Source organism: Vibrio sp. HI00D65, assembly GCF_001635455.1.
Classification (GTDB): domain Bacteria; phylum Pseudomonadota; class Gammaproteobacteria; order Enterobacterales; family Vibrionaceae; genus Vibrio.
In genome coordinates, this window is the sequence record NZ_LWEH01000608.1 from 115,343 (window position 1) to 173,013 (window position 57,671).

Annotated in this window: 45 protein-coding genes (1 of these 45 cut by a window edge); 28 read left to right on the top strand and 17 right to left on the bottom strand. The window is 44.6% G+C overall.

The genetic code is table 11. The annotated features are described in order from the left end of the window. Positions 1 to 49 precede the first annotated feature (49 nt). Genes A3712_RS24660 through A3712_RS24685 form a run of 6 tightly spaced genes read left to right on the top strand, consistent with a single transcriptional unit; the run spans position 50 to position 7,037 of the window. Complete coding sequence (locus A3712_RS24660) at positions 50 to 1,006, top strand: AAA family ATPase (protein WP_063525343.1); 957 nt, start codon at positions 50 to 52, stop codon at positions 1,004 to 1,006. A 10-nt stretch (positions 1,007 to 1,016) separates the two neighbouring features. Beyond that, positions 1,017 to 1,943: a DUF58 domain-containing protein gene (locus tag A3712_RS24665; RefSeq protein WP_063525344.1), complete on the top strand. Its 927-nt coding sequence runs from the start codon at positions 1,017 to 1,019 to the stop codon at positions 1,941 to 1,943. Beyond that, entirely contained in the window at positions 1,940 to 2,425 is a 486-nt protein-coding gene (locus tag A3712_RS24670) for a DUF4381 domain-containing protein (RefSeq protein WP_063525345.1), read from the top strand. The genes A3712_RS24665 and A3712_RS24670 overlap by 4 nt, the downstream gene beginning before the upstream one ends. Then, positions 2,418 to 3,410: a vWA domain-containing protein gene (locus A3712_RS24675; protein WP_063525346.1), complete on the top strand. Its 993-nt coding sequence runs from the start codon at positions 2,418 to 2,420 to the stop codon at positions 3,408 to 3,410. Before A3712_RS24670 ends, A3712_RS24675 begins: the two co-directional genes overlap by 8 nt. Continuing rightward, the gene (locus tag A3712_RS24680) at positions 3,403 to 5,355 is read left to right on the top strand and encodes a VWA domain-containing protein (RefSeq protein ID WP_063525347.1); all 1,953 of its coding nucleotides are present in this window, start codon (positions 3,403 to 3,405) and stop codon (positions 5,353 to 5,355) included. The genes A3712_RS24675 and A3712_RS24680 overlap by 8 nt, the downstream gene beginning before the upstream one ends. Before the next feature lie 2 nt (positions 5,356 to 5,357). Beyond that, positions 5,358 to 7,037 carry a BatD family protein gene (locus tag A3712_RS24685; protein ID WP_063525348.1) on the top strand — a complete coding sequence of 560 codons (1,680 nt, stop codon included), beginning with the start codon at positions 5,358 to 5,360 and terminating at the stop codon, positions 7,035 to 7,037. Between the two features lie 69 nt (positions 7,038 to 7,106). Here the strand turns inward: A3712_RS24685 and A3712_RS24690 are convergent, their stop codons facing one another. The 5 genes from A3712_RS24690 to A3712_RS24710 all read right to left on the bottom strand — a co-directional run bounded on the left by A3712_RS24690 (position 7,107) and on the right by A3712_RS24710 (position 13,171). Continuing rightward, positions 7,107 to 9,251 carry a sensor domain-containing diguanylate cyclase gene (locus tag A3712_RS24690; protein ID WP_063525349.1) on the bottom strand — a complete coding sequence of 715 codons (2,145 nt, stop codon included), beginning with the start codon at positions 9,249 to 9,251 and terminating at the stop codon, positions 7,107 to 7,109. Positions 9,252 to 9,586: 335 nt separating this feature from the next. Next, entirely contained in the window at positions 9,587 to 10,336 is a 750-nt protein-coding gene (pstB, locus tag A3712_RS24695; protein ID WP_004737715.1) for a phosphate ABC transporter ATP-binding protein PstB, read from the bottom strand. Between the two features lie 92 nt (positions 10,337 to 10,428). Next, complete coding sequence (gene pstA / locus A3712_RS24700; protein WP_063525350.1) at positions 10,429 to 11,292, bottom strand: phosphate ABC transporter permease PstA; 864 nt, start codon at positions 11,290 to 11,292, stop codon at positions 10,429 to 10,431. 15 nt (positions 11,293 to 11,307) lie between these two features. Then, positions 11,308 to 12,237, bottom strand: a complete 930-nt coding sequence (gene pstC / locus A3712_RS24705) for a phosphate ABC transporter permease subunit PstC (RefSeq protein WP_004737717.1) — start codon at positions 12,235 to 12,237, stop codon at positions 11,308 to 11,310. 112 nt (positions 12,238 to 12,349) lie between these two features. After that, positions 12,350 to 13,171, bottom strand: a complete 822-nt coding sequence (locus A3712_RS24710; protein WP_063525351.1) for a phosphate ABC transporter substrate-binding protein — start codon at positions 13,169 to 13,171, stop codon at positions 12,350 to 12,352. A 464-nt stretch (positions 13,172 to 13,635) separates the two neighbouring features. On the opposite strand from A3712_RS24710, the gene A3712_RS24715 reads away from it, so the two are divergent. Then, positions 13,636 to 15,279 (top strand): methyl-accepting chemotaxis protein, encoded by a 1,644-nt coding sequence (locus A3712_RS24715; protein WP_063525352.1) that lies wholly within the window; start codon positions 13,636 to 13,638, stop codon positions 15,277 to 15,279. A gap of 112 nt (positions 15,280 to 15,391) precedes the next feature. Here A3712_RS24715 and A3712_RS24720 read toward each other — a convergent pair whose 3' ends face one another. Then, on the bottom strand, positions 15,392 to 16,282 hold the full coding sequence (locus tag A3712_RS24720) for a lipase secretion chaperone (protein ID WP_063525353.1): 891 nt from the start codon (positions 16,280 to 16,282) through the stop codon (positions 15,392 to 15,394). Between the two features lie 39 nt (positions 16,283 to 16,321). Next, positions 16,322 to 17,263: an esterase/lipase family protein gene (locus A3712_RS24725; RefSeq protein WP_063525354.1), complete on the bottom strand. Its 942-nt coding sequence runs from the start codon at positions 17,261 to 17,263 to the stop codon at positions 16,322 to 16,324. 425 nt (positions 17,264 to 17,688) lie between these two features. On the opposite strand from A3712_RS24725, the gene A3712_RS24730 reads away from it, so the two are divergent. Next, a complete protein-coding gene (locus A3712_RS24730; protein ID WP_063525355.1) occupies positions 17,689 to 18,921 on the top strand; it encodes an SGNH/GDSL hydrolase family protein in 1,233 nt (410 codons plus the stop codon). Positions 18,922 to 19,165: 244 nt separating this feature from the next. Here A3712_RS24730 and A3712_RS24735 read toward each other — a convergent pair whose 3' ends face one another. Further along, entirely contained in the window at positions 19,166 to 20,497 is a 1,332-nt protein-coding gene (locus tag A3712_RS24735) for a DEAD/DEAH box helicase (RefSeq protein ID WP_063525356.1), read from the bottom strand. Positions 20,498 to 20,858: 361 nt separating this feature from the next. On the opposite strand from A3712_RS24735, the gene A3712_RS24740 reads away from it, so the two are divergent. Further along, positions 20,859 to 21,125: an Lpp/OprI family alanine-zipper lipoprotein gene (locus A3712_RS24740; protein ID WP_063525357.1), complete on the top strand. Its 267-nt coding sequence runs from the start codon at positions 20,859 to 20,861 to the stop codon at positions 21,123 to 21,125. A gap of 152 nt (positions 21,126 to 21,277) precedes the next feature. On the opposite strand, the gene A3712_RS24745 is transcribed toward A3712_RS24740, so the two are convergent. Continuing rightward, a complete protein-coding gene (locus A3712_RS24745) occupies positions 21,278 to 22,273 on the bottom strand; it encodes a L,D-transpeptidase family protein (protein ID WP_063525358.1) in 996 nt (331 codons plus the stop codon). Between the two features lie 349 nt (positions 22,274 to 22,622). Here A3712_RS24745 and deoD point away from each other — a divergent pair, with 349 nt between their 5' ends. From deoD to A3712_RS24765, 4 genes are all read left to right on the top strand, one after another. Beyond that, entirely contained in the window at positions 22,623 to 23,333 is a 711-nt protein-coding gene (deoD, locus tag A3712_RS24750) for a purine-nucleoside phosphorylase (RefSeq protein WP_063525359.1), read from the top strand. Between the two features lie 81 nt (positions 23,334 to 23,414). After that, complete coding sequence (locus A3712_RS24755) at positions 23,415 to 24,884, top strand: hypothetical protein (RefSeq protein ID WP_063525360.1); 1,470 nt, start codon at positions 23,415 to 23,417, stop codon at positions 24,882 to 24,884. 186 nt (positions 24,885 to 25,070) lie between these two features. After that, positions 25,071 to 26,540 (top strand): hypothetical protein, encoded by a 1,470-nt coding sequence (locus tag A3712_RS24760; RefSeq protein ID WP_063525361.1) that lies wholly within the window; start codon positions 25,071 to 25,073, stop codon positions 26,538 to 26,540. Beyond that, positions 26,540 to 28,120 (top strand): GGDEF domain-containing protein, encoded by a 1,581-nt coding sequence (locus tag A3712_RS24765; protein ID WP_063525362.1) that lies wholly within the window; start codon positions 26,540 to 26,542, stop codon positions 28,118 to 28,120. The genes A3712_RS24760 and A3712_RS24765 overlap by 1 nt, the downstream gene beginning before the upstream one ends. A gap of 96 nt (positions 28,121 to 28,216) precedes the next feature. Here the strand turns inward: A3712_RS24765 and A3712_RS24770 are convergent, their stop codons facing one another. Continuing rightward, positions 28,217 to 29,119 (bottom strand): DMT family transporter, encoded by a 903-nt coding sequence (locus A3712_RS24770; protein WP_063525363.1) that lies wholly within the window; start codon positions 29,117 to 29,119, stop codon positions 28,217 to 28,219. A 249-nt stretch (positions 29,120 to 29,368) separates the two neighbouring features. Here A3712_RS24770 and A3712_RS24775 point away from each other — a divergent pair, with 249 nt between their 5' ends. The 6 genes from A3712_RS24775 to A3712_RS24800 all read left to right on the top strand — a co-directional run bounded on the left by A3712_RS24775 (position 29,369) and on the right by A3712_RS24800 (position 34,965). Then, positions 29,369 to 29,764, top strand: coding sequence for a DUF3302 domain-containing protein (locus A3712_RS24775; protein WP_063525364.1), 396 nt, complete (start codon positions 29,369 to 29,371; stop codon positions 29,762 to 29,764). Beyond that, on the top strand, positions 29,764 to 30,894 hold the full coding sequence (locus A3712_RS24780) for an HlyD family secretion protein (protein ID WP_063525365.1): 1,131 nt from the start codon (positions 29,764 to 29,766) through the stop codon (positions 30,892 to 30,894). Before A3712_RS24775 ends, A3712_RS24780 begins: the two co-directional genes overlap by 1 nt. A 302-nt stretch (positions 30,895 to 31,196) precedes the next feature. After that, positions 31,197 to 31,745 (top strand): ECF-type riboflavin transporter substrate-binding protein, encoded by a 549-nt coding sequence (locus tag A3712_RS24785; protein WP_063525366.1) that lies wholly within the window; start codon positions 31,197 to 31,199, stop codon positions 31,743 to 31,745. Positions 31,746 to 31,751: 6 nt separating this feature from the next. Continuing rightward, complete coding sequence (locus A3712_RS24790) at positions 31,752 to 33,446, top strand: ABC transporter ATP-binding protein (protein ID WP_063525367.1); 1,695 nt, start codon at positions 31,752 to 31,754, stop codon at positions 33,444 to 33,446. Further along, entirely contained in the window at positions 33,443 to 34,282 is an 840-nt protein-coding gene (locus A3712_RS24795) for an energy-coupling factor transporter transmembrane component T family protein (protein WP_063525368.1), read from the top strand. The genes A3712_RS24790 and A3712_RS24795 overlap by 4 nt, the downstream gene beginning before the upstream one ends. Positions 34,283 to 34,494: 212 nt before the next feature. Continuing rightward, a complete protein-coding gene (locus tag A3712_RS24800; protein ID WP_063525369.1) occupies positions 34,495 to 34,965 on the top strand; it encodes a hypothetical protein in 471 nt (156 codons plus the stop codon). 81 nt (positions 34,966 to 35,046) lie between these two features. Here the strand turns inward: A3712_RS24800 and glgB are convergent, their stop codons facing one another. The 3 genes from glgB to A3712_RS24815 form a co-directional block, all read right to left on the bottom strand. Next, positions 35,047 to 37,230, bottom strand: coding sequence for a 1,4-alpha-glucan branching protein GlgB (gene glgB / locus A3712_RS24805; protein WP_063525370.1), 2,184 nt, complete (start codon positions 37,228 to 37,230; stop codon positions 35,047 to 35,049). Positions 37,231 to 37,406: 176 nt separating this feature from the next. Next, a complete protein-coding gene (gene malQ, locus A3712_RS24810; RefSeq protein WP_063525371.1) occupies positions 37,407 to 39,587 on the bottom strand; it encodes a 4-alpha-glucanotransferase in 2,181 nt (726 codons plus the stop codon). 176 nt (positions 39,588 to 39,763) lie between these two features. Further along, positions 39,764 to 42,217 (bottom strand): glycogen/starch/alpha-glucan phosphorylase, encoded by a 2,454-nt coding sequence (locus tag A3712_RS24815; RefSeq protein ID WP_063525372.1) that lies wholly within the window; start codon positions 42,215 to 42,217, stop codon positions 39,764 to 39,766. Positions 42,218 to 42,784: 567 nt separating this feature from the next. Between A3712_RS24815 and malT the strand changes: the two genes are divergently transcribed. From malT to sstT, 7 genes are all read left to right on the top strand, one after another. Then, positions 42,785 to 45,493: an HTH-type transcriptional regulator MalT gene (gene malT, locus A3712_RS24820; protein ID WP_063525373.1), complete on the top strand. Its 2,709-nt coding sequence runs from the start codon at positions 42,785 to 42,787 to the stop codon at positions 45,491 to 45,493. 558 nt (positions 45,494 to 46,051) lie between these two features. Then, on the top strand, positions 46,052 to 46,972 hold the full coding sequence (locus A3712_RS24825) for a DUF368 domain-containing protein (protein ID WP_063525374.1): 921 nt from the start codon (positions 46,052 to 46,054) through the stop codon (positions 46,970 to 46,972). Positions 46,973 to 47,168: 196 nt separating this feature from the next. Continuing rightward, complete coding sequence (locus tag A3712_RS24830; protein WP_063525375.1) at positions 47,169 to 47,609, top strand: hypothetical protein; 441 nt, start codon at positions 47,169 to 47,171, stop codon at positions 47,607 to 47,609. Further along, positions 47,606 to 48,202 carry an SCO family protein gene (locus A3712_RS24835; RefSeq protein WP_063525376.1) on the top strand — a complete coding sequence of 199 codons (597 nt, stop codon included), beginning with the start codon at positions 47,606 to 47,608 and terminating at the stop codon, positions 48,200 to 48,202. Before A3712_RS24830 ends, A3712_RS24835 begins: the two co-directional genes overlap by 4 nt. Before the next feature lie 130 nt (positions 48,203 to 48,332). Continuing rightward, a complete protein-coding gene (locus A3712_RS24840) occupies positions 48,333 to 48,791 on the top strand; it encodes a copper chaperone PCu(A)C (RefSeq protein WP_063525377.1) in 459 nt (152 codons plus the stop codon). Between the two features lie 519 nt (positions 48,792 to 49,310). After that, on the top strand, positions 49,311 to 50,375 hold the full coding sequence (gene rsgA, locus A3712_RS24845; RefSeq protein ID WP_063525378.1) for a ribosome small subunit-dependent GTPase A: 1,065 nt from the start codon (positions 49,311 to 49,313) through the stop codon (positions 50,373 to 50,375). A 406-nt stretch (positions 50,376 to 50,781) separates the two neighbouring features. Then, a complete protein-coding gene (gene sstT / locus A3712_RS24850) occupies positions 50,782 to 51,996 on the top strand; it encodes a serine/threonine transporter SstT (protein ID WP_063525379.1) in 1,215 nt (404 codons plus the stop codon). A 158-nt stretch (positions 51,997 to 52,154) separates the two neighbouring features. Here sstT and A3712_RS24855 read toward each other — a convergent pair whose 3' ends face one another. The 3 genes from A3712_RS24855 to A3712_RS24865 form a co-directional block, all read right to left on the bottom strand. Continuing rightward, the gene (locus tag A3712_RS24855) at positions 52,155 to 53,360 is read right to left on the bottom strand and encodes a tetratricopeptide repeat protein (protein ID WP_082856313.1); all 1,206 of its coding nucleotides are present in this window, start codon (positions 53,358 to 53,360) and stop codon (positions 52,155 to 52,157) included. Positions 53,361 to 53,992: 632 nt separating this feature from the next. Continuing rightward, entirely contained in the window at positions 53,993 to 54,922 is a 930-nt protein-coding gene (locus A3712_RS24860) for a LysR family transcriptional regulator (protein WP_063525381.1), read from the bottom strand. Positions 54,923 to 54,948: 26 nt separating this feature from the next. After that, on the bottom strand, positions 54,949 to 55,389 hold the full coding sequence (locus tag A3712_RS24865; protein WP_063525382.1) for an Lrp/AsnC family transcriptional regulator: 441 nt from the start codon (positions 55,387 to 55,389) through the stop codon (positions 54,949 to 54,951). Between the two features lie 141 nt (positions 55,390 to 55,530). Between A3712_RS24865 and A3712_RS24870 the strand changes: the two genes are divergently transcribed. Then, complete coding sequence (locus A3712_RS24870) at positions 55,531 to 56,115, top strand: LysE family translocator (RefSeq protein ID WP_063525383.1); 585 nt, start codon at positions 55,531 to 55,533, stop codon at positions 56,113 to 56,115. A 55-nt stretch (positions 56,116 to 56,170) separates the two neighbouring features. Here the strand turns inward: A3712_RS24870 and A3712_RS24875 are convergent, their stop codons facing one another. Next, positions 56,171 to 56,560 (bottom strand): DUF1294 domain-containing protein, encoded by a 390-nt coding sequence (locus tag A3712_RS24875; protein WP_063525384.1) that lies wholly within the window; start codon positions 56,558 to 56,560, stop codon positions 56,171 to 56,173. A 156-nt stretch (positions 56,561 to 56,716) separates the two neighbouring features. On the opposite strand from A3712_RS24875, the gene A3712_RS24880 reads away from it, so the two are divergent. After that, on the top strand, positions 56,717 to 57,671 hold the 5' portion of the coding sequence (locus A3712_RS24880; protein WP_063525385.1) for an alpha-amylase family protein. Its footprint extends 818 nt past the window's final position; the window shows 955 of its 1,773 coding nt (coding positions 1-955); its start codon is at positions 56,717 to 56,719; its stop codon lies off the right edge, out of view.

Here is a 57,671-nt window from a genome sequence, read left to right on the forward strand (position 1 = left end):
TGACCAATACTCACAATAAAAAATCAAATGGCTACCCAGAGAGTCCAAAATGCACAAAACGAATTTCGAAGTCCTTCAAAACTATTTAGAGTCTCAAATCATTGGTCAGCAAGAGCTCGTCAAACAACTGATGATCGCACTTCTTGCTGATGGTCATATTCTGGTTGAAGGTCCTCCGGGTTTAGCGAAGACCCGTGCAGTCAAATCACTGGCTGATTGTGTTGAAGGAGATTTCCACCGCATTCAATTTACCCCAGACTTACTGCCTGCCGACTTAACGGGCACCGATATATTCCGACCAGAGACAGGGGAATTTACGTTCCAATCTGGGCCGATCTTTAACTCACTTATCCTAGCGGATGAGATCAACCGTGCTCCTGCAAAAGTGCAAGCGGCGATGCTAGAAGCAATGGCTGAAAAGCAAGTCACTGCTGGCCGAAAAACCTACGCCCTGCCAGACCTGTTTTTGGTAATGGCGACACAAAACCCGATTGAGCAAGAAGGTACATACCCATTGCCAGAAGCTCAGTTAGACCGTTTCCTACTGCACCTTGAAGTTGAATATCCAGACATGGAAAGCGAGCTTGAGATCCTGCGACTCAACCGTGGTGAAGCTCAAGGTAACGAGTCAGTACAGCCACAAGAGATCTCTCAGCAGACTATCTTTGAAGCGCGCCAAGAAGTGCTCAATATCCACATGGCAGATACCATTGAGCAGTACATCATCAGACTAGTTATGGCGACTCGCCAACCTAAGCAGTACAGCGACCAATTGGCTCAATGGTTAGATATGGGGGTGAGTCCACGTGCGACTATCGCTCTAGACCGCTGCGCTCGTGCACATGCATGGCTTGCGGGTCGCGACTATGTCACACCACAAGATGTTCAAACGATGGCATTTCCTGTCTTGCGTCACCGCCTGCTTCGTAGCTACCACGCACAAGCTGAAGGTGTCACAGCAAACCAAGTGATTGCACACCTAATTTCGTTGGTTGGTAGCGCATAAGGACACGCGCATGAATAATTTATTACCGAACCACAGTGACGGCGTGATGCTGAACTTGGACGAACTACTGCAATACAAAGCACAGTCTGTTCGATGGTTGCCTCCAGCGAAAAGCCTCTGGTCACAGCTTAATGGTCAACACGAAAGTAACCGCAAAGGTCGTGGGATGAATTTCTCAGAAGTTCGTCAATATCAAGCGGGTGATGACATACGCAGCATTGACTGGAGAGTAACCGCAAGAACAGGCAAAGCGCATACTAAGTTGTTCTCTGAAGAGAGAGAGCAGCCTGTCATCTTGTACTTAGATTTATCAAGCAGCATGATTTTCGGCTCAACCTTATTGCTGAAATCGGTTCAACTTGCGCACTTTGCTAGTCAGTTGTGTTGGTTAACCGTCGCTCAAAAAGACCGAATTGGTGCAGTCATCGATACCGGTAAAGAGATCATAGAAATCAAACCGAGTGGCAGTAACCATGCTCCTTTGCGTATTTTGCAAAAAGTCATAGAAATCAATAATTCAGCGCTAACCAATGACGATAATCGTTGCGATACTACCTTAGAGCATGGATTGAAGTCTCTTCATCAACTTTGCCCAAAAGGAAGCGATATTATCCTCCTCAGTGACTTTGTACGTTACCAAGAAAGTGATTACTCACTTGTTAGTCAAATACGCCGACACAACAGAGTACGCCTGGTACATTTTTATGACCCGCTTGAGCAAGGTCAAACAGCCTATAAAGGCTCAAAACAAGTCACCGATGGCAGTAAAACGCAGTGGTTTAACTTCTCCTCCAACAAAGAGAAGCAAAAGCTCAACCACGCGTTCTCCCTAAAAAAGCAGCAGCTACAAGAGTTGAGTTTATCTCTTGCGATACCCTATAGCTCGTTGTCGAGTGCACAGCCATTGATGAGTCAGATATCAGGAGCTCAGTCATGAAGCAGCCCTTAGATTTAAGCCCTGTGATTACACCAGATGCGCCAACATGGTGGCCTCTGGCGTGGGGTTGGTGTGCAGTGATTATCACATTCATCATCCTGATTGCCTTCGTGTTTTATATTGCTAAGCGAAGAAAAAACAACCAACAGCCAAAGCAAGAAGCGCTGTCTTACTTCACAAATAGTCAGTCTTCAGATCGTTTATCTCCGAGCGAAGCGCAACGTATTCTTCGCCAAGCAGCATTAAGCTACTTCCCACGTGAAAAAGTGGCTGGCCTAGCAGGCGATGATTGGTTGAAGTTCTTAGATACGCAACTGAAAAAGCCGTTGTTTGTAGAGAAACAAGCTCAGTGGCAACAGTCACTCTATCAAGATACAACTTCGATGAATGACGAACAGCGTCAAAGCCAACAGCAATTGGTTGACGACTGCGAAACGTGGCTTCGTAAAGCCCTGCCCCCAAAGCGAGGTAGTCATGACTAACTTTCTAAGCGCTAACTGGTTAAATATCGAGTTCGTTTGGTGGTGGATGTTTTTCCTCGCACCACTGCCGTTTCTCATTTACATATTCTCACCTAAAGCAGAATCAAGCAGCGCTCTTAAGCTTCCATTTTTGCCAGAGGACAGCAATACCAAGACACCGAGTATTCGCTTACCAAAAGCGTTGTCAGTGCTTATTTGGCTACTGCTAGTCACGGCGAGCGCTCGTCCAGTTTGGTATGGCGAACCAGTTGAGTTTCAGCCGAAGCACCGCGATTTAATGTTGGTAGTTGACCTCTCTTATTCGATGAGCCAAAAGGACATGCAATTCAATGGCGAGTACATCGACCGCTTATCAGCAGTGAAACATGTGTTGAGTGACTTCATTGAACGTCGTAAAGGCGACCGAGTTGGTTTGGTGCTCTTTGCCGATCATGCCTACCTACAAACACCTTTGACTTTGGATAGAGACACTCTGTCACAGCAACTCAATCAAGCAGTCCTAAGACTGATCGGTAATCAAACCGCGATTGGTGACGGCATTGGACTGGCGACCAAGACCTTTGTTGATAGTGATGCACCTCAACGTGTGATGGTACTACTCAGCGACGGCAGTAATACCGCTGGGGTATTAGACCCATTAGAGGCTGCAGATATTGCCAAGAAGTACAACGCAACTATCTACACCATCGGTGTTGGCGCAGGTGAAATGGTGGTTAAAGAGTTCTTCATGAGCCGTAAAGTAAACACCGCTCAAGATCTAGATGAACGCACGCTAATGGAAATTGCCAAACGCACTGGCGGTCAATACTTCCGAGCGCGTGACAGCAAAGAGCTGGCAACGATTTACGACACCATTAACCAGTTAGAACCCGTAACAAATGCCACCAAGATATGGCGACCACAACAAGAGTGGTTTGTATGGCCTTTGGCGGCTGCCATGTTCTTCGCATTTATGCTGTTAGCCATTAGGAGAAACAATGTCTAACTTTACTTTTATCTACCCATATTGGTTGTTGGCACTTGCTGCCCTGCCCGCTATTTGGTGGCTCAGCAAGAGACAATCAAAACAAGGGTTACTGGCGTCTCATATCGCGCGATATTTGGCTCCAGAATCAAGCAAGCCCTCTAAAAAACAGAGCACTTACTTTGGTATTTGGTGGTTGGTTGGTGTTATTGCGCTAGCCGGACCAAGCTTTCAAAACAATGAGCAGCCTAGCTTTGAAAAAACGCAGGCTCGAGTTGTGATGATGGATATGTCGATGTCGCTCTACGCTACCGACATAAAACCAAACCGTTTGACACAAGTACGATATAAAGCGCTCGATCTGCTCTCATTGTGGAAAGAGGGCTTGACCGGAATGGTGGCTTACGCTGGCGATGCTTATACCATTAGCCCGCTTACGTCAGACATCAATACGATTAAGAGCCAAGTACCGAACTTATCTCCAGATATCATGCCTTTCCAAGGTAGTAACGCCCCCGCAGCAGTTAAGCTTGCCATTGAAATGATGACTCGCGCGAAGATCTACCAAGGTGATTTGGTACTCATTGCCGATGACATCGATGACCAAGAGAAGAAAGAGATCGACTCGCTACTATCTGGTAGCAATTGGACGCTATCTATCTTGGCGGTGGGCAGTGAAAGTGGCGCACCAATCTCGCTGTCAACTGGATCGATGATGCGAACCAACTCTGGACAGACGGTAATAGCAAAAACCAACTTAAAGAACATGCGCGATCTTACAAGCCGCTATGGTGGCACCTTTACTGAAGTTCAGTTTGATAATTCAGATGTCGAACACATCGCAAACTATCTCGACCTCATTGCAACTACGACAGAAGTAACCAAAACCAATAACTCACTCAACACCAGAGTCAACAATGGCTTTTGGCTACTGCCATTCCTATTGCTACCTGCACTTGGGCTTTTCAGAAAAGGCGTTATTTGGTGCGGCTTGGCTGTAGTTCTATCTTTTAGCCAACCGAATACTGCGCTTGCAAGCCCATGGAAAACCGACGACCAAGTAGGTTATCAGTTTTACCAAGATGAAGATTTCCAGCTAGCTGCGGAACAATTCAAACAGCAAGAGTGGAAAGGCATCTCACAATACAAAGCGGGTGACTTCGAAGCGGCGGAGCAAACACTACAAGGTTTGACTGACGAAAGTGCTCGTTACAACCTTGCGAATGCTCAAGCACAACAAGGCAAGTACGATCTAGCGATTGAAGAGTATCAACGTATTCTCCAAAACAACCCAGATCATGAGTATGCGAAGAAGAACCTAGAAGTCGTCAAGCAAGCCCAGAAGCAACAGCAGCAGCAGCAGCAGCAGCAGCAGGGTAATTCTGAATCCAAAGACCAAAAAAACCAAGACCAGCAGAATCAGCAAGGTCAGCAAGGTCAGCAAGGTCAGCAAGGTCAGCAAGGTCAGCAAGGTCAGCAAGGTCAGCAAGGTCAGCAAGGTCAGCAAGGTCAGCAAGGTCAGCAAGGTCAGCAAAATGATTCTTCACAGGGCTCGCAGGATCAACAGCAAAACTCTGCGGACGCTGAAAATTCGCAGAGCAAAGCTGATAGCCAATCTCAAAATACAAACCAAGAGCAAGCCAAAGACCAATCGAGTGCAAACGCAGGCGACCAAGAGGGCGAGCAATCTAAGCAGCCAAGTACAGCAAACCAATCTGCAGAAAAAGAGCAGAATAAGTCGCAACCTCAAAGTGCAAGTGCACAGCAAGCTTCAAACAAGAAAGGTGATAAAGATGTTCAACAAGCTTTAGCACAAGCCTCAGAGAAGCCGCTATCAAATGACCCGGATATTCGAAAGCTTGAGCAAGTAGAGAGCGTCCGAGACCCAAGCCAACTGCTTAAAGCACAAATGATTTTACAAGCACAACAAAAAAGTGCCCCTAACAACCAGAACAAAAAGTGGTAACCATGCGATTACTAAATAAGCCATTTTTATCCATAGCCCTAACGCTGCTGTTGGGCGCTTTCTCATCATTTTCAGCATTGGCGGCGAATGCCGTAGCGAGTGTTTCGCAGAACAGTGTCACCAAAGATGAAGTATTCTTACTTAGAGTGACCACCGACGAGAAGGTCTCTTCTGATGCTCTGGATCTCACCGCACTTCAGCAAGACTTCTATGTCGGTACACCAAGCTTTGGTTCATCGATGCGAATCATTAATGGTAGCCGTTCGGTATCTAGTGAATGGAACATCACCCTTGCTCCACTGCGCTTAGGCCAGATACAGATCCCGAGCTTTGATATTAAAGGAGCCCAAACCAAGTCTATTACCATCAATGTGGCCGTTAATAAGTCAGCGCCAACGCAACATGATATGGCTGAGTTTCAACTTAACCTAAGTAAGAGCTCACTATACCCACAAGAAACTGCAGAGCTTGATGTAAAACTGATCATTAAAGCAGACCCAAGAAGGCTACAAGAGCCAAAAATAGCGCCACCAAGCTCTTCTGGCTTAGACGTAGAACCTATTGGGGAATCGAAGCAGTTTCAAGACGTTCTCAAAGGAAAGGAGGTGACAGTAGTTCAACAGTTATTCCGAATCTCGTCACAAAAAGCAGGTCAATTTAAGCTGAACGGACCGAAGCTAACAGGAGCAGTCGTCTACTCAACCAACAACTCCGGTGCAACTCGACTGTTCCAACTCGATACGCCCGTTGAAACCTTAGATGTCACCGTAAAGGATGTGCCAAAAGGCTACAAGGGTGAGTGGTTACCAACATCGAACTTCAAACTGATTCAGCAGTGGTCGGATAGCCAAGGTAACGAATTAACCAGTACCAATGAATTAGCAGGCGACAAACAAGCCATCGAAATGGAAGCGGGTGATTCTTTAACTCGTACTATTACCATGACGGCGAGTAACTTAACGCAACCCCAACTACCGAAACTGAATATCACCTACCCTAAATCGGTTCGTGTTTATGAAGAAAAGCCGCAATTTGGTACCACAAAGTCCGGCGACGCAGTTGTAGTGTACAAACAGGTACTAATCCCAAAAGAAGCAGGAAACATCTCGCTTCCTGACGTTTCCCAAGCTTGGTTTAATACTGATGCTCAATCAGAACAAACCAGTAAAGCTCTGGGCTTAGAGCTAGCAGTAACAGCAAGTGATCGTGTTGTATCAAGCACACCTCCAGTTGCTAGCGCGCCGCTCCAACAAACAGCGCCAACGGTGATTAATGTCGATAATCCTGGTTTCTGGCCTTATCTCACCGCCCTATTCGCTGCTTTGTGGCTAATCAGCTCAGCAATGGCTTTCTACTTCTGGTCACGCCGTGGAAAAATCACACAACCGAAGCGCCCAGAACAAAGATCTCCCAACACCGAAGAGGCGCTAGTCACCGCTCTAAAGGCGCACAATGGTGTGATGACCAGAACCTTATTTGAGCAATGGAAAGCTGAAAATACAGACCTAAGTGATGAGACGTTAGAAACCGTTGAAACCGAACTTACTAAGCTAAACCAAAGCCTTTACGGTGAAGCCGGTTCATCAGCCCAAACATGGAGTTCTGAGCTGGCAATCAAAACTGTGAAGAAGCCCAGAAGAGTAGCGAATAATAAGCATAACAGCTCGCTAGAAAAGCTTTAGCCGACAATGCTCGTCAAGAACAGTAAAGCACAAAGGCTGTTGATCATATGAAGATTAACGGCCTTTATTTTAAGAAAGAGAGGATGTGACTTTTTTACGTTTTAATGCAGAAACAATTCGGTTTCGTCCTGAGCCTTTAGCTTGATATAAGGCTTTATCTGCCTTGCTATATAGCAAATCAAAATCAAATTGGCGTTTGTCAGAAGTTATCGAGGCATAACCAACGGATGCGGTTAAATAAGGGCTAGTGCTACTTTCACAATGGAGGATTTTTGCCTCTTCAATGCATTTCCTAATCGACTCTGCACGTTGCTTTGTCTCTGAGTGATTCGTACCAATCATCAACAACATAAACTCTTCTCCGCCAATCCGACAGAAGGTTTCTTTGTCATTGTGAACATTAGCATTCAGTATCTCACCTACCGTCCTCAACGCTGCATCCCCTTCAGTATGACCATAGACACTGTTATACAAACCAAAGTGATCAAGGTCGATAAGAATCAACCCAAATGTAATTTCGCTCTGCAAGGCAAACGCACCTTGATCGTTGCAATTCAATTCTTCTAAAACCTGCGACAACATACGACGGTTTCCAAGGCGTGTAAGAGGATCTAATTTAGAGATGATGTCTAATTGCTCATTCGCCAACTCAAGCTCTTGAGTGCGCTTACTGACTTCTTGCTCCAGTGTTTCATTGAGTTTTTTCAGCTCTTCTTGAGCCATGGTTCTTTGCAGCACCTCAGCAAGGCTTGAAGCAAAGATACGTATGACCTCACTAAGCTGTGAGGTTAAAGGGCTGCGAGTCAACAAGTTATCGGCAGCGATAAACGCAATAGGCTCACCCGTGTTTGTGGTGAGCATAGTCATGGCCGTCCAACCAACGCCAACAATATTGAAATCGTGGTAAATCGGGCCCGACTCTTCGAACGCGACTTGATTCGGACAAACACGTGCTGCAGCGACAATGTCACGTTCCACTAGCTCAGAGCGATAATAAGACTCATCGACAATATTACCTTTAATGTCAGTGCCCCAAGTACCCTGCATGTAACTGCATTTTTTGTCTGTTAGGAAAACAGCCAGTCGATCGATACCTAGGTGTTGAATCGCAAAACTAACAGCGGACTTACAGACTTCACTGACGCTATCGCATCGAGATAGCTCAACCATACTCGAGTGCAACATACGTATGTTCTGCTCTTGGCGCTTGCGAATATAGATCTGAGAGAGCAAGGAGCCAAAAGACTCAAGCATCTGCTTTTGATAGTTAGTAATCGGTGAACGATGAATGTAGTTATCCATGGCGATCCAGCCAACAGGTTTGTCCCCTTCACGCAAGATAAGCATGCCATTCCACCCCTGCCCGACCACCTTACCTTCTGTATACAGAGGCACATTGTCGATGATGACTAGATTAGTATGGTTGTCAGATAACGCTTCAATGTATTCCGCTTGAAGTTGGTGCAAATCGTATTGAGTGTGGTGTTCACTGTTGGTTTTACCCGCTTCGTCGGTGCCATAAGTCCCACTGAAACACCGCTTTTTCATATCAAGCAACATAAAGATCGCTCGATCAAACCCTAGTCTATCTCGAATAGCCTCAACCGAGGCTTTATACAAAGCATCTAATGATTCGGGATTGGAAAGCTCAAGCGCGACCTGATGAACCAACTTCATGTTCTCAACAAACAGTTCACGTAGCTTTATCTCATCTAAGTATTGAGCTTCACGTGTGTCTCTATGTTTGATTTCTAGCGCAGCGTTCTTCTCTGCTCGAATGCACTGCCAACGGGCTGCAGCCAACTGAAGTACATCAAGGTCTTGATCAAAAGTCTGGTTTATCTGCTCTGTACAACAATTTTGAACAATTAAATAAGTTCTTGAGGCAGGCGCATTGTCGAGCATCATGATGAATGACTCGCCACCACGTACCTTCATGTGTTCCCACTTGCAGCTGTTGATAGCCATAGGCAAAACCCCGTCCGCGGTATCAAACTGGGCAATCCAAGGCCAAAATGTAGCAGGATAGTTAGCCAATGGAGAAAGTTCGCCGTGAGAGAATAGCGGTAATGCGTCGCTCTCTGACGTCGGCTCAGCAAATATTCCTATCCCCTTGGGGGCTAACACGTTAACCAGATAGTCAAAAAGAGACTCAGCCAACAGACGATGGTCGCGTGTCGCAGATATTTGTTTTGCAAAGGCTTTAACAGGCACAGCTTCCTTCCATTGGCGATTAAGAATAAAGCAAAAATACAGAAGCCTTGATATGCAATCAATGTAACTAAAAATGAGATGTTAAGCGGGTCGCAGTTTCACCCTTAACATTATCACAAGCATGAGAAGGACGACAAAAATGGGATTCTCTGCCCAAAATCACATCGACATTGGGTCTTTTTAGACACATAAAAAAGCCCCACCTAAAGTGGGGCAAAACTTCCATCGCTTATAGTTATAGTGATAATTCTGTCGTTCTATTCGATTATCTAACCTGCGTTTCAGTTAGTGTGTAAAAGTATCTAATCGCTTAAATACCACACGTAAATCGTCGATTAACCAAAGTCACCGTTTACGTAACCTTTAGTGCGATCATCTTTTGGCTCACTGAAGATAACGCTGGTTTCGTTATGCTCTACAAGCTCTCCCATTAGGAAGAAAGCAGTGCGGTCTGAGATACGACGCGCTTGCTGCATTGAGTGCGTTACGATAACGATAGTGAAGTCTTTCTTCAGATCTTCCATCAATTCTTCAATCTTGTGTGTCGCGATTGGGTCTAGAGCCGATGTTGGTTCATCCATCAGGATTACATCTGGTTCCATTGCAATGGTACGTGCGATGCATAGACGCTGTTGCTGACCACCCGACAAACCAAATGCGTGCGCTTTAAGACGGTCTTTTACTTCATCCCACAGTGCTGCACTGCGTAGAGAGCGCTCAACTACTTCATCGATGTGCTTTTTATCTTTGATACCTTGAGCACGCAGGCCGTATGCCACGTTCTCGTAGATGCTCATTGGGAACGGGTTTGGCTTTTGGAATACCATGCCTACACGGATACGTAGGTCAGCTACATCGATATTGCCGTAGATGTCCGTGCCATCCATATCCAACTTACCTTTGATAGTAACGCCTTCAATTAGGTCATTCATTCGGTTCAAACAACGCAATAGTGTTGATTTACCACAGCCAGACGGGCCAATAAGAGCAGTCACCTGACGAGTTGGAATTGGCAGGTTGATAGATTTAAGCGCTTGGTTGTCGCCGTAAAACAGATCTAGGTTCTCAATATCAAATTTGTTCATGTTCGTAATCTCTAAATTCTTAAATTCGTGTCTAACTTGATGCTTTCTTTATCACGGGGCTCTCTTTATTGTTGAGCCAGTAGCTAGTGAGCTTAGTAAGTTGCCGTGTTGAAGCGTCTCGCAATCAGTTTTGTAACCATGTTGATAAAGAGAACCAATACGATTAGGACTGTCGCCGTACCGTAGGCTTGGTTCCACTCATCGATAGTAAATAGCTCTGTTGTCAGCTTATATAAGTGAACCGTTAGTGTACGGCCAGAATCGAATACCGACTCAGGAACTCGTGCCACCATACCTGCTGTTAAGAACACAGGTGCTGATTCACCAATGACACGACCAATACTAAGAATGACCGAAGTTAAGATACCTGGCATTGCGCTCGGTAAAATCAAACGCCAGATAGTGTAGATTTTTGAAGCGCCAAGGCCGTATGAGCCTTCACGGTAAGTTTGTGGTACTGCCATCAATGCTTCTTCTGTAGTACGAATGATTACGGGAAGAATCAGGATACTTAGCGTTAGTGCGCCCGACAGAATCGAGAAACCAAGACCAAGAATCGATACAAAGAAGGTCATACCGAATAGACCGAAGATAATCGACGGAATACCCGCAAGAGACTCAGTACAGAATCGAATCGCTTTAACCAGTCGGCTACCAACTTTCGCATATTCAGTTAGGTAGATTGCCGTCATGATGCCCAGTGGTGCTGCAACGGCAATCGATGCAATTACCATATAGATCGTGGCGATGATCATTGGAAAAATGCCACGTTCTTCACCAGTACGAGTGTAATCGTCAGTGATGAAGTTCCAATCTACGTATTGCAGACCGTTCGATAGGATGTACCAAATAATCCAGAATAAGAAACCAACAGTGACTGCTGCTGCCGCCCAGATAAAACCTTTTAGGATGTTATCTTTAGTTTGACGGGCTTGTTTTAGTTTTACGAGATCCATATTACTCATCCCCGCTTACTTCGATTTTTCACGGTTAAGATAAAGTAGAGCACCATTTAACATCATGATGAACACTAGAAGTACAACACCGGTTGCGTAGAGTGCATTTGCGTGAACGCCACTTGCGTAAGACATCTCAATCGCAATGTTCGCTGTTAGTGTACGAGCCGAGTCCAAAATACCTTCTGGCATTGCTGGAGCGTTACCCATCACCATGATGATTGCCATGGTTTCACCAAGTGCACGACCGATACCTAGAATCACACCAGTCATAATGCCAGAACGAGCGGCCGGAACGAGCAGCTTAAAAATCGTGTAGATTTTAGAAGCACCCAGTGCAAGTGAACCTTCTTTATAAGTGCGTGGCACTGCACGAATCGAAGTTTCAGAAACCGTAATAACGGTAGGAAGAATCATAATACCCAGAACGATGATACCTGCCAGGATGGTGTTACCCGCTGGTACAGAGAAAATGTTCTGAATCATTGGAACGATAATTACCAGACCAAAGAAGCCGTATACTACCGACGGGATACCCGCTAGAAGTTCAACTGCTGGACGAATAATATCTGCAAGACGCTTAGGAGCAATCTCGGCAATAAAAATAGCGGTTAATACACCTACTGGTACACCAACAACTACAGCGCCTAGTGTTGACACAATCGATGCAACAATCATGGTTGCAACACCGAATAGAGCTGGAGGTAACCAGTCAACACCCAAAACGATGCCAGAAACACCAGCCTCTTGGAATGCAGGGATACTCTCTGCAACGATAAAGTAAGCGATAACGGCTAGTGATACGATGCCGATTACAGCACTCGACAAGAACAAGCCGTGAAAGATTCTTTCTTTCCAGTCAACGCGCTTTTTTGTACGCAGACTCGGCTTATTGATTTGAGTTGCTTCAGTATTCATAAGCTTTTCACTATGTGCGATGGTCATATATAAAATCTCAAACTTTGTGGCTCAAAAAGAGCTCTAAATAGCCAAAGTTGAAAGAAAAGGCTCAGCCTAAAGTCAGGCTGAGCAATAATTAAGAGTGAGCCAGTTAAGATTAGTTAACTGTGATGTAACCTTTCTTACCAGCGATAGCTTGAGCTTCGTCTGAAACCATCCAGTCCAAAAACTTTTGAGTTTCAGCTGTAGGAGCGCCAGACTTGTATAGCACTAGGAAAGGACGAGCAACTTTATAAGAACCGCTCTTAACATTAGCCACTGTCGCAGCTGCACCATCGATAGTTAGAGGATGTACAGATTCGTCAACCGTACCCAAAGAGATAAAGCCGATTGCGTATGGGTTGCTTGCTACAGAAACTTTAAGTGCGCCGTTGCCGTTCGCAACTTGTGCACGCTGAGAGATAGCCGATACTTTCTTATCACCAATTTTCTTCTTAAGCTTCATGATGTCCTCGAATGCACCACGTGTACCAGATGCAGTATCACGAGTGATTGCTACGATTGGCTTGTCTGCGCCACCCACATCTTTCCAGTTAGTGATATCGCCTTTGTAGATTGAAGTGATTTGCTCAGAAGTAAGAGCAGATACTTCATTATTTGGGTTTACAACAACTGCGATACCGTCACGAGCGATAACTAGCTCTTTCAGGTCAGCTGTTTTTTCTTCTGCTTTCAGTTCACGAGAAGAGATACCTAGGTCAGCACTTCCATTTTTTGCTGCTTTGATACCTGCAGAAGAACCTGGAGCTTGAATCTCGATGAACACTGGTTCACCTTTATTCATGAAGGTTTCTGCAAAAACTTCAACCAGTGGAGAAGCACTGTTAGAGCCAACTACAGAGATAGTTTCGTTAGCTGAAGCTGTATTCACTGTTAGAGCGCCTAGAAGTGCGATTGCACCGATAACTGTCTTTTTCATCACAAATTTCCTTTCGTGGCGTTATTGCCGTAATGTTGTGTTTGCTTGAACGGTGCCCACTTTAGAATCCGAATGTGACAGTTGTGTTTCACTAAATTGAAGCCTATATGACAACTGCAACTTATTTTCTTGTTCTATGCTTATTTAGATGCCTTCAAAGTAATACATTTGCTTGTTCTATAAGCACTAAGTATTAATGCCTACCAAATGAAAACAACACGCGTAATTAACCATCTCGGCTCATATTTACATAGGACATGGGCAACTCCCCCCCTTATTGTCCTTATTTTTACAAAGGTAAATAAGCTCAGTCGGAACAATTAATAATCAAAACCTATCAAATAACCATCAATATATAAATCAAATCCATTACTGATTGAATTGTCATTCTCAGAAGTTAGAATTACCCACTAATAACAATAATAACAATTGCTTCTGCTCATTTATTCAAAGAGGGACATTACATGCGCCAACTTCTCAGTGGCTTATCTATAAAAATACAAATACTAATACCTGTTCTCTTTTCCGTCGTTTTGCTTTTGGCGGGGGTTATTATCGGTGGTGACAAACTAGAAAATGCCTTTAAAAAGGTATCTATCGCAACAGACCGACTGATCCTACATAAAGAGGAACTCAGCGAAATCGTCGACAACAGCTACGGTATGCGCATCAAAGCGATCTACAGCTTGTTCAATGCAGATGATGTGAAAACCTTGGTTCAAACTCTTGATGAGAAGCGTGACCTGAACACTCGTCTGTTGAACTCCTTAAATACTGTGCCGGGGATGCAAGGCGAAGTAGCAGCGATGAGTAAGGCGATGAATCACTATGTCGACTTTTCTCGTACAACAATGCTTCCTTTATTAAAGGCAAAACATGGTAATTCAGCTCTGTCTTCTGACTTCGATGTACGCTACCAATTGGCCATTGACCAATACCGTCATGCAGGCAACGAGATGGTACAAGCCATCAGTACCCTATCTAAAAAACTCAACTTACTTGCGACACAAGAAGTAGACATCAATGGTCAGCAACACACCAATACACTGGATTCGGCAACAGTAGCACTGTTAATTATCCTTTCAGTCGCACTAGGCATCAGCTGGATACTCGCAAGCATCATTGTTAAACCAATAAGCAATATTCAAGCAACCATGCGTGAAGTAGCCAAAGGTAACTTGTTAGTTAAAGCAGAAGAGTACGGCGATAACGAAATCTCTCGCCTAGCAAAAGACGTTAACCAATCGGTAGACCAACTGCGTGACACCGTAAGTTCACTTTCTCGCATCAGTATTGAAGTCGCTTCAGCTTCCACAGAGCTAGCAGCAGTAATGACGCAATCAAGCGTGAACTCAGATCAAGAGAAGCAAGAAGTTGAGCAAGTTGCTTCTGCAGTGAATCAACTGGAGAGCACTGCTTCTCACGTTAACGAAAATGCCGTTCAAGCAGATTCGTCGTCTAAGCAAGCTGATGAGATGGCAACGCACAGCATGAGTCTGTTCAACGAAAGCAACAAAGCCAATGAGCAAATGGCGATTCAACTTAGCGAAGCAGCGAATGTTGTCGGCACACTGAAAGAACACTCAGAACAGATTGGTAAAGTAATTGAAGTGATTCAAAGCATCTCTGAACAAACTAATCTACTTGCGCTTAACGCGGCCATTGAAGCGGCGCGTGCGGGAGAAAGCGGTCGTGGTTTCGCGGTGGTTGCCGATGAAGTTCGAATGCTAGCGGCACGTACTCAAGACTCAACCAAAGAGATCCAAACCATTATCGAAGGTTTGCAAATTCAATCTGGCAACGCCAATGAAAGTATGAGCAACTCGCTGGCTATGCTAGAACAAAACCAAGCGCTTGCTAATGAAGTGAGTATCGCCCTTTCTGGTATCGCTAACTCGGTAACGGACATGACGGAGATTAACACTCAAGTAGCCTCTGCAGCCGAAGAGCAAAGCCAAGTGACGTCAGACATCAACCGCAATATCTCAAACATCTACAGCTTAGTAAGCCAGAACGTAACCGGCATTACCCAAGCTGCTGCTGCCAGCCATGAGTTGTCTAATCTTGCAGAGCAACAGAAGCAACAGTTGGGTTACTTCAAGGTGTAAAGTTTAAGATTGAATATTCGATCTTATAGTCAAAGCACCCCACCTAATAACAAAAAGCCAGTCACTCGTGACTGGCTTTTCACTAATAAACTCTTTCGTTGAACAAACTTCGTTACTCAAGCTCTGCATCCCAAATTCGTTCTATCGCTTCGACTCTTCTGATCTGCTTTGAAGGAAAATGGGCAACTCTGAGCTTCGCGATTGTCTTTTGTCGTTCGGCTTGTGATAGCACTGTGTCGTCTAGGATATCTTTTCGTTCTGCTAAGTAAATCTCCAAAGCACCTTCAAAATCCGCTCTTTGCTGGTCAAGTATTTCAAGCCTTTGCGCTGCTTCATCACCCACCAGCTCATTTCGCTTCAAGTATTTCTCTTGCTGGTCAAGCCCTTCAGAGTTGGATAATTGTTGAAGCAAAACCTGATTCTTGTGACTCGTTTGAACATAATCGGCTTGCTCAGAGATTAAAGAGTCTAACCGTTGTTGGTACTCCAACTCATTCAACCCTTCTTGCTTCAATCGAAGCTTTTCTAGAGCAATTTCCCTCATTTGGTTATCGTGAGTAAATAAAATACTTATCTCGCTCGGGCTAAAAAACTGAGCCTGAAGATCGAGTAAGGCTAGGTTTAAGCGTTGTAGATCATCGACAGAGATCGAGGAGGGGTCGAACTGAACGTCCAATGACGTCAATGCCGACTTGTAATTAAGATATTTGGTAAACAAGACCTCGTCGACAATCGCACCCTGTGAATGAGCATGATGTTGTGCAACGTTGCTACGAATATCTTCAAGGGTTAGCTCTGTTTGTCCAGAGACAAAGTAGTCCATAGTGTCTTTGGCCGATGCACTATCAATATCAGTATCTTGTTGAGAGCTCACTTTCAACGAGGAGATACTTTGTTTGTCACCACTTGGGTTTAAGCCCTCTTCCACTGGAAATAACAAAAAGACCGCCGCTACACTCATCAGGGCTATCGTGGTTATCGAAAAAATGGCGGCCTTAATCATCATATTTTCCTTATGGTGTTAATGAATCTTCAAAACAGTCTACAAGCCTGCCAACTTCAATCGGTTAGCGTGCTGGCGATACAACGTCACCGGATCAGTCTCAAACAAATGATGGATGCCCAGCAAACCGTTGATCTCATCCAGATGGTTCATTTTGTAATCATCGCCAATCACTTTACCTAGGTGAGCACTACAGGCTCCAACAAGCCCATCATTTGGCTCGTTGAACGCTAAACCTAGCACTGTCATCGCCGCATCGGTTGGGTCCAGAAGGTTGGTAAAAGTGGAAGACCCTGTCCATGAGTAGTAATAAACACCGTTGCTGGCTTGCCACTCACCATCACCGCACGCAGAGGTTGGAACCCCTTCAGGATAAAACTGGTTGAAAGCAAGAGAGCCTTCTGTGGTCAGCGCTTCTAATGATGCCAAGCCATCTTGTTCCAGATCAGAACCACCGGAAAGTAGATTGATGAGTGTCGTCAAACCACCAGCCAACTTAACTGCTATCCCTTCTGAAACTGACCCCTCAGGTACCGTTCCACGGACTAAATCCGCCACTTTTGAACCTTTATGAACGCCACCAATACTCGTTACCGATGCGACAAGGTCTGGCCTCACTGAGGCCACATACCGCGCTGTGGGGCCACCATGACTATGCCCGACAATGTTGACCTTATTTGCTCCTGTTGCTGCTAGAAGTGTTTCGACTTGAGCCAGTAACTGCTCTCCCCTAACTTCTGAGCTATTCGTCGCTGATACCTGCGCAACATATACGCTCGCGCCATCTTTGGTTAAGGATTCAGGCACTCCGTAGAAGTAATCCACACCAGCTAAAGTATCGAACCCAAATAAGCCATGCACTAACACAATGGGATATTTGGTTTCAGTGTATCCACTGACTTCTAACGCCGATGCGCTCGTTCCTGCATAGACCCCCATACTCGATAGGCAGGCGATTGTCCAAATTAATATCTTTTTCAATGCTCTCTCCTTAAACAAGTTAGACCTCTGATGAGTATCAAAAACGTAGGTGATAATTTTATAAAAATAAAAAGAGCGGCTCGAGATTTGTGAAGTTGAACAGGAAATAAACAATAGGAATTAACATTGAACGACGAAAGTCACAACAAACCAAATATAAAATAAGCAACTGATTAATAAGCATTAATTAACATAAATACTAATAGTAAAACACTAAAAATGCGGGTAAGAGCTTGCGCCCAAAGAAAAGTGAATAAACGTAAACTCGTTGAAAGTTGGATCCATGTAACACTTATTACACGTGCTTTATATGAGTAATTGACGTAACAGCGAATAATGTTCGATACATTTTTAATTGATATTGATTCTAATTATTAACAATCAAGTAATTAAACACACAACCCTTGGTAAATGAGTACTCGAAAATGAAGAAAATGATCTTGGTATTTGCACTGACGATGCCCCAAATTGCATCAGCTCAGGCAGAGACATCAATGCCCGATGAAGTAATACAAGAACAGATGCTTGATACACAAACATACGTAAGGTGCTGGTACCGATCCGACATATCAAATGACTCAGTCGCGACGGATTGGAAATGGGCAAGAGACAAAGAGGGCAATTATTACACCATTGAGGGATATTGGTGGTCACCCTCCTCTTACAAAAACATGTTCTTCAGTGAAACTCCGCAATCAGAAATTAAACAACGTTGTGATGAAACCCTAGACCTTCAGCATGATGCCGCAGATATCACGTATTTTGCAGCAGACAGTCGCTTCTCCTACAACCATTCAATATGGACTAATGACGAAGAACGCCAAGAGAATCAAATTAATCGAATCATCACATTTGGAGATAGCCTTTCTGACACTGGGAACTTATTCAACGGCTCACAGTGGGTGTTTCCAAATGCCAACTCGTGGTTCTTAGGTCACTTCTCAAACGGCTTGGTCTGGACCGAATACTTGGCAAAAGAGAAAAATATACCTCTTTACAACTGGGCAGTTGGTGGAGCAGCAGGCACAAATCAGTATGGCGTGCTCAAAGGCGTTTATGATCAAGTGACGTCATACTTAAAATACATGGAGGCAACTAAAAACTATAAACCGGAAAACTCACTGTTTACTTTAGAGTTTGGACTCAACGACTTTATGAATTACGACCGCTCTGTCGTCGATGTAAAAGCCGATTTTAGTAGCGCTCTTATTCGGCTAACAGGGTCTGGCGCTCAAAACATCTTACTATTTACACTCCCAGACGCAACTAAGGCACCACAATTTAAGTATACGAGCGAGGCGGAAACAGAGCTCGTAAGACGTAAGATTATCGAGTTTAATCTCTTTATCGAAGAACAGGTGAGCTATTACAAACAAAGAGGACTCAATATCGTTCTATTCGATGCTTATACTCTGTTTGATAGCATTACCGAAAACCCGCAGCAGCATGGTTTCCAAAACGCAACTGAACCCTGTTTAGACATCCAACGTCACTCTGCGGCCGATTATCTCTACCAGCATAACCTTACCAATGAGTGTGCGGCCTATGGTTCAGACCATTACGTCTTTTGGGGGGTAACTCATCCTACGACCGCAGTACACAAATATCTCGCAGAGCATATTCTCATGACGCATTTATCGACCTTTAACTTTGACTAGTAAAATTTGCCTGGGATGACATTATTCGCCCCATAACGCGATTAACATTTTATCGCTAACTCAATGTTATCGACGGAAGTCAATGTACTCAAATACTGTTATACCCAGCTCTTAGAAACGGATCATGAGCGAAGTTTTAATTAGACTAAGAAAAAGTAGAGAAACATCGATACAAAAAACCGCCTGTATAGGCGGTTTTTATTTATCTAAACTTTATCAATAAAGCTTTTAAACTGGCTAGTGATTACTCGTCGTCCACTTTTGGCGACACTTTCTTCTTAGGAATAAACACGCTATCACCTACAGCCACATTTTGGTGGAAACTCTTATCGCGTTTAACTGGCTTCTTCGCTGTCTTCTTCGCTTGAGGTTTGCCCGCTTTCTTAGCCGGACCACCCTTCTTGAAGGCTGGCTTACGAGGCTTGATGCCTTTGAACTTACCTTTAAGGCCTTCAAGAACTGAAAAGTTAAGATCTTGCTGCAGGTAAAGCTCAACGCGCTTGAAGCTGTCCCAATCTTTTGGACCAACCAAAGAGATTGCATCACCTTTATTACCAGCACGGCCGGTACGACCAACACGGTGAACGTACTCTTCAGTGTGCTTAGGCATATCAAAGTTGATAACATGGCTCACGTTTGGAATATCAATACCACGTGACGCAACATCTGTTGTTACTAGAATCTTGTAAACCGCACGCTCGAACTGGCTCATGATGGCATTACGTTGCGTTTGGTTTAGGTTACCACTCAGTGCAACCGCTTTTAGCTTCTTCTCGTTAAGCTTGTCGGTTAGACGATCAGTATCAGCACGAGTTGCCGTGAAGATCATAACCTGGCGGTACTCAGCCTCTTCCAGAACTCGGTCTAGAATCGCTTCTTTATGATCCAAGTGGTCACACAGGTAGAATTGCTGCGTGATATCAAGGTGCTGCTCATTCGATACACCCACGGAAATACGCTTAGGTGCGTCTAGCATCTCATTAGCAATATCGTTCACTTCTGCGTGATCAAGCGTAGCTGAGAACATCAAAGTTTGACGGCGACGGTGCTTCGCAGCATTCGCAATACGGCGCAGTTCAGGCGCAAAGCCTAGATCAAGCATTCGGTCTGCTTCATCAAGGATCAGTGTTTCAACACCATCTAGGAACAACGAACGGTGCTCTAGGTGATCGGCTAAACGGCCAGGAGTCGCTACAATAAAACGAGGGTATTTACGCAGTGCTTTAACTTGATCATTAAAGTTCTCGCCACCTAGGATAAGAGTCGCTTCGTAAGACAGACCACCCAGCATGCTACGCAATTCGCCATATACCTGCTTAGCCAACTCACGAGTAGGAGCCAAGATTACACCACGAGGATCACGAGCAGAAAACGCTTTGGTTTTTAATGCTTTGTGAATCATTGGCAAAACAAACGCCAATGTTTTACCTGAACCCGTTTTTGATGAAGCCAATAGATCCTTACCGGCAATAGCAACAGGGATCGCTTTCGATTGGATCTCTGTCGCTTTCTTAAAGTCGTAATGTTTTAAGTTCTTCAGTAAGCGGTTATCTAAGCCTAAATCTTTAAAGTGCAAAGGACTCTCCAGTCATGATGGTATTGAATAAATTTATTTTAACGCGACATGATACCGCGAAAATGCATTATAAGGATAGAGATCACAGTAAATTTATCCTTACTAACAAAGTTGTTTAGAGCATTGTATGCGTTGACAACAAAAGGATGCCTGCATTAAATCAGAGACAAAGCTCTTCAAAACAACCCATCTCATAAGTGAGACTGGACGTGATGCTCAGCTAATTACCTCAAAAATTTAGCAATTTCTTTAGTTATTGTTTTTGCGCTTAAAAAATTAGTCGCTACAATCATTAATGAAGCGACTATATGATAAAAAATGTATAGCGCATCTTTTGATGTTAAATAAGCAAGGAGTTCTTATGAATAAGACGTTAATCGCAGCTGCAGCCTCAGTTTTCATTCTAGCTGGTTGTTCTTCAGAGCCAGAAGAAGCTGCAGTGTCAGAAATGGATCAACTAACTAACCAAGTCGCTCAGCTTACAAATGAAGTTGAAGCACTTAAGAGTGATAAAGCAGCAGCAGAAATGAAAGCTCAAGAAGCTTCTGAAGCCGCTATGGCAGCAAAAGAAGAAGCGGATCGTGCTAATGACCGTATCGACAACATCGCTGAGTCTTACACTAAATAGTTTGATATTTAAACGCGATTAAGCTGTAGATTAAATAAGTCGCAAAAGCAGTACATCGATAGCACCACCTCTTCACAGATGTGGTGCTTTTGTTTTTTAAGGAGAATTGGCGAATCTATTAGAGCAAACTGCCTCAGATAAGAAGAAGTGCGTTAAAACTCAATCACCGGAGGAGCAATTTCAACAGGTACACCATTTTGCGCAAAGATAACCGCTTTAGCTTTTGAATTAGGCAAATCTGCATCTTCAAGCCACCACTTAAGTTCAACAGGAATTTGAAGTGATTTCTTAGAACCGTCACTTCGAGTTAATGGCTCATGCGCTTCAACAAACACACTTCGATCTGGTTCTAACGAGATCTTGATCGGCTCATTAATAATCGACACTTGCTCACCGCGGCTCACCTGCTCAAAAAGCCACTCGATATCTTTAGGTTCCATTCGAATACAGCCAGAGCTCACACGCAGACCAATCCCAAAATCCTTATTGGTGCCGTGTATCAGGTAATCCCCAGCTCCATACGCAAGTCGCAGCGCGTACTCACCTAGAGGATTTTCTGGTCCAGCAGGAACAACTTTCGGCAACTCAATACCTTTCTCTAGATACTCTTCACGGATTGACTTAGGCGGCGTCCAAGTCGGGTTTGGTCTCTTTTGGCTTATCTTGGTTATCATCTCTGGGGTATCACGTCCAATCCTACCAATACCGACAGGGAATACGTGCACCTGGTTTTTCTCTGGCTCAAAGTAGTACAACCTAAGCTCAGCCAAGTTAATCACTATCCCTTTTCTTGGGGTATCAGGAAGAATGAGGCGGCTAGGGATACTTAGCACATAACCTTCAGGGGGAAGAAAAGGATCAACGCCTTTATTTGCGGCCATTAAAGAGAGAAAACCGATATCGTATTGCTTAGCAATGATGGCTAACGTTTCACCTGCAGCAACTTCATGCTGTTGTATCCGGCCAACAATGCGGCTCTCTTTCGGAGGAAGCTCAAAAGTTGCCGCAGAGGCCCACGACGACACAATCCCAGCAGCAATCAAAGTCCCTTTTACAGTAAGCCTAGTCGTTCGCTGTGCGAGCAAAGCGATCTTACGTATATATGTTTTTATGGAGTACATAAGCGTCGAGTTAGGGCAATACAACATACAATTCCTTGGTTTGCCGCCTTTATCAAAGTTTAGATTATCGCTGATCAAACGTCTCTACAATGTATTGTTGCCTCAAACATCAGGTGCAATTGCGCTTTCGTCTAAAATATTTACTTTATCTGACCTTTAATTTATTGATACAAAATCGATTGCCTTTACGCTTTCAACAGGTTTGGTTATCAATATTAATAAAACGATAATAGCAGATCCATTTTGTGACTAGCGTCTCATGGAGGCTGGTTTTAACTCGCTAATATTGCCTCAATAAAACAAATTCAATTCAACAGAATCGGTAATTGATTAAATTCTGTTCCTAAAATTACCATTTAAACTTTGGAGAACGACCATGGCTACGCCTCATATTAACGCTCAAGCTGGTGATTTCGCAGAAACAGTACTGATGCCGGGTGACCCGCTTCGCGCAAAATACATTGCTGAAACATTCCTTGATGACGTTAAGCAAGTTTGTGACGTTCGCAACATGTTTGGTTACACAGGCACTTACAAAGGTAAGAAAGTTTCTGTGATGGGCCACGGTATGGGTATCCCATCAGCTTGCATCTACACACACGAGCTAATCGCTGAGTACGGTGTAAAGAACGTAATTCGCGTCGGTAGCTGTGGTGCAGTACGTGACGAAGTTAAACTTATGGACGTTGTTATCGGTATGGGCGCTTCAACAGACTCTAAAGTTAACCGCATTCGTTTTAACGACCACGACTTTGCAGCAATCGCTGATTTCGGTCTTCTTGAAGAAGCTGTTAACCAAGCGCGCGCTCAAGAAGTTCCAGCGAAAGTTGGTAACGTATTCTCTGCTGACCTATTCTACACACCTGAAGCAGACATCTTCGAGAAGATGGAAAAACTAGGCATCCTAGGTGTAGACATGGAAGCGGCAGGTATCTACGGCGTTGCTGCAGACCTAGGCGCTAAAGCACTAACAATCCTAACAGTTTCTGACCACATCATCCGTGGTGAAAAACTAAGCTCAGAAGAGCGTCAAAAATCGTTCAACGACATGATGAAAGTTGCTCTAGAGACAGCTATCAACATCTAATCATTGATTAACGATACTTTGAAAAGCAATACCCCGCAGCCAAGTTCGCTTGGCTGCTCAAATAATCCCGAGGGGGAGATCGTGTCTAACGATAAGCTGCCAAAAGATGCAGATGGTTTGCAACTCAACTTTTGTAAAACATTGGCGTGTGACAACTTTGGCTTGAGCGATGCAAAATGTTATGTTTTGCAACACGCTAACCCTAAGCGTCCAGCGATGGTTTGTCGTGAATGTGGAGCTTTCCCCCCCTTACTTAACAATCGTGAAGTGTTAAGCGAACTTCATCGCCTGAGACAACTTCACAGCGATGGGCTCCCTGCCTGTCGTAATGATGAGTGCGATAACTTCGGCTTATCGGTTCATACTCACAAACATCTTTACCATGCCTTCGGCTACAGTGGCGACAGGCAGCGTTATCGATGCAAAGACTGCCAATCAACCTTCGTTGACAAGTGGTCTGGCTCCAATAAAAAACTCCAGTTCCAAGAGAACCTCATGGGCTTATTGTTCATGGGATATTCTGTACGTGAAATCTGCAGAAAATTAGAGATCAATCCTAAAACTTTCTATGATCATGTTGACCATATCGCTAGCCGTTGTCGTCGCAAACTCGCGATGATTGACGCTCGATGGGTTAACCATGCCAAAGATTATCAGTTCGCCTCTCACTATCAGCGTTTACAACCTCAAAGCAACAACGGTGTGGTTTGGATCGCGACAGGTGAAGCACATTCTGGGTACATCCTTTGCCAACATGTAAATTACTCACAAAATGAAGAGCCCTCAGGAAATGTTGACCACAACCCGTATGATGATATGGCACGCTTTGTCTCCAAAGAGCACTCTTCAGAGGCAAACCTTGACCTACCACAACGCTCAGACAAGCTAAAAGAGCGTATTGAGCAACAATACCAAGTTATTTTGGCGCGAGGCAACGTTGAGGACCCGATGGGGAATCTAACAGCATTTAGCTACCCGTCAAAAGGGGCGCTAATTCGGCCACCTTATACGTCTTATGCTCACTTCCTACATGTATTAGACATGTGCGATGAAAATAAGCACGTAGCGATCTATATGCCACAAGATCCATTACTAAGATCTGCCGCCCTAAGCGTGTGTTTGCCGCGTATACAGAGTCAAAATATTGACCTTATGTATGTAGAGGAAGATTCCGGCTGGCAAGACGATCACCGTTTTGAAAAGATCGACATCGTCCATATGAGTTGGTGGCGCGATCGTTGGGCTATTGCTAATCAAGGTGATAAGCAGAAAGGTATTTGCTACCTAACGGGTAATAATCCAGAGCCAAAACAGTGGTTTAATACTGCTTCAATTCAACAAACTAAGTTTTATCAAGAGCGTTTTCAGGTGCTATTTGATAGCTTTATTAATGAACCTAGACGTAAGCTTCGTCCTGGTGGCATTCTTCCATTACTCGATATATTTAGAGCTTGGCACAATCTGTGCTACCAAGATAAGCAAGGGCTTACGGCAGCGCAACGCTTAGGTGTAGCGGAACAGCCATTGACCCTGAAGCAACTACTTTTATAGAAACGTACCTCTAGATAGTGATTCGGGAACTCATTGATTTTTAAGTAATAACATGAGGTAACATCCATAATTGGAAAAGATACGTGTTCCTTTAGTGCTCTAAGAAAGATAATTAGTGGCTTATCCTAAATCACACTCTTATAATGATTGTGTTATCAATATGTTCGATAATTACGGATCTAAGCCTTGGACAAAAATCAGTACCTTCTTGAAACAGAACTAGAACAACTCAAAACTCGTGTCGACTCTGAACCGCTGATGATCCTTGAGATTGCTCAGCAATGCCTCGTCAGATCTGAGCAAGTTCTGTTTGAAGAAGGAGCGATCCAATCGCTTATGTTAATGGCAAGATGTTGCTGGAGCCTGATGGATTACCAAAAAGGTTTAAAGTACGTCAAAGAAGCCTATAAGCGCCAAAACCGATTAGACACCGACCTTTTTCTTCCTGAAATCCTTCACTTACATGCGCTCCAATATTGGGGACAAGCCAAGTACTACTCTGCACAACAGTTCTGGATCAATGCGTTAGAACAATCAGCACTAGTAGATGAAGTCGAAATACAGATCGAATGCCTCATTGGTCTGGGCAACATCTGGAGAATGACTCACGAATATAAGCTGGCTCGTTCAACACACCAACTCGCGGTTAAAGTGGCAAACAACAGCCGTATTGGTTGGCTTGAAGGCAAAGCAAGAATCCTTCTCGCTTGGGATTACTACTTGCTTAACAACTATGTTGAAATGCTGTCGGTATTAGATGGTGCGGAAGAAGCGTTAAAAGGACATAAAGACAACACTTGGCATGCCGAGGTATGGGACTTTAGAGGCCTTGCACTACTTGGGCTTGAGCGCTTAGATGACGCTGAGCGTGCCACAGCCAAAGCCCATGAACTTGCGGTTGAGCACAACCTAGTGTGGATGAAAGCCCACTCTTATATCAGCCGCGCACGCTTAGAGTTACTCAAAAAGAGACCAGAGCAAGCCGCAGAGTTACTCTGGCTTGCGGAGGAGTCAGCAAACGAGTTTGATAATGGTGAGCTGCTCAGCCAAATCTGTTATCAACAATCTTTGGTCGCAGAAGAAAACCAAGATTTTAAAGCCGCTTTAATCGCCTTTAAGAAGTATCGTCAATACTCTATCGGCATGCTTCGAGAGCAGACCACTCGCGTGGGGTTAGATAAAGCACGCAGTTCAAAACGTCAACTCGAGCAGAGAGCGAAAAAACTCATCAACCGTATTCGTGGCCAACACGAGTATGACCCTGAAAAGCATCTCTCTTATGTTGTGTCTGAAACCTGTTGGTGGGAACAGCTGGTTCTGTTCAAAACAGAGCTTAAGCGTTCAAATCACAGCATCATTATGTTCCAACACGTCGATCCCGACTATTTAGATGTCTGTACCGAAATCGCTCACACCTTATGTAATCAAGATGACTTCATTTCAAGGCTCAGTTCCGAGCGTGTTGCGCTCATGCTCTCTGAAAAAGGTGAAGCCGCAGAGCAAATCTTCCAAACTCTAAACACCATGCTTGATATTTATCCATGGCACAGAAAAGGATTAAAAGGTTCAAAACCAACCGTCAGCCTCAATGACATTTTGACGTTCCCATTCACTCTTGAACAACTAGAAGAGTACGATGCCGAGGTAAGAGTTTGATGGAAACGCTACTAAGTAAAATCACCGATGCCGGTCTCGATCCCTCTTCCGTTTCAGGTGAAGAAGCGATCATATTCTGGAATCATATTCGCCAGCATGTTTCGACAACCAAAACCGAGCAAGCGCACTGCTATATTATTAGTTCGGAATATCGCGCTGAACTGCAACAAACCCAAACCAGTATCGAAGAGCTTAGACTGGCGCTCAATCTATTAAATTTACCAACAGATATAGAAGATATTCTGACCGTCAAAACCAGCCTAAGTGATCGCTTGGTAGAAGTTGGTGAATACACTTCAGCACTTAATGAATTCGTTAGCTCGTCATCCATTGCGGTTGAACATGGCTATATCAATGAATACGCAATGGCAATTCTAGGCATGGGTAACCTGTGTGACGCTTATGGCGACCACAACCGAGCTCTCCGCTATTACCAGAAAATAAACAGCATTGACCATGCGATAAGTAGTCGCTCACTTCGTCTTAAGTTCAAGCTTCATATGGTGGCGAGCCTAGTTCTACTGAATAGGATTACTGCAGCAAGTGACCTGCTCAATGAGTGTGAAGAGCTCAGCATTCTGGTCAGCAACAAACTACTGACTGCTCAAATATTGCTATACCAAGCAAAAGTGTTGCGTGCAAAGAAGAAGTATCAAGAAGCTCTACGTTGCCTGTCTCAGATTCAATACTCTGCGAACAACATGCAAGCAAGTTGGTTAGCAACCATGACGCGTCTCGAGCTCGCTCATTGTTTAAGTGCAATCGGCAAGCAAGAATACGCCAGCATGATCTTGTCGAGTACAGACAAGCGCATGAAGGTATACTCATCCCCAGTACTCGCTAAACGATTTTATGATTCGCTAAGCGACGTGTGCATGAACCAAGGACGTTTTCAGGAAGCATTAAGCTACGAGAAAAAAGGCTACAGAATTGAGACGGATCTAATGAAAAAGATCCCTATCAGTGAACTTGGAGCCAGCCAACTTCGTCGCCTATCGAGGTTCGAGCTGCAACTTAAACTCATCCTCTCTGAACAAGAAAACCGAGAGCTAAAAGAGACAACCGAGCAGCACAAAAACGCAGTGGCACAGCTACAACAAGATGTGTTCACCGACCCATTAACCGGTTTGCATAACCGCCGATGGTTAGATGTGAAGCTAAAGGACATGCTGTTACACGACACCTCTTTCGCACTCATGGTTGTCGATATTGATCACTTTAAGTCGATCAATGATGAGCTGAGCCACCTAGTGGGTGATAAAGCAATTGTGAGTGTTTCTCAAGAGTTAAGGTCATACTTCAAGTTCCGAGGCGCTTCCTGTGTCAGGTTCGGTGGAGAAGAGTTCCTAGTCATTCTAGAGAATACCGACATGGTAAAGGCAGAAATGCACTCGGAGAATTACCGTGAGCGCATTTTCCAATTTGGTTGGCACGAAATACTCGGTGAGCGTGGCTTAACAGTCAGTATTGGTATCACGATGCATCGTGAGGGAGAAAATACACAGCGTACCTTCTATCGAGCAGACAAAGCCTTATATCGTGCAAAAGCAAACGGTCGAAACCAAGTATGCACCGAGTAATGAGATAGTTGAAGTAGTGCCGAACTACTCAAGATCAGCACTACCCAATAGCAAAACAATAACTTGCTTCCGGCTTTATCTATTAGTGAAAAGACATCATTGATAGAAGAACAAAGATATTCCTCCTACTGCGGCAAGCGTACCTATCAAACTCTGCTTTGAGACCTTTTCCCCCTTCAACGCATAGATCACCAGAATAAAGACCGGACTGGTCGCTATCAATGTTTGAGCTATCGCGGGATTGGCATTTTTTAAAGCAATTTGTTGTAACCAAAGCGCGAGAAATGTCCCAACAAAAATGGCACTGAGTAACCATAGCTTGTCGAGTTTAGTCATATCCCATAAATCCCTTTTGATTGATGAATAAGGTTTACGCTCGACAAAAGGAATAATCATCATCACCGCAAATACCCCGATTGTCAGGCGAATCAAAGCCCCCAACAATGGTGGGATATCACCGCTAACCAAAGCGTAGTGAGAAATGACCACACCAGAAGCTTGGCACACACTTGCTACTAGCCCGTATCCAATGCCGATCCATTGCGCTTGGTTAGTGGAATCCTCACTCACCGAATTAGATGGCTGAAACACCACAAAGGTCACCGCTAACGTGGTGATGACGACACCGAGCCAACTTTGAAGTGTCAACGCAGCACCCAAGAACATCAATGTCAGTACGCCAGAAAGAGGCGGAGCTAAAGACTCAAGCAACAGTGTCTTGTTGGCACCGATTCTTTTCAAAGCAGCAAAGTAAGCGCTGTCACCAATTGCGATTCCAATAATCCCTGAGATCGCCAATATCCAAAAGTGATTAGCGCTCAATTCAAACTCTGGCATTGGGATAAGCGGCATCACAATCAGCATCATGACTGAAGCAACAAAACCCTTGATGATATTGAGCTGCATTGCTGAGAAACGATGCCCAAACTGCCCATAAATCCAAGTCGCACACGCCCACACGATAGCCGCACCGATCGCTGCTACTTCACCTATATACATTTGTATCTATCCTTGTAGTTATGTGCATCACGCATATTTCAACGATCACTCTTGAGTCAATATGACAAACAAGATAACAGAAATAACTCCATACATTAGAGATGTGATTTTATAAGTTCCAAGAATGACATCGCTCACATTAGAAGCAAAAACACATTATTTATAACTCGGTAAATCACATTGATAACAATTACTTGGATGATAGCCTACTATATTTATAACTAATATCTAACATCACAAGGATCTGTTATGTTTTTAGACTACTTTGCGCTCGGTCTGCTGATTTTCGTAGCATTAGTCATCTTCTACGGCATCATAGTCATTCACGATATTCCCTATGAAATTGCGAAAGGACGCAATCATCCTCATCAAGATGCTATTCATGTCTCTGGCTGGGTTAGCCTTTTCACTCTACACACTATTTGGCCGTTTCTTTGGATCTGGGCGACGTTATGGCGCAAAGATCGTGGGTGGGGCTTTGCCAAACTCGAAGAAGAACAGCACGATATTCACCACCGCGTTGATACCTTAATCGACCAAGTGAGCACTCTTCAGGAAGAAATATCACAGCTCAAGAAAGCAAAGCCAGAGCAAAGCAAGCAAAACAACGACCAAAATAAAGCTCAAGTCCAGGAGGTTAAGTAATGGATTTACTGCTGATAATGACCTATGCGGCACTTTGTATCACCATTTTTAAGGTGTTCAACATTCCGCTCAATAAATGGACTGTCCCTACTGCTGTTCTTGGCGGTGTGATCATCATCGGTACTTTGATTTTACTGATGAACTATAACCACCCTTTCACTCAGATTGGTAACCAAGTTTACTCAACAACTCCTATCGTTTCAGGGGTTAGAGGTAAAGTGATTGAAGTACCAGTAAAGGCGAATAAACCTCTTAAAAAGGGTGATATCCTCTTTAAAATCGATCCTATTCCATTCGAGGCTGAGGTCGCAAGATTAGAAGCAAAAGTAAAAGAAGCGAGCCAAGGTGCGTTAGGAATGGAATCTGATGTTGCTGAAGCAGAAGCTGCGAGAATCAAAGCCATTGCTGAAAGAGATAAAGCACAGCGTGAGTTCTCTCGTTACAAGCGCGGTTACGACAGTGGCGCCTTTACGGAACAACAATTGGACACTCGTAGACAAGCTTACAAAGCATCAGAAGCTGCGGTTAAAGTGGCGGATGCAACCTTGGAAAGAGCAAAATTTGCTTTAGATTCTGAGATCGGTGGTGAGAACACGGCGGTGTTAAGTCTATTATCTGAATTGCGTAAAGCTCAGTTTAACTTAGAGCAAACTGTCGTTCGAGCACCTACAGATGGTTACGTAACACAATTAGCGCTGCGTCCGGGAGTTATGGCGGTACCACTTCCACTCGCTCCGGTGATGACCTTTGTCCACACAGAAGACAAGTTCTACACTGCAGCCTTTAGACAAAACTCTTTGCAGCGCTTGCAGCCAAGCTACGAAGCAGAGTTCCTGTTCAGAGCATTACCAGGCAGAGTATTCAAAGGACGAATCGAAGAAGTGATTCCAGCCATCGGTGAGAGCCAATTTCAAGCGAGAGGTGAACTACTAGGTACTGAGGCATTGCGTACCAGTGGCCGTGTGCTTGTTAAATTAAGCATTACTGATGATCTGTCTGGCTTCCACTTACCTATGGGTACAGCAGTAGAAGTTGCGGTTTACTCAGATAGCTTCACTCACGTCTCTATAATGCGTAAAGTACTTATCCGCATGAAGAGTTGGCAGAATTACCTATATCTAGATCACTAAGCTAGGTATAGGTTGGTCAAGAACAGACTTAACACACTGTTAATATATATGAAAAAGCCAGATCTGCTCTGGCTTTTTTGTTGCTTGATTAACCACAAACCACGGTTTTTTACATCATATAAACGTATCTGGATGGAATTTTAGACATCTAGACACTTACCTTCCCTTATAGAAGGGTTCTACTGTATAATGCGCGCCTTATTTTTTATATTTGCCTAAAAAATGATCTCGATGAGATACCTGTTAATAATGGCGAATATACTTTCTTTGTTATTTTTATCTTTCAGTATTTGAGGTTACCTATGAACTTTTCGGCTAAAACAGTGGTTGTCATTGCCATTGGCGCAGCACTGTATGGCATTGGTGGTTTACCTATGTTTGGTGTACCAGTGTTCGCTAATACGACATTAAAACCAGCAATGGCGGTGTTAGCACTGTTTTCTGTTTTGTTCGGCCCGGTTGTAGGTTTCTTAGTAGGCTTCATTGGCCACTGGGTAACAGACCTATTCGCAGGCTGGGGTGTATGGTTAACTTGGGTATTGGGCTCAGGTATTGTAGGTATGATCATCGGTTTATTCCCGATGTTGACCAAAAACCGCCTTCAGCGAGGTGAGTTACCTATGAAAGACTTCGCGCTGTTTGTGGTACTTGCCCTTGCCGGTAATGTGGTCGGTTACGGCTGCTCTGCATTCCTAGATACCATCCTTTATGCAGAACCGTTTACTAAAGTCTTCACTCAACTGTCTATCATTGCAGCAGGTAACACTGTTCTGATCACTGTTGTTGGCTTGCTGATCCTTAAATCAGTCGCCAAACGCAACAAACAAAGCCGTAACCTGACGGAGGCATAAGCGATAATGACTATAGCATTTTCGAACTTCTCTTTTAGATATGAGTCGCTGGATAAACCGACGCTAAAAAATATCAATCTAAGGATAGAGAAAGGAGAGAAAATCGTCATTATTGGACCAAGTGGTAGTGGTAAATCTACCCTAGGTCAATGCCTTAACGGTCTGATTCCTCATGCTATCAAAGGTGAGGTGACTGGGTCTCTAGAGATCAACGGCAAGAACATCTCTGATTTTTCTATGCACGACTATACCGAGCAAGTCGGCACAGTATTACAAGATACTGATAGCCAATTTGTCGGTTTGAGTATTGGCGAAGACATCGCATTCGCGCTGGAAAATCAGTTAGTGTCGAACATTGATATGTACCCTCTGGTTAAGTCGACAGCAAAAATGGTCGACTTAGCAGATATGCTTGATCGCTCGCCACATGATTTATCCGGCGGTCAGAAACAACGCGTGTCATTAGCGGGCATCTTAGTTGATGACGTTGACATCCTGTTGTTTGATGAACCTTTGGCTAGCCTTGACCCGAAAACGGGTAAAGCGACTATCGAAATCATCAACCAGCTTCATAAAGAAACTAAAAAAACCATCGTAATCATCGAGCATCGCCTTGAGGATGTTCTACATCGCGATATCGACCGAGTGATCTTAATGGAGCGCGGTGAAATTGTTGCTGACATGACACCCGATGAAATATTAGCTTCTGAACTGCTTGAAACACACGGTATTCGTGAACCACTTTATTTATCTGCTCTTAAAGCAGCGAAAGCACCTTTGACCAGTGAAGATAAGCTATCAAACCTCAAAGCTCTCGATTACAAGAGGTTCCGTCCTGCAGTTCAGACTTGGTTTGCTGAACGCCCAACTCCAGTTACCGAGAAACAGTACCAACCTTTGCTTGAGGTCCACGGTCTGACTTACTCCTACGATGGTGAAAAGAACGCTCTTGAAGACGTTAGCTTTAAGATCGGCAAAGGTGAGTTCGTTTCAATCTTAGGCAAAAATGGCTCAGGTAAATCGACCATCACCAAGATTATCATGGGTGTGATTGACGCAGATTCTGGGTCTTCGTACCTAAACGGTGAAGACCTGTCAGAGCTTTCTATCTTCGAAAGAAGCCAGAAAGTCGGCGTTGTGATGCAGAACCCAAATCATATGATCTCTCATCATATGATCTTTGATGAAGTTGCATTCGGTCTGCGTAATCGTGGGGTTGCAAAGCAGGAAATCAAAGAGAAAGTTGAGAATGTTCTTGAGCTGTGTGGCTTGAGTAAATTCCGCCACTGGCCAATCGAGGCACTGAGCTACGGGCAGAAAAAACGCGTAACGATTGCTTCTATCCTAGTATTGGAACCTGAACTTCTGATCTTGGATGAACCAACTGCGGGTCAAGATTACCGTAATTACACCTCAATGCTGGCGTTTATCCAAAAGCTTAACCGCGAGTTAGGTATCACCGTCGTGATCATTTCACACGACATGCACCTTGTTCTAGAGTACACCACACGCTCAATCGTCATTGCTGACAGCAAGCTGATTGCTAACGCAGACATGACTGAGGTGTTCAGCCAACCATCGCTTCTAGAGAGGGCAAACCTCTGTACCACCAGTATTTATGAACTCGCGACCATGATGAAAATCGACGACACCAATGCATTTATGCAGTACTTCATCGACTACGAGAGAAGCTCGCTATGAATGCATCAAAAGTAAAATTCGGCATCAACTACATTGATACCAAATCACCGCTGCATGCGTTAAACGGCATCACTAAATTTGCTCTTTTCTTAGCTTGGGTGACTGTTGTATTAACGACATTCGACCTACGGTTTATCGCGTTACTTATCCTGACGGGGCTTTATCTACTCAAGCTAACCAGAGTGCCGGTTAGGGTTTATAAGCCTCTGTTGCTAGGTACGGCTAGTGTGTTAAGCCTGAATGCTTTGTTCATGTATCTGCTAGCCCCACAGCAAGGTACCGAGCTCATCGGCAGCGAAACTTTATTATTTACATTACCGGGTAACTACTCGTTGAGCCAAGAGACATTGTTTTACTTGGTTACCGTAACACTTAAGTACATGAGTATGTTTCCGATTGCGCTGATCTTTGTATTCACAACGCACCCGACTGAGTTTGCTGCTAGTCTCAACCGCATCGGTGTTCCTTACAAGATTGCCTACGCGGTCAGCTTAACGCTACGTTATTTGCCAGAAGTTAAGAAGGATTTCGTCAACATCATGCATGCCCAACAAGGTCGCGGTGTTGAACTTTCCAAGAAAGCACCACTTCTTGTACGCATTAAAAATGTTGCTAAAGTGTTAGGACCATTGATTTTCTCAAGCCTAGATAGAGCAGATGAAATATCGAATGCTATGACGCTACGTGGCTTTGGCAGACATAAGTCTCGCACTTGGTATAGCTACGCACCGTTAAAACGTATCGATTTTATTTGTTTATTGATCATCAGTTTAATCGTGATATTGGCTATAGCAAAACGCACTCTTGAACCAGCGTTGTTTTGGTATCCATTTTAGTATCAATTTAAACAAACAGTTAAAATGACACACCGCTCAATAGGGCAGTGTGTCATTTTATCATCCAATTTTGAATAAAACTTAACCGAACAAACCGTAACCATCGAAGTTTGACGATAAACTGACCGTTTCCTCACATGTTGGGTTTGAATTACCATTTAGAAACTCTTAATATTTCTTTTACAGAATGTTGCGCGAAATAGAGATATGTAATGGCTCGAATTACCCAAGTACAGAAACTAGAAAATCAAAAGCACTACGATGAGATCGTACTAAGCCTTTTTCTAGCTGAAGGACATGAAGCACTAACTTATGCAAGGATTGCTCAAGAAATTGGCATTAGTTTAACGACGCTTCAGGGTTACTACCCATCAACTCGTGCTATCCGCTCCGTATTGCACCAACACATGCTATCGATCGTTATAGAGAGCCTAGACTTCTCATCAGAAGAAGCCTTTCTTCAGTCTTGGCAAAACGCTCTCGATGATGAACAGTTCCGATACGTGATCAAATTGATGTTCTTCCATGCATCTCAGGTTAAAAGTCCAGAAGAGTTTAATATCAGCTCAGATGGCGCATTTAAAAGTAAAATGCTCGAGAGCTTTGGAACTAACTCCATTAGAATTATTGAAACCGTAGTAGGGCGCTCTATGCTCTACCTGACGAACTTCAAGCAGCACTAAACGAGATGCTCTCAAATAGAAAAAGGGAACTATAGGGTTCCCTTTTTTGTACTATCTAAGCTCGTATTATGTCGGATTACATTACGGGTTCAGCTTGTAAAAAATAGTCGACAATGGCGGTAGGCGAAGCTCAATCGAGGTATCCAGCCCTTCGCTTTGTACCGCTTCGATTTCAGCCACCTCTTTTACTTCAAAACCACTGCCGTTGTATTTAACATCATCAGTATTGAGTAATAGGCTGTACTTACCTTGTGCCGGAACTCCTAGGCGGAAATGCTCATGTGGTACTGGCGTAAAGTTCGATAAGACTAGCACACGCTCACCTGATTCGCTGATACGCTCGTGCGCTAGGATGCTCGCTTCCGCTGAATCCTGTAGACGCCATTCAAAACCTCGTGGGTCGAAGTCCAAATCATGCATCGCAGCTTCATTACGGTAAAGATGGTTCAAATCTTTCGTTAGCTTTTGGACACCTTGGTGACGTTCGTAGTCTAATAAGAACCACTGCAGTTGGTCATCATGGTTCCACTCTGCTGTCTGGCCAAACTCAGCCCCCATAAAGTTAAGCTTCTTACCCGGCTGTGCGTACATGTAACCCATGTATGCGCGTAGGTTAGCCGTTTGCTGCCACTCATCACCTGGCATCTTGTTATGGATAGAACCTTTACCATATACCACTTCATCGTGAGACAGGGACAACACGTAATTTTCGCTGTGCGCGTAAACTAGCGGGAAAGTAATTGTATCGTGGTGGTATTTGCGGTTAATTGGATCTTCTTGGATATAAGACAAGCTATCGTGCATCCAACCCATGTTCCACTTAAAGCCGAAGCCTAAGCCACCCATAAAGGTCGGTGCAGAAACACCAGGGAAAGCCGTCGATTCTTCCGCAATGGTCATCGCATTCGGGAAGTGTTTGTACACCTCTTCGTTCATCCACTTCAATGTCGCGATGGCGTCGTAGTTCTCATTGCCGCCATCAACATTCGGAATCCATTGATCGTGGCTACGCGAGTAATCGAGGTACAGCATTGAAGCTACGGCATCCACACGAATACCATCAATATGGAATTGCTCGAACCAGTACAGCGCATTTGCCACTAAGAAACGACGTACGTGTTCGCGACCTAAGTCATAGATGTAAGAGTTCCAATCCTGATGCCAACCACGACGTGGATCTGGGTCGTGGAACAACGGTGTGCCATCAAAGTTAGCTAAGCCGTGGTCATCACTTGGGAAGTGTGCTGGAACCCAGTCAAGTACAACACCAAGACCAGCTTGGTGACATTGGTCGACAAAGTATTTGAAATCATCCGGAGAACCAAAGCGGCTCGTTGGTGCGAAAAGACCAACAGGCTGGTAGCCCCATGAACCATAGAACGGATGCTCTGAAACTGGCATCAACTCAACGTGAGTGTAACCAAGCTCAGTGAGGTACGGGATCAGCTCTGCTGCTAACTCGCGGTAGTTTAGAAAATCACCTTCAGCATTACGCTTCCAAGAACCAGCATGTAATTCATAGAACGAAAGTGCTTCTTTACGCTTCTCTGTCACTGTGCGATTTTGCCATTTCGCATCTTGCCACTCATAACGAGCGTGATCGTAAGTCACAGAAGAGAACGAAGGGTACTGCTCAGAGTAGAAACCCCATGGGTCAGCCTTGTGCGGTAAGCCTTCACCATTTGGTCCTTTAAATTCGAACTTATATTGAGCGCCCTCTTCCAAGTCTGGAATGAATAAGCCCCAAATACCGTAGTCCAAACGTTGCATTGGATGGCGACGGCCGTCCCACGAGTTGAAGTTACCTACCAAGCTAGCCGCTGTTGCATGCGGTGCATAAACCAAGAAGCGAGTACCAGAAATTGTCTGACCATCACGCTCTAGCGTAACAAACTGAGCCCCCATGTGATGGTACATATCTTTCGGTGTGTGAAGGTCTTCGTAGCTCGCGTACAGATCATGATACTGGTAAGGATCATCGATGATCTGCTCTACTCCCGCCCAATCAACTGCGAGCTTATAGTGAGTAAAACGCAAGTCTCTTTCTTGCTTAAGAATGAATCCACTTTCATCCTCTCGCTCTAACTCAATACGAGGTTCCTTTCCAACAATCAACTCGACTTTATCTGCCCCTGGGATCCATACACGTAATGCACCTTGCTCTGAAGGTAAGTACGGCCCTAAAAACGCAAATGGGTCAGTGAAGCAAGCCTGTGATAGTTGGGTATATATTTGTTTTTGCTTTGAAATCGAACTTAGTTCCAAAACGTTTCTCCCTAACCAAACATCCAAAAAATATAATACAAAAATGCCCGCTATTAGTGCGGGCAATATAACAACAATTTATTCTACCAGATGAGCATTCATTATTGAGTGACCAAGGTTATAGTTTCGTACGCCGTAAGCAAAAAACCACCTATTTTCAAAGCCACTCAAACTCATCATTTACCTGCTTTTTCTCGAACTTCTGTTAGCTTAGAAGCAATTCGATTCACGCCGTCATGAGCAAAGATTTCGTCTAAGTTCATCGATAGTTTACGACGCCAGTTCGGGTACTCATCTACAGTACCAGGAATGTTTACTGGCTGGTCCATTTCCAACCAATCTTCCAATTGAACACTTAGCAATGTTGAGCCGCCAGCAGCAACGTGTAATTGCAGTGCTTCAGCAAGGTATGAGTCCATTGGTACTTGGCTAGCATCGCGACCAACACCTTCAGGTAAGAAACCATGCCATGCCACAGAGTCTAGGATACCTTGCTTACACTCAAGACGGTCATCAAACAAACCATTCAGCTGTTCTTGATCTGGGTACAGACCAATCTCTTGACCCATTTTCAGGTCATCACAGTGCCAGAAGCCACGTAGTGTTGGCATGTCGTGTGTACATAGTGCCGCCATCGACTGTTCAGCGTAATGAGCAGGTGAGATGAAACCACCATCTTCTTCTGATGTTTCGAAGAAGAACACCTTGTACGAGTGAACACCCGCATCAGCCAAGATATCGACAATCTCATCTGGCACAGTACCTAAATCTTCACCGATAACGCTACATTGGTAACGATGAGATTCAAGAGCAAGAATCGACAGCATGTCTTGAACTGGGTAGTAGATGTACGCACCTTTCGTTGCATCTTCACCTTTTGGAATCCACCACAGGCGAAGTAGGCCTAATACGTGGTCAATACGCAACGCACCACAGTGCTTCATGTTTGCACGAAGTAGCTTGATGTAAGCATCGTAGCCCGTCGCTTGAAGTACTTCTGGGTTTAGCGGTGGAAGCCCCCAGTTTTGACCGAGTGGACCAAGAATATCTGGTGGAGCACCGATGCTTGCATCCATCACTAGGTTGCCTTCGTCAGCCCAAGTTTCACTGCCAGAATCCGCAACGCCTACTGCTAGGTCTCGGTACAGGCCAACCGCCATGCCTTTTTCTTCAGCCAATGACTGAGCATCGTTGATTTGGCAGTCAGCTAGCCATTGTAGGTACATGTAAAGATGTACTCTATCTAGGTTGTCTTTGATGTACTTCTGAGTTGCTGGGCTATCGAATGTACGGTATTTCTCAGGGAATACCGGCCATCCCCACATACCAGAACCTTCAGCATGCAGTTCACCATGCAGAGCATCAAATGCTGCTTGGTGCATCAGGCTATCACCGCCCTCTTCAACAAACGCTAAGAATGCTTGTGCGCGATCGCTGTTTTTGTCGAGGTGACGAGTTTTAAATTCTGTAAATAGCAGAGGTAAGATGCTCATCTTCAACTCAGACACTTCGGTGTAGTTCACCCAGTGTGCATCACGCGCTTTCTGAAGGCGTTGTTGGAACTCTGCACTGCCTACCGTTTGTTGTGCTTCAGCGCTCAATGCAAACTCAGGTACAGAGCTCACATCAATGTATAGGATGTTCAACCAACGACGTGAAGACGGGCTGTATGGGCTCGCTCCTTCAGGGTTCGCAGGGAACAGAGAGTGAATTGGGTTTAGACCAACGAAGTCACCGCCGCGAGACGCGATATCAGCTACCAACTGTTTCAGGTCACCGAAATCACCAATACCCCAGTTATGCTGAGTTCTTAGGGTGTAAAGCTGAACACTTGGTCCCCAAAGTTTTTTACTTTCTTCGATTGGCGACTGCTTAAAACACGCTTTAGGTGTAATAATTAGCGTCATTTCGTAAGGCTTTTTACGGCGCTTACGGCTCACAATTAACTTGTGGTAACCCCATGCCAGATCATTTGGCAATGCAAACACTAAAGGGCCACCCTCGGCACGCTCATCACGAACGACTTGAGATTGAAGATAGCCTTCAAGTACCTCTCCTTGCTCGGTCTCTAAACGCCAACTGAACTCACTCTCACGAGCGCTCACACCTAGATTCAGCGCCACTTCTACTGGCTCGCCATCACGCAAGACAAGAACTGGGTCTAGTACATCTTTTTTATGTTTTCTTTCTGCTGACTTAAGCAGTGCATCATCGCTGTTTGTATCGTAGCCCAATGAAGCCAGTAGAGATGTAATTGTCTCATCTGATACCTGCGCTTCATCGCCCCACGCACTAACGTAACTGTCGGCAATATTTGCCATTTCTGCGACTTGTTTTAATACGGTCTGTTCTTTCATCGCTCTCTCCGAAAACGTTCTAACGCTTTCAATTTTGTAGGGTTGTTATTTAATCTGTTACTAATCAATTAGCTTGTGACAATCAGTTTGTGAGCATTGCTATCGGTAAAAACCATCTATTTGCTCACAAGCTAATTGAGCCAAGGCAGAGACTGCCTTGGCTACGTTTGAAACTATTAACGGTAAACCGCTTCAAGTTTCCAAATGTTGTTCACGTAGTCGCGGATAGAACGATCCGATGTGAACTTACCAACTAATGCGGTGTTAAGAATCGCTTTCTTAGCCCAACCCGCTTGGTCTTTGTATTGCACGCCCATGTCCTCATGCGCTTTCACGTAAGAAGCAAAGTCAGCAAGACATAGGTATGGGTCACCGCCATCTAGCAAGCTATCGAACGTTGCACGTAGAAGACCTGGTTGACCTGGTGTGAACTCTTCACCCGTTAGCAGATCAAGTGACGCTCTCAATAGTGGGTCTGCGTTGTAGTAGTCGTATGGGTTGTAACCCTGAGCTTTCAATGCTTTTACACCATCAACGTCTAGGCCGAAGATGTAAATGTTTTCATCGCCCACTTCTTCACGAATCTCAACGTTCGCACCATCCATCGTACCGATAGTCAGAGCGCCGTTTAGAGCCATCTTCATGTTGCCAGTACCTGATGCTTCTTTACCCGCTAGCGAGATTTGTTGAGAAACGTCAGCTGCCGGAATGATGATTTCCGCCATACTTACACGGTAGTCAGGGATGAATACCACTTTCAGCTTGTTACCAATGCGAGGATCGTTGTTGATCTTCTCTGCAATCTTGTTGACCGCGAAGATGATTTCTTTCGCTAGGTGGTAACCCGGTGCTGCTTTTGCTGCGAAGAAACATACGCGTGGCTCACACTCAAAACCAGGTTCGTTCAGGATACGGTGGTACAGAGATAGAATGTGTAGCAGGTCTAGGTGCTGACGCTTGTATTCGTGCAGACGCTTGATTTGCACGTCGAAGATAGCGTTAGTGTCTAGCTCGATACCCATGTTCTCTTGAACCCAATCAGCAAGGCGCTGTTTGTTTTCTTTCTTAACCGCCATGAATTCTTTTTGGAATTTCGCTTCTGTTGCGTACTTTGCAATACCTTCTAGCTGTTCAAGTTTTGCTGGCCACTCTGTGCCAATCTTGTCAGTGATAAGCTTAGATAGACCGGGGTTACAGAACTTCAACCAACGACGAGGCGTGATACCGTTTGTTACGTTAGTCAGTTTGCCTGGGAAGATTTCGTTAAACTCTGGGAACAGGTCTTTCTTAACCAATTGAGAGTGAAGTGCTGCTACACCGTTTACTTTGTAAGAGCCAATCACACATAGGTTTGCCATGCGAACCATGCGGTGGAAACCTTCTTGGATGATAGAAAGCTTCGCTTGCTTCTCACCGTCACCAGGCCACATCTTGCGAACTTCTTGAAGGAAGCGGTGGTTGATTTCAAAAATGATTTCCATGTGACGTGGAAGTAGACGCTGGATTAGCGACTCGGGCCAAGTCTCAAGTGCTTCAGGAAGCAGTGTGTGGTTTGTGTAAGCGAACGTGTTGGCACTGATGTCCCATGCCGTATCCCAATCTAGACCTTTCTCATCGATTAGGATGCGCATTAGTTCAGGAATCGCGATTGTTGGGTGCGTATCGTTAAGCTGGATTGTCTCTTGCTTAGGTAGGTCAGCTAGAGCAAAACCTGCTGCCTCGTGACGACGTAGGATATCGCGAACAGACGCTGCAGAGTGGAAGTACTGCTGCATTAGACGAAGCGTTTTACCTTTTTCGTGGTTGTCGTTCGGGTATAGAACCTTAGTAATGTTACCCGCATCGATTAACGCATGTTGTGCTTCGAAGTAGTCGCCGTTGTTGAAGCTTGCTAGTGAGAATGGTGCGATAGCCTGACATTCCCAAAGACGTAGTGGGTAAACCGTATTTGACTCGTAACCTACGATTGGCAGATCCCAAGGCATGGCTTTTACTTCCATACCCGGAACCCAAGTACGCACTTCTTTACCGTCAATGTATTCAACTTCAACATGACCGTAAAAACCAATGTGTTGCGCAAGTTCAGGACGAGCCACTTCCCATGGGTAACCTTCAACACCACGCCATGCGTCTGGCGCTTCTTGTTGACGACCGTCCTGGAAAGATTGCTTGAATAGGCCGTATTCGTAGTGAAGACCGTAGCCTACCGTTGGGTATTCTTGAGCGGCACAAGAATCCATGAAACAAGCCGCTAGACGACCAAGACCACCATTACCTAGTGATGGGTCACGTTCTTCTTCTAGAAGGTCAGTCAGGTTTTGACCTAACTCTTCCATTGCATGCGTGATCTGCTCGTACAGACCCATACTGATTAGGTTGTTACCTGTTAGACGACCAATCAAAAATTCTAGCGAAAGGTAGTTCACGCTCTTCGCATTTTTGATTTTCTCGTCATTTTCAGTTTCTAACAGGTCAAATGTTGTCAGTTCGGCTAGCGCGCGCCCCATAGCTAGGTACCATGCGCGGCTATCTGCATTTTCTATTGTAGTTGCGTAGGTTGCAGATAGATGTTTCTTAACGTTTTCTTGGAACGACACTTTATCGAAAGTTTTTTGCTGAGTTGTTTTCATTTCCGAAATCTCGCTTTTAATAGTTCTAATTCATCTGTGACATATCGTGCATGGTCACCAGAAACTAAACATCCTCCCGCTCATGCGCCAAACTAGGAGTAGATGGAAGGGCGTAGGGGGCGTACCAACACAAGGTTAGTGATCTAAATCTCATGTTCTGACTTCGAACAAAAACTTGGAGTGACTAAGATCACAAGCTCCTGTTCGATAACTTAACTTCGATTAATGTGATTTTTATCTGACCTAATTACAGTCATTATCAAATCTGAGTTTCAGATCACGAAAATATTTTCCGAGTGTCATCTTTTGCATTAAATACAGTGCAATTAGAAACAAAGTCACATTATCGAACCACCACAATGTATGACCCAAGTCACAAATTAAGGGCGTAGAGACTCAAAAACATGCAGGACTGCAAGGTTTCTGCGAAGGATCATAGTCGGTGTCGTTTTACTTCACGTAATATGAGTAAAGACTTAAGTAACTAGGCTAGTGTCATTGGACTGCACTCAATGCGTGCTTGATAGATTCCTGACCATAGCCACGGAATAGGTGTAAAACTTCGACATGTGGATCCCTTCGAAACTGACTCGTCCCGGCCGCTTACACAATGCAATTCTGCGTCCTAGGGTTCTCGATCTGCTTCAGAATGCAGATTGCTATAAACTCGTACTGTTCCGCTCTCCTGCTGGATACGGCAAGACCACCATGGCTGCTCAATGGTTGGTAGATAAACCCAACGTGGGTTGGTATAGCATCGATGATAGTGACAACGATGCCTTCCGTTTTATCAACTACCTACTTCAATCACTCAATAAAGCGACACAAAACGCCTGCCCTAATGCGCAAAAACTGGCAGAAAAAAGACAATTTTCATCGTTACACTCTCTATTAAGTGAAGTTTTCGCCGAAATGTATGAGTTCCATCAGGAATGCTTCCTTGTATTGGATGACTATCACCTGGTTAACAACGACGACATCCACGAAGCCATGCGCTTTTTCCTAAAGCACATGCCCGACAACCTAACGCTTGTTGTGACCAGCCGCGGCACACCGCCACTGGGCACAGCAAACCTTCGCGTTCGTGACTTAATGATCGAATTAGGCAATGACTCTTTGGCATTCGATACCGAAGAGACCACACGCTTCTTTAATCAACGCGTTGCCGATGGCATTGATGACACAACCGCCGATAGTATTTGTAGTTATGTAGAAGGTTGGCCTTCTGCGCTACAACTTATCGCCCTTCAAGCACAGCACCAAAAGCGCACGCTGGCACAGTCTGCTGAGTCGTTCTCTCACTTCAACCATGCTCATTTGTGGGATTATCTGGTTGAAGAAGTCTTCGACTTGCTAGACAAAGAAACCCGCCAGTTCTTGATGCAATGCTCTGTACTTGACCACTTTAATGATGAATTGGTGTGCGCGCTTACTCAACGCGAAGATGCGCTCGGAATGCTCGAATCTCTCAACCGGTTTGGCTTGTTCATCTACCCTCTTGAGGGAGAGAAGAACTGGTATCGCTTCCATAATCTGTTTGGTGAATTCCTTGCCCATGAGCGCCAAGCTCGCATTCCACAACAAGAAGCAGAGTTGCATCACAGTGCGGCAAAAGCGTGGATCGAACAGAAGACACCGCACCAAGCACTGCGTCACGCACAGCGCGCCAATGATCCTGATTTGATTGTTCAAATCCTTAGCGAACACGGTTGGCAGATGTTCAACCAAGGTGAGTTGTCATCACTCGAGATGGCAATCAAGCAACTCACCACAGAGCAGCTCTACAGCGAACCAAAGCTGTCGATGCTACGCGCATGGTTGGCGCAAAGCCAGCACCGTTATGACCAAGTGGGTACCTTGTTAGAAGAGGCAGAAACTCAGTATCAAGCACGAAACATCGAGCTAGATACTCAGCAGCAAGGCCAATACAACGCACTACGCGCACAAGTTGCTATCAACAGTAATGAGCCTGAAAAAGCGCTCGAACTCGCAGAGCTTTCTCTAAGCCAGCTTAATACCACGGTTTACCGCAGCCGCATTGTGGCAACCTCGGTTGTTGGCGAAGTGAATCACGTAATGGGTAACCTAAGCCGTGCTCTACCAATGATGCAGCAAACTGAGAAGCTGGCTCGCCAGTATCAAGTTTACCATCAAGCACTGTGGGCAATTCTTCAGCAGAGTGAAATCTTGATAGCTCAAGGCTACGTTCAGGCTGCATTTGAATTGCAAGACAGCGCCTTCAAATTGATTGAAGAGCACCAACTGCAATATGTACCTCTGCATGAATTCTTGCTACGCGTACGAGCTCAGATCTTCTGGTGTTGGAACCGTTTAGATGAAGCAGAAGAGTGTTGTTACAAAGGCTTAGATATACTTGGTCACCACTCTCCAAGCAAACACCTTCATAGTTACTCAATGCTGGCTCGTATCTCACTGAGCCGCGGTGAAATTGACAAAGCATCGAAGTTTATCGACCAGATCCAAAACTTACTTCGCCAATCAACCTACCACGTTGATTGGACGGCAAACGCTTCACTGTCTCTGATCTTGTTCTGGCAAGTGAAAGGCGATAAAGATGCTATCCGCGACTGGTTAAGCGTTGCGGTAAGACCGGAATGTGCGAGCAACCATTTCTGTCAGCTTCAGTGGCGTAACATCATGCGTGCTCACATCGTCCTTGAGCAATATGAAGAAGCAGAAGAGGCGCTAGCATTCTTGAAGAGCGAAGCACAGTGTTCACACTTGGTCACTGACACCAACCGTAACTTGATTGTTGAGGCGGTGCTGCGTACACAAATCAATGATGAAGACAGCGCGCGTGTATTGCTTGAAGAAGCCCTACACATGACCAACCAAACAGGCATGGTCGGTAACTTCTTGGTCGATGGTGGCACTATCGGGCATATTCTAGATAAGTTGAGCAACAAACCCGGCTTGGGTGATTTAGAACGTCACCGAGCACAGCAAATCATGAAGGATATCTCGACCACGCAGCGCAGCCGCTCCGTTCACTTTGATGAAGACTTTGTTGAAAACTTGGTTAACCACCCGAACATTCCTGAACTTGTGCGCACCAGCCCTCTCACCCAACGTGAATGGCAAGTACTAGGCTTGATCTACTCTGGGTTCAGTAACGAGCAAATCGCTCAAGAGCTAGATGTGGCAGGGACAACGATCAAGACTCACATTCGAAACCTTTATCAGAAGCTCAACATCGCTAATCGTAAAGAAGCGATAAGCACAGCAGAGAATTTGCTGCAGTTGATGGGTTACTAAACGGGTTCGAGAAAAAACAGAAGCTGGTCACCGATGGTGGCTGGCTTTTTTTTTCATCTGAAATTCAGAGCCTAAAAGTATCGGGTCGGGAATAGAAAAAGGAGAACACCAAATGACAGGTAAAAAAATAGCCAATCGCAATAATCGCGATTGGCTCTATATATTTGTGAACAAATCGTAGGTTCACTAACAACGTCAGTTGGCTAGGTGACCCTCGGCTTAAGAAGGGTCAATTTATGCTATGCAGTTAGCGTGCCAACTTTAATTGGGCATTTTATAAGCCCTGCATCGCATAAAAGCGGTTAATTTCACATGCGAATTGCAAAGTGCATTTGCACAATGCAATCAAGATGCAATATTGATAAGAGACCAGTTTCATCCCTAATATTAATGATAAATTACTAAGTGATTGTATTTTAAATGTTAGGCAGATATTCACATCAACGTATTGCCTTACAATTAAGAGAGTAAGAAAAGCACCTTCTGAATAGCATATTCATACTTTTTTGACAGCAAAGTTTGTATACTGCACAAAATCACCCTCAACTCTATGAAGCAATGAACTACTTAAGTACTTTTTTCAAAGGCATGGCCATGGGCGCAGCTGACGTTGTCCCAGGCGTTTCAGGCGGTACCATCGCATTCATCACAGGTATCTACGATAAGCTATTAGAAAGCATTCGCAGAATTAACCCTAGCGTCCTTGGTTTATGGAAACGCGAAGGCTTCAAAGCTGCGCTCAACCACATTAATGGCTTTTTCTTGATTTCTTTATTCGCAGGCGTATTTACCAGCATTGCGACATTCGCAAAACTGATCTCTTGGTTATTGATCACTCACCCAGTACCTCTGTGGTCGTTCTTCTTTGGCCTGATTTTGGTGTCTGTTTTCCATATTCTTAAACAAGTAGAAAAGCGCGATATCATTCGATTCGTGTTTTTACTGCTTGGTGTTGCCTTTGCTTATAGCATTACAGTGCTTAAACCACTGCAAATGGAGCCAACCAGCATCAACATCCTAATTGCAGGTGCGATCGCGATCTGTGCGATGATCTTACCTGGCATATCAGGCAGCTTCATTTTGCTGTTAATTGGTATGTACGGCCCCGTACTTGGCGCCGTGAAGGAATTCCAAATTGACGTGCTTGCCCTATTCCTTGCGGGCTGTGTGATCGGTCTGCTGACTTTCTCACATTTACTGTCTTGGCTATTGCGTTCATTCCGCGACTTCACGCTTGTGTTCTTAACCGGTTTGATGATTGGTACTCTGCCTAAGATCTGGCCTTGGAAAGAGACCATCAGCTGGCGAATCAACTCTAAAGGTGAGCAAGTGCCTCTCATCCAAGAGAATTTATCGCCGTTTAACTTCGAAGCTGTCACCTCTCAGCCTTCTCAAGTGACTTTGGCTGTGATCATGATGTTGGTTGCTATCGCATTAGTTCTCGGCTTAGAAAAGTTCGCTAAACGCAATGCTGACTAATCTCTAACAATCGAGCGGCATTTCGCATGTAGGGTACTTTCCTTAAATAGCGACGTGTCAGTAAATTGAATCCAAGCGAAGCTACTGGCTTCGCTTTTTTATATCTACCATACGCACAAAATTGTCTCTTGATACAAGCACGTATTGAGTGGTGTGATACCATCGCCGTTCTTATAAAATCAATTGAGAACATGACATGCACCCAGCATTAAAGGTTGCTGCGCTTGGTATTGCGTTGGTCGCTGGCTTTTATGGACCACAGGCAGTCGAGCAATTTAAATCGGTAGTAGGGAGCCACTCTCCTGACGTCAACTTAGATGACTACTGCATGCTTTCAACAACATCGTGTGAGCAAGACAGCGTTGCTATGACCCTTGAGCACGAAACAGCTCAACCTCTAGTCCCAACAAGAATTAAAGTGGTTTGGGAAGGCGCGGCATCTGATACCTTGATGCTATCGCTGACGGGTTTAGAGATGGAAATGGGCTCAGCACGTTTCCAATTAAAAAATACTGGTAACAACATCTATGAAGGTAATGTCATTTTACCCGTGTGTACCATGGATCACATGACTTGGCTTGGTAAGCTTACCGATGGAGTTGAAACCGTAAAACCTGCAATAAGGATGACAAGATGAGTAAGAATTGGTCGCTAGCATTGGTTGTAGCGTTTGTACTTGGCTTTGGAGTTAAAAGCTATCTCGATGATCAAACAGAGGCTCAAGAGCAACACGCTGAAAAACAACAATTTTCCGAAACAACGCTTTTTGGAAAAGACAACCAACCAATAAAACTCTTTGACGAAACCGATGACAGAATTCGTATCGTTTATTTTGGCTTCACGCGCTGTCCTGACGTTTGCCCAACGTCACTAGCGATGCTAGCTGGAGCCCTCAACCAAATCTCTGATGAATCGAAAGCCAAGATTCGCCCGATGTTTGTTTCTCTCGATCCAGAGCGCGATGCCGCGGAAGCATCATATAAATACGCGCAGTACTTCAACCCAATGATTGAAGGTATGAGTGGTCCATTGGATGTAACCACGAATCTGGCGCATAAATACGGTGTTATTTTCAGAAAGACACAGCTTGAAGATTCAGAGCTAGGATACACACTTGACCACAGCTCATATTTCTACTTTTTAAAGCCCAACGGTACCTTGATTACTAAAGTACCGCACACGTTGACGCCTGCACCAATTGTTGAAGCGATCAACACATTGACGCATTAGAGTGCTAAGAAACTCTAGAAGCTCTAGAAGCTCTAGAAACAGCGTGTACAAAAATAAAGAACTCAACCAATAGAGTTCGAAACGTAAAGTCAGGTCCCAGACCAACACATAAAACAATAAGGACAACAACATGAAGTTAAAAGCACTTGCTCTAGCAGGCTTATTGCTCACTCCTCTTGCTCACGCAAAAAGCGACATCATGGTACATGACGCGTACGCTCGTGCGACACCGCCAACAGCGGTGAACAGCGCTGTATTTACGACCCTAATGAACCATAGTGACAAAGATCGCGCTATCGTTTCTGCGACAACACCAGCTGCAGGTAAGGTAGAGCTTCATGATGTTATCGTTGAAGGTGACGTGATGAAAATGCGTCAGGTTCAACAGATCACAATCCCTGCAAATGGTGAAGCCGTACTTAAGCCTGGCAGCCTGCACATTATGTTATTCGACCTTAAAAATGGTCTAAAAGAAGGTGAGCAGATCGAAATGACACTGACTTTCGCGAATGGCGAAACACAAACTTTCGAAGCACCTATTAAGAAAGTGATGAGTGGCATGAAAAAGATGAATCACGATCACCACTAATTGTAGAAACTGACGCTCATGAGGCTTATTAAAAGTCACAACACATATCGGTAAAAAATTAGACAAAACAAGCCACGATGACTTCTCGCCATCGTGGCTTTTTGTTAAAATGCTCTCGCTTTCTGTGCAAAGCGTGACCACATTAATAACCAAGGAGAATAGAAGATGATTGCAATAAAAACACTAAAACTGGCAGTAAAAGTCACGCGTTAATTTTGTTTGGTTAAACCTACTTTAATCTCGAACTACCAACATTAAACCACCAGCTGGCTACCGCACACTTTTACCCGGTTTACAACTGATCGCACATGATCAAAGCATGCTCACAACGCATGAATCAATCCGGGGTCCTATCTATATGAATTCGACCCAAACTCTAACGCATTTTTGACGTCACGACGCTTTTTGAGCTTGTAACGCTTCTGGTCTCACCAACGATAAGAGGTCTCACAAGAAGTAAGTGCTCCCATAAGAAGTAAGTACTCCCGTAAGAAAGCTCGCACGTCTGGGTAAATAGACATGAATTCACAAACTACACTTTCTCATCCAATATCACTTCAACAACTTGGATGGCAACCTGTATTTCAACAACAACTGACACTTGAAGATTACGACCATTCAGTAATAGCACGTATCACCGCGCACCATCGCATTGGCTACACATTGGCGTCTGAGCAGGGCGAAATCACTTTACCCATTTATCACAACCAACCCGCAATGACCGTTGGCGATTGGGTAATATTGAACTCTGAACTCCAATTCGATCGCTTACTCGAACGCCAATCACTCTTTAGCCGAAAAGCTGCTGGGAGTCGTGTGGCTGAACAATATATTTCAGCCAATATCGACACAGTGTTTATAGTAGTTTCATTAAACAACGACTTTAATCTGAGTCGCATTGAACGCTATCTAGCACTTACCAATGAAGCACAAGTTGAAGCGGTTATCGTCCTAACTAAGAAAGACTTGTGTGACGACTACGAACACAAAGTACGACAGGTACAAAGCTTAGACCCGATGCTCATGATCGAAGCGGTCAACAGCCTAGATCAGGACTCAACCCAAGTGCTCTCACCTTGGTGTAAAAACAGCAAGACCGTCGCGCTAATGGGCTCTTCTGGTGTGGGTAAGTCGACTTTGGTTAACTCATTGCTAGGTGAAGCATCGCAGGCAACAGGTGATATTCGTGAAGACGACAGTAAAGGCCGTCATACAACGACATCACGATCGCTCCACTTGCTCGAATCAGGTGGCTTGCTACTCGACACTCCAGGAATGCGAGAGCTACAACTTGCAGACTGCGCTGAAGGTGTGAGTGAAACTTTTTCAGACGTAGAAGAGTTAGCAATGCACTGCCGCTTCTCTGATTGTCATCATGAATCAGAACCGGGATGCAAGATAAGGGCTGCTATTGAGAGTGGTGAACTGTCTGAAAGACGATTTACTAACTATCAAAAGCTACTGAGAGAACAAGCAAGAAACGGCGCTTCTCTTGCAGAGCAACGCGCTAACAATAAGCAGCTGTCCAAAATGTACCGAAACGCACAGTCAGAAAGCCGAAACATTAAGAAAGGTTCAGCTTAAACAGTTGGTACATGACCTCGAGCTAAGTTCATAGCTCATCCTTTAGCTGAAAACTTCAAGCCCCATGGCGTTGATCGTATGGGGCTTTTTCTTTCAACGTGATGGGGGAGCGACTATTTACGCACACAATGCTCTCACCAATCGCCATTTACACCCTCTAATTTACAGTATATTAGCTCTATCAAATGTGAATTTGCAGATTCATAGCTCAATCAAAATACATTTATTTAACATTTAGCTCTAAAAACACCACGTAGTGCAAACAATCACACTAAAAGTAAACTATTCCTAGACACCCGCTACGATCCCGCTAATATGACCGCCCATTCCACTAGTGTATAGTCGGATTCGGTACAACTTTATAAAAGATACATCACTATAATAAATTAACAATTGCAGGTATTTTATGCAAAATCACAACATGCTCGCCCGCATCGCTCGTGGGAATCTTGTCCTACAGATCCTTGCTGGTATTGTTTTCGGTGTCGTTCTCGCCATGATTTCTCCTTCAGCAGCTCAAGACGCAGGCCTTTTAGGTAGTCTGTTTGTTGGCGCTCTGAAAGCTGTTGCCCCAATTTTAGTATTCATTCTTGTTGCAGCTTCTATCGCAAACCAAAAGAAAGGTCAGCATACTCATATGCGTCCAATTATCGTGCTTTACTTGATTGGTACCTTCTCTGCAGCACTAACAGCAGTAGTACTGAGCTTCATGTTCCCAACCACTTTGACGCTAGTTGCTGGCGCAGAAGGTGCTACTCCTCCTCAAGGTATCGGTGAAGTTCTTCACACGCTTCTATTTAAACTCGTAGACAACCCAGTAAGCGCGCTAATGAACGCAAACTACATCGGTATTCTTGCTTGGGCAATCGGTCTTGGTCTTGCTCTGCACCACGCATCTGCAACAACAAAAGCGGTTTTCGAAGATCTAAGCCACAGTGTTTCACACATTGTTCGCTTCATCATTCGCCTAGCGCCATTTGGTATCTTCGGTCTCGTTTCAGCGACTTTCGCAACCACTGGTTTTGAGGCGCTAGCAAGCTACGGTCAACTTCTAGCGGTACTACTAGGTTCAATGCTAATCATTGCTCTTGTGGTTAACCCACTGCTTGTTTTCGTTAAAACAAAGCAGAACCCATACCCTCTAGTATTCCAATGTATTCGTGAATCAGGTGTAACTGCATTCTTCACTCGTTCAAGTGCTGCGAACATCCCAGTAAACATGAACCTTTGTAAGAAACTAAACCTAGACGAAGACACTTACTCTGTATCTATCCCACTAGGTGCAACCATCAACATGGCGGGTGCTGCAATCACTATTACTGTGTTAACGCTGGCTGCTGTACACACCATGGGTATTGAGATTGATATCTTCACTGCAATCCTACTGAGCCTTGTTGCTGCGGTATCTGCATGTGGCGCATCTGGTGTTGCTGGTGGCTCACTGCTACTTATCCCTCTTGCATGTGGTCTATTCGGTATCTCAAACGATGTTGCGATGCAGGTAGTAGCGGTAGGTTTCATCATCGGTGTGATTCAAGACTCTGCTGAAACAGCGCTTAACAGCTCGACAGACGTAGTGTTCACAGCTGCAGTATGTAAAGCTGAGCAGAATAAAGCTTAATTAAGCTTTATCCGCTCGTAAGCCAAATCTAAATAAAGAAAAAGGGAAGCATCTGCTTCCCTTTTTTGTTATCTGAATTTCATTATAACCACTCAAGCTGTATTCAACTTATCACGATGGATAACATGTCCCATGGATAACCCAGTGAACACCACTAACTAGCTTCTGCTCCAATTTGACTGACTAAAGTCTAGAGGGTCACTAGTCTGATTGACTTGCTTCTCTATTGGTGATCGCTCTGTATTCGATTGCTGGCTGTAATCGATGTTCGCTCCTTGTGTATTCGATAGCGACGTTTCTAGATGGCTGCTCTCCACATTAAATGACTCACCCTCTTCATCAGACGCTTCTTTCACTTTCTTTGGAATCGGTATATTGCGTTTGTAGAGCTTGTTGAGCGCTTTGATTATTGAGTGCTTGGTGATCGCTTGTTGGGTAAGTTTTGTCATGATCGGTTTAGTCAGCGCTTGTAAGCCCACAACCGCATCGACACCCAGCTCACCACCTACTTTATCTCGCTGATGCTTGGCTTCTGAATAGCCAAAGTGAGCAGATAGAAATAGCCAGATATAAGCAATCGCATTACCGTTGTTGCCATGGTCTATCCATGCCTCACCAGCTCTAAACATAGCCTCTGCACTGTTCTTTTCTGCTGCAGTTTCAAACCAGTACACAGCCTCACAATGGTTAGGCTCTACGCCAACACCATTTAAGTAACTCATACCAAGTTTGATCTTACCATCTAGGTTGTTTTTCTCTGCCGCTTTGCGATACCAATCAACAGAGCTTTCTGCGGAGTAGTCTGGGTTTTCTTTGTCTAGACACCAGTCACCCATGAACAGCATCGCTTCGGTATTCCCACCAGCGGCAGATTCCTCAATATAGGTGTAACCTTTGGGAGTGTTCTTTACGGTTCCGCGCCCATGAACCAGCGCTTTACCCATCTCAAATTTCGCCGACATGTCGTTGTCTAGGGCTGCGATCGCAAGCTGCCAAAAGTTAGCTTGTTCTCTTAAGATCAGGTCTTCTTTGCGCTTCATGCTCAAGCGCACAATGCCGTACATACCGTTGACGTTATCCAAATGCGCCGCTTTATCGTACCAATATATCGCTTCCTTAATATTGTTACGCTCAGCTTCTTTCGCCAAAAATAGAATCGACGGGACATGTCCGGTTTCGGCTTTAAAGTGGCGCTCTTTTTGCTCTTGGATACGTGCTTTTTCAATCGCCTTTCGGTAAGCAACAGCACGCGCTTTACGCTCTTGTTCCAAGCGCTGTTTTCTAAGTGATAAAGAAATCAGCCACACTGCAACAAGTATTAACGAAAGAGCAGTCGCACCAATTGCGATTCCCATTGTACTCATAAAATGTTTAACCTAATTCGGTTTCGTTCTACCCTATATCGGCCACAAGTAGCCTATATTGAGTAGTTAATTTCTGGGGCTACTGCCCGGATGGTGACAAGAGACGCAGTCTCTAAACGCTCCGCCTTAAACTTGATTTAGTATCTCAGGAATACATAACAATAAGAAGTCTGCAAAGACTAATCCGTACGCAACCCATAAATCGTGTGATCTTGCTCCAATAAGGATTGTTCTCTCCAATTTCCCTTTCATCAAGTTAGGCTCAACCGCTCATCAGAAACCGATGGTTCAAGACCTGTGCCTAAAAGCAGCGGTGATGCATGCATCCCACCAAGTGTGACAACGTCATGTTCGCGTGAAATATTGAGATCTATGAAGTGGAAGCGGCACTGATCGTCGATCAAGAAGTAGAAATTGATGGCCACGTACTAGGAAAAAAGCTTACCCAAGTGGTAAAGAGGTGATTTACGAGCACTAACTTCGATTGAAGACGCACTCTTTATACAAAAGATCCGCTCACGCCAGCTATAGCTGAACTTTACATTGTAAATTAGTGAGCGCTAAAAAGTAAAAAGAAGCCAGATCGTGTGACGTCCTGGCTTCTTTTTTAATTTGATATGGCAGAGAAACCGTTAATCTTGCTGCATCTTCTCCCAAATCGTTGGCGACCCAATATAATCTTGCACTGAAGTGATGAACTCTTTCACTAGCTTGGTCTGCTTACGGTGTGGGTAGACGGCGTATATAGCGGTATCCGCTGTGGAGATGGCGTAATCAGGAAGCAGTGTCACTAAGCCCAACTCTTTCATCGATGCGTACAGGTTTGATTGATCAAGAAAGCCATAGCCTAAGCCATCTTTCACGCAAGACACCATAGTACGAACATCACTCACCTTATAGTTGCCACGAATCGTCAGGCTCTGGAAAGTGTTACCATGTGGCTCTTCACTGATACGCAGATGATCCACCGTCATATCACCGTTGGTATAAATCACCGCAGGCAGAGACAACAAATCTTGTGGCGTTTTCGGCTCACCATGCTGCTTCACAAAGTCATTCGAGGCGACCAGCATGAAGTTGCTGTCAGCTATCTTCTTCGCAATTAGATTCGATTCCACCAGCTTACTGAAGCGAAAGGCGATATCAAACTGCCCTGCAATAATGTTGGCGATCTTGTCGTCTAGTGAAAGTACGATCTGAACATCCGGGTACTTTCTCATGAACTGCGTGATGATAGGTTGCAGATATTGCTGACCAAAATAGATGGGCGACGTAATTCGTAGCACACCTTTAGGTTCAGATTGGTACGAATCTGCAATACCTTGAATCTGATTGATGGTGTCTTTCAACACGTAGGTCTGCGCGAGAATATCTTCCCCTGCTGACGTCAAAGAAAATGAACGAGTAGAACGATTGAGTAGCTGAACACCCAAATCTTGCTCAAGCTTCTTGATCTGTTTAGAGAGTGAGGAATTATCCATGTCGTGTAAGGTTGCCGCTTTGGTAAATGACCCTTGTTGAACCACATCTAAGAACAATAACAACTGATTGGTATTGGGCACTGCGCCGCTCCTAATATTAAGCTCGATTAACGTTCATCTTTAGGGGTATCCATCACCACCATGGTTGTGATGGATTGAACCTGAGCACACTCTCCTAGCACATCGGCATGAAACTTCTTGTAGCTCGGCAAGTCTTTAGTCTCGACTCGCAACAAGTACTCATTAGCACCGGTGATGTTGTGACACTCGACCACCTCTTTCTCCATAGCGACGTGCTCTTCAAACTCCAATTGAGCAGATTTTTTGTGGCTTGATAAACCGATCGAAACGTAGGCGATAAAACCCACGCCCATTAAGCCGTTATCTAGAACCGCACGATAACCTTGAATGGTGCCTTTGCGCTCAAGATCTTGTACACGCCTTAACGTCGCTGAGGCCGATAAGCCAATTCGCTCTGAGAGCTCAATGTTGGAGATTCTGCCGTCCAACTTAAGCTCTTGCAATATCCTTTCGTCAAATCTATCCATAAGTACTTATTATTGTGCATTCAGTGATAATAAAGGAAATAAAAGCACATAATTGCCTCACTTTCCACCTACTATGTTTCTCAACACGTGAAAGTCATGACCGGTCAGTCACTTAGTTCATTTTTATGCTGGAGAACCATTATGCCTTTAGAACAACTTAGCGCACTTGCCTTGTTTGCGTTTGTCTCGACCTTCACGCCGGGTCCAAATAACATCATGCTCATGACTTCTGGTGCCAATGTTGGCTTTGCCCGCACCATTCCACACATGCTTGGCATTGCTCTAGGTTTTGCTGCTATGTTGCTATTGGTTGGCTTTGGTTTAATGGGGGTTTTCAACGCCTATCCGGTGACTCACCAAGTATTGAAATACCTGAGTCTTACGTACTTGGTGTACCTCGCAATTAAAATAGCCAAGAGTGGAAAAGCGAAAAGCACTGAAGCTTATAAACCGATGACCTTCATCGGCGCGGCGAGTTTTCAATGGGTTAACCCGAAAGGTTGGTCAATGGCACTGACAGCCATTTCTCTTTATAGCAGCGGCAGTTCATGGTGGGAGCTTGCAATCATCGCAGCTATTTTTACGCTAGCTAACCTGCCATCTGTAACCTTCTGGACAGCAGCAGGCAAGCAGCTACAACACTGGTTAACAACGCCAGTCCGCGTCAAAAGCTTCAACTATGGCATGGCAGGGTTGCTGTTGGCGTCGACCATTCCGATGCTCTAATCGAATAACTTCTATATTTTAACGGTTAGTACTCTGCTGCTAACCGTTATTCTCGTTAAAAGTAACTCACAAGATCACTAAGCCAGCGATCAAATATCGCCTGCCCGCTCGGCGTTAACGTCCAGACAAACGCCGCTACATTGATAACCACTGTTAACCAATAAATCGCTCTGAACGGCTGTTTTTGTGTTTTATGACGCAGCTTATCTTGAGCGATCAAAGCCCCTAACCAACCACCAGCTACCGAAAAGATATGCAGGGTTTTCTCTGGCACACGCCAATTCCCATTAATCGCGGCTCGTTTATCTTTTGCGTACACAAAAAACGTCACGACACCGATTACTAAATACCACGCCAATAGCGCTTTTGAGCTTTCCGCAAACAACGCAGACACCACCACCAGAATCAAATAAGTGATAGTGATTTGAACAGATGAAGACAACATCAACTCCTTTTGGGTAACAGCTCACATACTGTGGTAATTACGCCCGTAGATTTTGATAAGGATGAGTAAGGCGTATTGTCATTCGGTTAGTCTGCAAAAAATAAACAAGCCCTTTCATCCCTACATAACATGATGGAAGTTAAAGGAATTATAAATATGTACAACCAAAAGTACGCCATCTACCAAGTTTTTACGCGTTTATTTGGCAATAAAAACACCCAGCATGTCCCGTGGGGCACTATTGAACAAAATGGCGTGGGCAAATTCAGTGATTTTACCGACAAAGCGCTGTCTGAAATTCGCAAGCTTGGAATGACTCACATTTGGTATACCGGAGTTCCTCACCACGCGTTAATCAATGACTACAAACACATTGGTATTTCAAACGATCACCCAAGCGTAGTAAAAGGTCATGCGGGCTCTCCTTATGCCGTAAAAGATTACTACTCGGTAAACCCTGATCTCGCTGATAACCCCGAGCAGCGACTAGACGAGTTTGAGGCGCTAATTAAGAGAAGCCACGACCACGGTTTAAAAGTGATCATCGATATCGTCCCTAATCATGTTGCACGTCATTACAAAGGGTTAAATAATCCCGAGGGCGTAAGTGGTTTTGGTGCTTACGATGACACTACACTCGAATACCACAGAAACAATAACTTCTACTACATCCCCAACAGCTCCTTTGAGCTACCGAATATCGAGCCTAAGCTTACCCCGCTCGGTGGAGAACAACACCTAGCCCTAAACTCTCCGTTTATCGAAATGCCCGCTAAATGGACAGGTAATGGTTCACGCCTAGCTAAACCCAACTTCGACGATTGGTATGAAACTGTAAAGATCAATTACGGTGTGCACCCTGACGGTTCAAAAGACTTCCCTGAATTACCGAGTGACTATGCTCAACGTGATTACCGAGCTCACTTCAATTTCTGGAAATCTATCGATGTGCCTAACTCCTGGGTTAAGTTCCGAGACATCGCCTTGTTCTGGTTAGAAAAAGGCGTCGATGGGTTTCGTTACGATATGGCGGAAATGGTACCGGTCGAGTTTTGGAGCTATCTCAACTCATCAATAAAGATGCAAAAACCCGATGCCTTTCTTATGGCAG

Coding starts and splice junctions, on each gene's coding strand:
- A3712_RS24715 (WP_063525352.1), top strand. CDS start 13,636: ATGCGCCAACTTCTCAGTGGCTTATCTATAAAAATACAAATACTAATA.
- deoD (WP_063525359.1), top strand. CDS start 22,623: ATGGCTACGCCTCATATTAACGCTCAAGCTGGTGATTTCGCAGAAACA.
- malQ (WP_063525371.1), bottom strand. CDS start 39,587: ATGAAAGAACAGACCGTATTAAAACAAGTCGCAGAAATGGCAAATATT.
- A3712_RS24780 (WP_063525365.1), top strand. CDS start 29,764: ATGGATTTACTGCTGATAATGACCTATGCGGCACTTTGTATCACCATT.
- A3712_RS24675 (WP_063525346.1), top strand. CDS start 2,418: ATGACTAACTTTCTAAGCGCTAACTGGTTAAATATCGAGTTCGTTTGG.
- A3712_RS24865 (WP_063525382.1), bottom strand. CDS start 55,389: ATGGATAGATTTGACGAAAGGATATTGCAAGAGCTTAAGTTGGACGGC.
- pstA (WP_063525350.1), bottom strand. CDS start 11,292: ATGGATCTCGTAAAACTAAAACAAGCCCGTCAAACTAAAGATAACATC.
- A3712_RS24665 (WP_063525344.1), top strand. CDS start 1,017: ATGAATAATTTATTACCGAACCACAGTGACGGCGTGATGCTGAACTTG.
- pstC (WP_004737717.1), bottom strand. CDS start 12,237: ATGACCATCGCACATAGTGAAAAGCTTATGAATACTGAAGCAACTCAA.
- A3712_RS24710 (WP_063525351.1), bottom strand. CDS start 13,171: ATGAAAAAGACAGTTATCGGTGCAATCGCACTTCTAGGCGCTCTAACA.
- A3712_RS24740 (WP_063525357.1), top strand. CDS start 20,859: ATGAATAAGACGTTAATCGCAGCTGCAGCCTCAGTTTTCATTCTAGCT.
- A3712_RS24785 (WP_063525366.1), top strand. CDS start 31,197: ATGAACTTTTCGGCTAAAACAGTGGTTGTCATTGCCATTGGCGCAGCA.
- A3712_RS24670 (WP_063525345.1), top strand. CDS start 1,940: ATGAAGCAGCCCTTAGATTTAAGCCCTGTGATTACACCAGATGCGCCA.
- A3712_RS24840 (WP_063525377.1), top strand. CDS start 48,333: ATGAAGTTAAAAGCACTTGCTCTAGCAGGCTTATTGCTCACTCCTCTT.
- A3712_RS24835 (WP_063525376.1), top strand. CDS start 47,606: ATGAGTAAGAATTGGTCGCTAGCATTGGTTGTAGCGTTTGTACTTGGC.
- A3712_RS24775 (WP_063525364.1), top strand. CDS start 29,369: ATGTTTTTAGACTACTTTGCGCTCGGTCTGCTGATTTTCGTAGCATTA.
- A3712_RS24815 (WP_063525372.1), bottom strand. CDS start 42,217: ATGAAAACAACTCAGCAAAAAACTTTCGATAAAGTGTCGTTCCAAGAA.
- A3712_RS24660 (WP_063525343.1), top strand. CDS start 50: ATGCACAAAACGAATTTCGAAGTCCTTCAAAACTATTTAGAGTCTCAA.
- A3712_RS24830 (WP_063525375.1), top strand. CDS start 47,169: ATGCACCCAGCATTAAAGGTTGCTGCGCTTGGTATTGCGTTGGTCGCT.
- pstB (WP_004737715.1), bottom strand. CDS start 10,336: ATGAACAAATTTGATATTGAGAACCTAGATCTGTTTTACGGCGACAAC.
- A3712_RS24790 (WP_063525367.1), top strand. CDS start 31,752: ATGACTATAGCATTTTCGAACTTCTCTTTTAGATATGAGTCGCTGGAT.
- A3712_RS24680 (WP_063525347.1), top strand. CDS start 3,403: ATGTCTAACTTTACTTTTATCTACCCATATTGGTTGTTGGCACTTGCT.
- malT (WP_063525373.1), top strand. CDS start 42,785: ATGTGGATCCCTTCGAAACTGACTCGTCCCGGCCGCTTACACAATGCA.
- A3712_RS24765 (WP_063525362.1), top strand. CDS start 26,540: ATGGAAACGCTACTAAGTAAAATCACCGATGCCGGTCTCGATCCCTCT.
- A3712_RS24720 (WP_063525353.1), bottom strand. CDS start 16,282: ATGATTAAGGCCGCCATTTTTTCGATAACCACGATAGCCCTGATGAGT.
- rsgA (WP_063525378.1), top strand. CDS start 49,311: ATGAATTCACAAACTACACTTTCTCATCCAATATCACTTCAACAACTT.
- sstT (WP_063525379.1), top strand. CDS start 50,782: ATGCAAAATCACAACATGCTCGCCCGCATCGCTCGTGGGAATCTTGTC.
- A3712_RS24875 (WP_063525384.1), bottom strand. CDS start 56,560: ATGTTGTCTTCATCTGTTCAAATCACTATCACTTATTTGATTCTGGTG.
- A3712_RS24870 (WP_063525383.1), top strand. CDS start 55,531: ATGCCTTTAGAACAACTTAGCGCACTTGCCTTGTTTGCGTTTGTCTCG.
- A3712_RS24745 (WP_063525358.1), bottom strand. CDS start 22,273: ATGTTGTATTGCCCTAACTCGACGCTTATGTACTCCATAAAAACATAT.
- A3712_RS24855 (WP_082856313.1), bottom strand. CDS start 53,360: ATGAGTACAATGGGAATCGCAATTGGTGCGACTGCTCTTTCGTTAATA.
- A3712_RS24730 (WP_063525355.1), top strand. CDS start 17,689: ATGAAGAAAATGATCTTGGTATTTGCACTGACGATGCCCCAAATTGCA.
- A3712_RS24825 (WP_063525374.1), top strand. CDS start 46,052: ATGAACTACTTAAGTACTTTTTTCAAAGGCATGGCCATGGGCGCAGCT.
- A3712_RS24685 (WP_063525348.1), top strand. CDS start 5,358: ATGCGATTACTAAATAAGCCATTTTTATCCATAGCCCTAACGCTGCTG.
- A3712_RS24770 (WP_063525363.1), bottom strand. CDS start 29,119: ATGTATATAGGTGAAGTAGCAGCGATCGGTGCGGCTATCGTGTGGGCG.
- A3712_RS24795 (WP_063525368.1), top strand. CDS start 33,443: ATGAATGCATCAAAAGTAAAATTCGGCATCAACTACATTGATACCAAA.
- A3712_RS24800 (WP_063525369.1), top strand. CDS start 34,495: ATGGCTCGAATTACCCAAGTACAGAAACTAGAAAATCAAAAGCACTAC.